Source organism: Yoonia sediminilitoris (assembly GCF_003058085.1).
Taxonomy (GTDB): domain Bacteria; phylum Pseudomonadota; class Alphaproteobacteria; order Rhodobacterales; family Rhodobacteraceae; genus Yoonia; species Yoonia sediminilitoris.
Genome location: NZ_QBUD01000004.1, coordinates 168,522 through 224,469 on the forward strand (window position 1 = coordinate 168,522; position 55,948 = coordinate 224,469).

Genomic DNA, 55,948 nt, shown 5'->3' on the forward strand with positions numbered 1-55,948 from the left:
CAGAGTTCGCTTCGTGTCGTCTTATGACACAATGATCAAAGTTATGTGCCGTTTCACAAAGGACAGGGCGGGCAACAAAAAAGGGGCGGCCCTGTGGCCACCCCTTTCAAAACGCATTTTCGGGTAGCAGTTACGGCAGCAGCACTGCGTTGATGACGTGGATCACACCGTTTGATGCGATAATGTCTGCTGTGATGACGTTTGAATCCTCGACCTTCACGCCATCGCGTCCATCAATGTGCACATCGGCGCCGTTGACTGTTGCTACGCTCAACCGCTGGCCAGCCAACTGGTCAGATGTCACAGCACCGGGTACGACATGGTATGTCAGGATGGCGGTCAGCTGATCCTTGTTTTCCGGCAGCAGCAGGCTTTCGACTGTGCCTGCGGGCAGGGCCGCAAAAGCTTCGTCTGTTGGCGCGAACACGGTGAACGGTCCGTCACCTTTCAGGGTCTCGACAAGGCCAGCCGCCTGAACAGCCGCCACCAGCGTTGTAAAGCTACCGTTGGACACGGCGATATCGACGATATCAGGCTCTTTTTCCATGGTCGGGCTACATGCTGCAATTGCGGCGAATGCAGCGGCGGCGAATGTTGTCTTAAATGCGAAGCGACGGTTCATTGTAGGTTCCTTTCAAGTCCCTGTTAACAAAGTTGTTACGCCCCGCCCCTTGAGTTGGTTCTTTTTCTGACAATTTGTTGATGTGATGTATTAAATTGATCCAGCAGACGATTTGTAGCGTGGGGCGCCTAGCTTTCGTTACAGTGCCGCCGAAACGATTTTTTGAGCATATCCAGTTCACTACGCAGAAGGCTGATTTCGGACCGGATATCTGCGGCCATTGCCTCGCCCGACAATAGCGTGAAGCTGTCGAGTACGGCATCGTTTTCATCATAGAAAATGACCGTCTGGACCCCGTCACTGATTATCTGGGCGGGCAGCGAAAGGCGCACCAGCCAGACATCAGGCGCCTCCCCCTGCACCAACGCCAGCCCTTCAAGGTCCTTATCCAGATGGGCCGCGCGCAACACAGGCATTTCAGAGCCAGCACCACGCAACTCGCCTTCCCAAACGCCCGCAATCAGCCGTGTTTTCGTGAGTGTCAAATCAGCCATTGGTCCCCTGCCATTCCGTCAGATCTCCGCCCGGGGATAGCGGCAAAAATTGAGGTCGCGCAATGTGACCTTGTTCATCCCCGGATTTTCAAAGATCAGGTCCAACCACATTTTTTCGACCCGTTTGACATTCAATTCGCCGTAAGCAAGGTCGAAAGCGAGGGTTGCTTCGGTTTCATCATCCGGAACGGTCAACAGGTATTCCTGTACGTTCGGGCCGTGTTTGACGTTCAAACGGGCGTAAATTTTCATGGGATGTTCGCGTTCAACCGTCGCTGCAAGCTGGATCAGATACTGCTTGCGAAACGCTTCACAAACCTTGTCAGGCAAGTCGATGACCAGCGACAGGAAACTGCCCTGAAAGCCAAAGATCTCCATCGCGACCCCGAAAGGGGCAAGGTCATGGTCGCGGCTGTTGCGGACTTGTTGCAGCGAAATCTCTGACAGGGGACAGTCATGAAAGACCCTCAATTCTGTCCCAAGCCTTGCTTTGCTGCCGGCGGGTGCGATGCCCCTATGTGGCAAGGCACCGCGCCACAGTCGCGGCCGCCATGACCAGTCTGTGCCCGCAGGCCGGGCAAAGGTGCTTGACCCGATCCGCGGCAAGCCCAGGCGACCGTCGGCAATATGCGACAATTCCTGCAAGGGCACGCACAACTGACGCGCCATCTGGCGCTGGGCCCGCAACGTCGCAAGTTCCGCAGTCTCCGCTTCACGTGCGGCCTGGGTCCAACCAGTCAACATCAGACGATGGCGAAGCTTGCTGATAATGTTGTGTGGCTTCACCACCCTCTGCGCCCCTCGGGTTGGTTGACCGTCTGTTCGATTTTGTCAAACAGACGTCAATATTTACATAATTTACGCTTCTGGCTACGCACGCGGCTGTCCGTCGCCTGTACCGACCAGACCAGTGATGATCAGATCAAGCAACCATGCCCCCGACTCGTCAGACAAGGGCGACACAGCCAGCCCCCGCACGGCCACGGTCACAAGCCGTCCGTTGATGTCTGTAAACGCCCGCCATTCCTCTGCCCCGAGCCCGGCAAGCGGTGGTGCCCCGTTGTCGGTAAATTGCACGGTAACAGTGTTTTCCTCTTTGACAGTCTCGTTGACGGTGATCACCTGCGCATCCCCGTCTGCACTCAATAGGGCAGCACCCGCGTCCGAAGCCAGAAAACTGGCCAAATCATCCTCTGATCCGATGACTGCCCCGCTGTCGGCGGCCCCGACCTGCAATGTCGCTACACCCAGCACATCGGGCGCGGCATCACCAACCCCCAACGTGGCGCAAGGGGCCATGATCACAAATCCGGCCCCCGCATCACTGGCTGCGGGGTCAACGCAGTAGCCGGCAGGCGCAGTGGCGACGATGCCTGCATCTGCCAGCCTGAGCGATTTCTGTGGCGCAACAGTAGCGGACGAACAACCTGCGGCGGCACAGACCACCGCCAGTCCGGACAAGACATGCCGCAACGTCTAGAGGTCCATATAGATGTGCTTTTCACCTTTGGCACCGGGATGGGTCAGCGCCCCAAGCCGGGTCGAGCCCACAAGCTGCGCATATTTCCATAGCGCACCGGACGCATAAATGGTTTCGCGCGGCCCTTTCCAGTTGGCCTTGCGCTCCGCCAGTTCCTCATCGCTCAGGTCAACGCTGAGTTCACCGGTGATCGCGTTCAGCGTGATCATGTCGCCATTTTCCACCAGCGCGATGGGGCCGCCATGGGCCGCCTCTGGCCCGACATGGCCCACGCAGAACCCGCGCGTCGCGCCCGAAAAACGGCCATCGGTGATCAGGGCAACCTTTTTGCCCATGCCCTGACCGGACAGGGCCGCCGTGGTTGCCAGCATTTCGCGCATTCCTGGACCGCCAGAGGGGCCTTCGTTGCGGATCACGATGACTTCGCCTTCTTCATATTGACGGGCTTTGACAGCTTCAAATGCGTCCTCTTCGCATTCGAACACGCGGGCAGGACCCGTGAATGTCTGTTCTTGTGTGGACATACCGGCCACTTTTACAATTGCCCCTTCGGGTGCCAAGTTCCCCTTGAGCCCCACAACGCCACCCGTGGCTGTGATCGGCGTTTCGACTGGGTAGATGACCTTGCCGTCGGCTTCGCCCTTAATCATGTCGAGTTCTTCGCCAATCTCGCGGCCAGAGGCTGTCATGCAGTCTTCGTGCATCAGGCCTGCCTTGCGCAGCTCTTTCATCACGACGGGCACGCCGCCTGCCTCGTACAGGTCCTTGGCCACATACTGACCGCCGGGCTTGAGGTCGACAAAATATGGTGTGTCGCGGAAAATGTCGCAGACGTCGAACAGGTCAAAGTCAATCCCGGCCTCTGCCGCGATTGCAGGCAGGTGCAGTCCGGCATTTGTTGATCCGCCGGTGCAGGCCACTACCCGCGCCGCATTTTCAAGCGACTTGCGCGTCACGATATCGCGGGCACGTATGTTCTTTTCGATCAGGTTCATGACCGCCTCACCAGAAGCAACACCGTAATGATCGCGGCTTTCGTAAGGTGCAGGCGCGCCAGACGAATTCAGCAACGCAAGGCCCACAGCCTCGCTCACGCAGGCCATCGTATTGGCAGTGAATTGCCCGCCACAGGCCCCGGCAGAGGGGCAAGCCACCCGTTCAAGCACTTCCAGTTCGGCATCGGACATGTTGCCCGCCTGATGTTTGCCCACAGCCTCGAAGACGTCCTGCACCGTGACATCCTGACCATTCAGGCGGCCCGGCAGGATCGACCCGCCGTAGATAAAGACCGACGGGGTATTCAGACGTACCATCGCCATCATCATGCCCGGCAGGGATTTGTCACAGCCTGCAAGTCCCACAATGGCATCATAGCAATGGCCGCGCATCGTCAGTTCAACCGTGTCTGCGATCGCTTCACGCGACGCCAGCGACGACCGCATGCCCTCGTGGCCCATCGCAATACCGTCGGTCACGGTGATGGTTGTGAATTCGCGGGGGGTGCCCATCCCCTTCTTGACGCCAAGCTTGACAGCCTGCGCCTGCCGGTTCAGCGCAATGTTACAGGGTGCCGCCTCGTTCCAGCAGGTCGCAACACCCACCCACGGCTGGGCAATTGCTTCTTCATCCAGACCCATGGCGTAGAAATAGGACCTGTGCGGCGCGCGGCTTGGCCCTTCGGTCACATGGCGGCTGGGCAGGTTGGTTTTGTCGGTCTTGCCTTTGAGCATTGTCTCTCACTCCCGGAATTCAGTCCAGAAAGGGTCTAAAAGCCGGACCGTCCCAACGCAAGGCGGAATGCGCAGTTGCAGCCACGTCCGCAAGCTGCCTAATGTCGGCCATGAAAGACCATTACACGCCACTCGCTGACTTTGCACAGGCCGCCCGGCCCGTCACTTCCCCCTCTCGGGTGGTGTTCATGGTGGCATCATTTGCGCTCTTCTTCCTGCTGACGCCCGTCCTGATCAGCATTCTGCTGCCAGCCAATTTGCGCATTGCGTATCAGGAAGGCACCACAGCTTTGGGGACGCTGCTGCAATTTGCGAGCTTCGGTCTGCCCGCCGCAGCGTTTGTCTGGACATTGCAGCGCGTGCACCAGCGCGGATTCTGGTCGCTGATCGGGCCCTATCAAATGGCTTTTACCGATTTTCGGAAAGTTGCCATTGGCGTGGGCGGGGTTTTTCTGGCCCTTGAGGTCCTCCCGCCTTGGGTCGTGTTCAGCGAACTGGCCGACATACGCCCCATCGGCATCTGGGTGATGTTGTGGCCGTTTGCCTTTCTTGCAGTCCTTGTTCAGGTCACAACCGAAGAGATACTTTTTCGCGGTTATCTGCAACAGCAACTGGCCTGCCTTTCAAACAGCCGTTGGGTCTGGATGGTCGGACCGTCACTTCTGTTTGGGGTCGTTCACTACTGGAACGGCAACAGCGCGCCCGAAGGTGTCGTGTATGTCTTTTTTGCCACCATCCTTGGGATTGCCTGTGCGGATCTGACGGCACGCACCGGCAATCTGGGGGCAGCGATTGGGCTGCATCAGATTGTGAACATTTTCTCGTTGATGGTGATTGGCGTCGAAGGCTGGCCCAACTCCGGCCTCGCTCTGTTTCTTTATCCCTACGAAGACCCTGATAGATACAGCGCGCTCATCGCCCAGTTCCCCATGATCTGGAGCATACAGCAACTGCTTATGCTTGGCTTGTCTGTCCTGAGCGTCTGGCTGGCCGCACGCATCGCGCTGCGCAGATAGCTGGCACAGGCATGTCGCATTTGTCATTGCGACCTTTTTCGATTTCGAGCAGAGGTAGCGCAGATCAGCGGCGCGCATCGCCTGTGCAAAGAATAACGATCGCCTACGCCGCGCAAACCGCTGATTTTTCGTGAAATCCACGCTGACGGCACAGGATGAACGGGTCCTGTCCGTGGTACGTATTTAAGTATGACTGCTCAACGACGGTCCAGTTCCACCCTTTGCCTTCAGCGCACTGATTGCATTTTACCTTACAGCGGCATATCTGAGGCGCGATAACGCAAAAGGTTGCACGATGAACTGGATCACCAACTACGTCCGCCCCACGATCAACTCGCTTTTCTCTCGCCGTGAGGTCCCGGAAAACCTGTGGACCAAATGCGCCGAGTGCGGGACAATGTTGTTTCACAGGGAATTGGCTGACAACCTGAATGTCTGTACCAACTGCGATCATCATATGGCAATCGGGGCGCGTGACCGGCTGAGATCAGTGTTTGACGGCGGTGCTTTTGTCGACGTCGCTGTGCCTGACCCTGTTGACGACCCGCTTAGTTTTCGTGATCAGAAGAAATATGTCGATCGCATCAAAGAGGCCCGTAAAAAAACCGGCGAACGAGATGCAATGCTCGTCGCGGAAGGCGAGATGGGTCGCACACCTGTGGTCGTCGCGGTGCAGGATTTTTCATTCATGGGCGGGTCTATGTCCATGTATGTGGGCAACGCGATCGTTGCCGCAGCCGAGCGCGCTATCGAATTAGGTCGCCCCTTGATATTATTCTCTGCGGCCGGTGGTGCGAGGATGCAAGAAGGTATCCTTGGCCTGATGCAAATGCCCCGCACGACCATTGCGGTGCAAATGCTCAAGGAAGCGGGGTTGCCTTATATTGTCGTACTGACCCATCCTACAACGGGCGGGGTCACGGCGTCTTATGCGATGTTGGGCGATGTCCAGATCGCAGAACCCAACGCGCTCATCGGTTTTGCCGGCGCACGGGTCATCGAACAGACCATTGGTGAGCAATTGCCGGAAGGTTTTCAGCGGGCCGAATATCTACTCGACCACGGGATGTTGGATCGGGTAACCCGACGCACCGACCTCAAGGATGAACTTGTGACAATTGTCCGTTTGTTGATGCGGCTCGATCCGCCCGTAAAAGGCGATCTGCCGCCGCCGAATGAAACAGAAAAAGGCAAGCCAGAAAATCCGCTCAAGCGCAACGATCCGCTCAGCCCAGAAGAGGCGAAGTGACCCAACAGTCGGACTTGATCCTGCAACGCATGATGGCCTTGCACCCCAAGGTCATGGACCTTGTTCTTGACCGCGTATGGCGCTTGCTGGATGCGGTCGGCAACCCGCAAGACCGGTTGCCACCCGTTGTGCATATCGCGGGCACCAATGGAAAAGGGTCAACTCAGGCCATGATCCGCGCCGGATTGGAAGCAAGCGGCGCGGATGTGCATGCTTATACCTCGCCGCATCTGGCCCGATTTCATGAGCGGATCCGACTTGCCGGCGACCTGATCAGGGAAGAGGCCCTGACCGAGGTGCTTGACGAATGTTACAAGGCCAACGGCAGCACACCCATCACCTATTTTGAAATTACGACTGTCGCTGCTCTGGTTGCATTTGCCCGTACGCCTGCGGATTACACGTTGCTTGAGGTCGGCCTGGGCGGTCGTCTGGATGCCACAAACGTTGTATCCAAACCAGCGCTGACCGTGATCACGCCTGTGGATCTGGACCACCAACAATATCTTGGCAACACCCTGTCCAAAATCGCGACTGAAAAAGCAGGTATTATCAAGCGTGGCGTGCCCTGTGTTGTCGGCCCACAGCACACCGAAAGCATGGACGCGATCGAAGCTGTCGCCGCCCGCCATGGCGCGCCACTGCATGCCTACGGTCAGCAGTGGCATGTGACGCAGGAACGCGGTCGGCTTGTTTTTCAGGACGAAACCGGCTTGCTGGACCTGCCATTACCCAATTTGCGCGGTCCGCATCAGATCATGAATGCGGGGGCCGCTATCGCCGCCCTGCGCCTGCTTGGCAAAGACGAAGCCGCCTGCGAGGCGGCGGTCACGTCAGCCTACTGGCCCGCCAGAATGGAACGTCTGACGAATGGGTCATTGGTTGATCTGGCTGCACCGGCAGAGCTATGGCTTGATGGCGGGCACAATCCTGCGGCAGGCAAGGCGCTGGCAGATACCTTGCGCCAACAACCCCAAAAGCCAACACATTTGATCTGCGGTATGCTGAATACCAAGGATATAGATGGCTATTTGCGCCATCTCGCAACGACCGCCGATAGCCTTTTTGCAGTGTCCATTCCGGGTGAAGCCAACACCGTCCCGGCGGAGGACACAGCCGCCGCCGCCGCGCGCGTGGGTCTTGATGCCACGGTCGCCCCCGACGTACGCAGTGCCATCTCGACAATCACGCGGGCAACTCCGCATGCGCGCATCCTGATTTGCGGCTCGCTGTATCTTGCCGGGCATGTCATCCGCGAGAATATGACATGATGCGCGCCGGTGCTGTCGCTATGGCCGTGCTTGCCGGGCCGGCGCAAGCCGCTGACTATTATTTCTGTTGGATCGGGGCCAACGATTACACCATGACCGGCGCGATGAGCGTGGTGCACTCTGCGATCAACAAACCGATCATAACCGCGCCCGATGTGACAAATTTCCAGATCACCGGGTTCCACCAAGGATTTCCCATCGGGTCGTGGTCGCTCGCCAATCGCGCACCGACCGACACATGGGTGCTGAATTTTGATCCCGCAACGAATAGTTTTCTGCCCGGCGATGCATCACCACTGGGGTATACGCAGGGCTGGAACGCCGATGGGACGGCGACCGACTGCGGCCCCGGCGGATTTGGCTTTAACTCGGGCAATTACGCGCAGGATTTCTGTCTGAACGGCAAATGGATCGAAGAAAGCGGCATCGCGCCGGAAACGGTCTTTGTTGTCGGCCAAAGCCCACTGGACGCATCCTGCAATTTCTATCCTCCGACAAGCTAACGAAAGACAACAAATGGCTGACAGCAACCGCAAACCATCCCTTGTGACGCGCGTCGCGCAAGCGCTGCATTTCGTTGAGGCGGAAACAGGTGCGGTGACACCGGCGATCCAGCCTGCGGCGACCTATGCCCGGGATGAAAACTATGCGGTGCGCCAACCCTATTGGTATCGTCGCGATGGCAGCCAGACGACCGCGCAGGCCGAGGCAGTGATCGCCGAACTTGAGGGCGCGAAAGACGCGCTGCTTTTTTCGTCCGGTATGTCCGCCTGCACCGCCATTATCGAACATTTGCCAACCGGCGCGCACGTGGTTGCGCCAAAGGTCATGTATCACGGGGTGCGTGCACAACTGCAAAACTATGCGGCAAAGGGGCGGTTGGTCCTGTCCGACTACACTGCGGGCAATCTGGATGAACTGGCCGCCGCAGTCCGCCCCGGTGAAACTGCGCTGGTCTGGGTTGAAACCCCCAACAACCCGAATTGGGAAGTGACCGACATCGCCGCCGCCGCCGAGATTGCCCATGCTGCGGGCGCAAAACTGATGACCGACTGCACCGGCACCCCGCCCAGCATGACCCGCGCGCTGGATTTTGGCGCTGATTTTTCTTTTCATTCTGCCACCAAATATCTGGGCGGCCATTCTGATGTGACGGCTGGCGTATTGTCGGTGCGCGAGACCGGTGATTTCTGGGATGAAATCGCATTGATCCGCAAATTGCAGGGCACCGTCCTGCAATCCTTTGATGCGTGGCTTTTGATCCGGGGAATGCGGACCCTGTTTTTGCGGGTCGAAAAGGCCTGCAAGAATGCGATGGCCGTGGCCCAGCATTTCGACGGGCATCCACTGGTCGAAACCGTCTTGTACCCCGGCCTGCCCCATGATCCCGGCCATGCGGTTGCCAAACGTCAGACTGACGGCCAGTTCGGCGGCATGATGTCGATCATCACCAGGGGCACAGAGCAGACCGCCATCGACGTCGCCCGCTTTTGCGAGGTCTTTTACCCTGCAACTTCTTTGGGCGGTGTCGAAAGTCTAATCGAACATCGCAAGACGGTTTCCGGTGAAGGCTTCCCCGTGCATCCGCGCCTGCTGCGCCTGTCCATCGGGATCGAAGATGCCGACGACCTGATCTATGATCTAGAACAGGCACTTAGCCGTGCGCAGGGCCTTGCCTGATTTCAGCCGTGTCAACAAACGTTCAGGTCAATAGCTGAAGTTTTCCGCCGATTGATGATTGATTCGCGAATCAGAGGATTGACTGCGAATCACTTCTTCGACTAGATTCGTTGTCAATCGAAGCGCCCCATGAAAGAGGTGTATCGAAGCAGTCTTGGCAGGGCGAGTGGGCAGGCAAACGGCCTGTCTTCTTGTTTTCTTCTACAGGCATTCCCTAGGGCGCGCATGTCGTGGTGCGCGCCCAACGGATTTCTCCAAGAATCAGAACTGACGTCGCATTAAGCAGCAATCAACCGTAGCGCGGTTTTTGCCTTCATCCCGTTGCCGCCTCGCGCCTGTTCTTTCCACAGCGTTTCACGAAAAACCTTTCTCACAGCTTTTTGGGAAACGCCGTGCAACATTCATATGTTGTGGGCGTTTCGCCTTTATCTGATGTCGCAGGTTAAAGGCGAAACGCTTTTATGCCGTCACAAAAGCCCCACGATCAAATCGTATTTGGTTGTGCTGAATGACCTACGTCAATTCTGCCTGTGGAATTGCCAGTAAATTGGCCGGGATATAACGGAGAACGGTTGTGACCACAGACACCAAAACCCATCACACTACCTACATCAATGTTCCTGAGGCTGTCGGTGTGTTTGACAGTTTCGACTCGTTGCAGGCCGCTATCTACGATCTCCGGATGTCGGGGTTCAGTCGTGCTGACCTAAGCTTGCTGGGGGACGAGACGGCGATGAAAGAAAAGCTTGGTTCTGCCTTTTGGCGGTCAGCTGATTTGGAAGACAATCCGGATGCACCCCGCGCGGCGTTCGTGTCCGAAGAGGCGATCGGCGAATTGGAGGGTGCCATAATCGGAGGTTTTTTCTTTCTTGGATCCTATATCGCCATGGCTGCCATGCTGACTCCCATCAGCACGCTGGCCGCCTCAATCGCCGCTATCGCGATTGGGGGTGGCCCCGCTGCCGTCATCGGCGCGTTACTGGCGCGGCGGGTAGGTCAACACCACAAGGACTATTACGCCAATCAGATAGAAAACGGCGGTATTCTTTTGTGGGTTCGTACCGTCGACAAGACGAAAGAAGAGCTGGCTGTCAAGATCCTGAAGGGTCATTCAGGCCGGGACGTTCATGTTCATCCCTGGAGCGAAGCCTGAGGGTGCGCGTCGCAAGGCAGGGCGTATGACATTGACCTGATGCAGGAAAAAGCTGTGCGAACGCAAAATGAGACATTCGAATTCTGTAAACCGCCTCCCCCCACGGTTTCGCGTTGCAGATCGGCTCAATCAATTCGGGCAAATGAACGTCGGGCACTGACAATGTCTGTGTGACAGTGCCAAGCAGAAGGAGATTTATTATGACTTTCAACAGCGAACCATATATGGACTTCGATCAAAACGCTGTCATGGCAAAGCTGCGCAAAGGGTTTTTCTGGGCGGGCGGCGTCATGATAGTTCTGGGGGTGGCCGCGCTGTTCGTGCCGATGTTCAGTTCTCTTCTGGTCGAAATACTGATCGGATGGCTGTTGACCGTCAGCGGTTGCGTCATCCTGTTTGGAGCGTTTTCAATTCGTGGAACAAGTCCGTTTCTGTGGCAACTCCTCGTGGGTTTGCTCACGCTTGCGGCGGGGCTCCTTCTGCTTTTCTTTCCATTGGAAGGGCTTCTGGCGCTTTCCGCGCTTTTGGGAATTCTCCTTTTGGTTACGGGTGTTGCGCAGGCGCGGTTTGCGCTTTGGATACACCCGGCTCCGGGATGGGGTTGGGCGCTGGGTTCGGCGGTCATCAGCTTTGCACTGGGTTGCGTGATCCTGATCGCCTTGCCTAAGGCCTCTACCGTCGTTCTGGGCCTGATGTTGGGCATTGATTTGGCAAGTACCGGAACAGCGATGATTATCATCGGTCGTTCCATACCGTCAGAACCAGTCTAATAAGCACGGGTTAAATACCTGGAACCCAAACAGTGGTGCCGCATGGGCACCATTGAGGGGCGAATACCGCGTGTGGTTGGACGTCTTGGCCTGCGTTCGGAGGCCCCTGTTCTCGCGTCTAGGGTTTGCGGCGTTCCCCGACCTTGCGTCCCCAGCCCTCGGACTGCATTTCGCGCAATCGGCTGGCTGTCCGTTCAAATTCAAATGTCCCTTCGCCTTCGACATAGAGCATCTCGGGCTGCGCCGCCGCAGAACAGATCAGTTGAACTTTTCCCTCGTACAGCGCATCGACCAAGGTGACGAAACGCTTGGCTTCGTTGAAGTTGTTGCGCGACAGGGTGGGAATATCCTCAAGGATCAGCACCCGCACCGCGTCGGCCAGCGCCAAATAGTCGGCAGCACCCAAGGGCTTGCCGCAAAGGTCATAGAATTTCACCCGCGCCACCCCGTTGTGAAACCGCGGCAATTCCACCTGCCTGCCCTTCACATGCAGCGTCAGCCCTTCGCTTTCGCCCTTTGACAGGCTCTCCCAGATCTGGCGGATCGCTTGCCGCGATTCCTCGTTGATCGGCGTGAAATAGCTTTTCGTGCCAGCCAGCCGGTCCTGCCTGTAATCTGTTTCGCTGGTCAACTCATGGATGACCATCCGCTCTTTGAGCAGAGCGATAAACGGCAGAAATAACTGTCGGTTCAACCCGTTCTTATAAAGATCATCGGGGGGGCGGTTGGACGTGGTGACAATGGTGACACCGGCGGCAAACAGCGCCTCGAACAGGCGGCCGACCAGCATCGCATCCGTGATATCAGTGATTTGCATTTCATCAAATGCCAGAAACCTGACATCGCCCGCCAGTTTGGCCGCGACAGGGGCAATGGCGTCATCAACCCCCTTTTTACGGGCCTCTGTCATCTCGGCATGGACCCACTGCATGAACGCATGAAAATGCCGGCGCTGTTTGGGCACGTCGACGTGATCATAAAGCAGGTCCATCAGCATGGATTTGCCCCGGCCCACGCCGCCCCACATGTAAAGCCCCGGCACAGGTGGCGGGGCCTTGCGGAAGAACCCGGACTTGACCGGTGCCGCCAGCCCCGCGCGCACCCGTTCCAATTCCGGCAAAACCGCCAATTGAGCCGGGTCTTGGGTCAATGCGCCTGCCTTGACGGCGTCGTGATATGCATCTTGAACAGTCATGTTCGTGGGATACCCTGACCGGCAATGGTTGAAAAGCCGACAAGATTTGATGGGCCACTGGCGACACACACGCATACACGGTTGATATCGCCTGTCGAGATTGCGGTTTGCTCCGTTATCATGACAGGATTGGCCATACGCGCAATTCTTGGCGGCTTTTCAAATCCCATCGCAGATGATTTTGGCTGGTTGCAGTGCGATTTCAGTCTGACCGTCGCCATATCATTGATCGGGCTCGCCAAAAGTGGGGCAATTTCAGTCGCGCAGGGCAGACCGAATGGCTTCGATCAACTTGTTCACATGGGTGTACGGCAAAGCGTGATCCGCACCCTCTACAACTTCCTGCCGTGCGCTTCTGTTCCATTGTGCAAGCACGCCAAGCGCTGAAATCGGGATCACCTGATCCTGATCTCCCCAAACCGCAATCACCGGCACATCCTCGCGCCCCAGCATACGGTGTTCCGCTTCGTGCACTTCGGATAACATGCCACGCCTGCTTGACAGGATAGACGGCAGGTAGCCGCGCCTGTGCAACTCCTGCCGTTGTGCCATCAGCACCTTTTGCACCGACGGCTGGCGGGAACTCTTGGGAATGCTGGCCAGAATACGACGCCTTGCGAACATCCCATGCACCCAATCCCCCAACAGCGGTGTGCTTCTGCAAAAGGCCGCAAAACTGCTTTCTTTGACCTGGATACCCGCAGCTGCCAGCAAAATGACCCGCTTGATCTGGTGGGTGTTTTCCGCGGCATAAGCCGTCGCGATTTGCCCGCCCATGGAGTAGCCCACAAGCGTCAGTTCCTCTTGTGCGTTCTGGTGGGCCAAGAGGTCGGCCAATTGGCGCAGGAAGAAAGCCCTGTCCTGCTTGCCCTTGACCGCATCCGACAAGCCGCGCCCGTAAAGATCATACATCAGGACCCGATAGCCCATCTGGCCCAACCCTTCCGCGACCCCTTCGATTGCCACCGAGGGCGACGACAGCCCATGCACACACACGGCCACAGGCCCGCGCGTCGGTCCGACCCAGCGGTAGTGTGTCACCCCTTGTGACAATTGCGCAAAATCACCATCGGCCCCATGGCGCGCCGTCGGCCCCACTTCTGGCCGCAACCGCTCGATCAAAAAGGGCAGCGCCGCAAGCAGCACCATGCCTGTGAGAATACCAATCCACCACAGCATCGCATTCTACCTCTTAACTTGTGGCCAAAAACGCGTGCCAAGCGTCGAGTATGTATCGGCTGGTCATGAGATCAAGATGCGCCCCACCACCATTTTTGAAAAGTGTGATATCCTTGTCATCCTGCCTGCGCATCAAATCCATCTGGTAAAAATCGGCCATGACATCCGCGCGCTGAATTGCACCCTCTGCCAGCGGGATTTTCAACTCGCCGATATGGTCCATCGTCGTGTCCCGACTATCCACAAAGATGCGCGCTTTTTGCAGCGCCGTGTCGTCCACTTCGCGCATGTCAGGGCGGTAGGCGCCAATCAGGTCCACATGCTGACCGGGGCGCAGCCAATCCCCCTTGATGACGGGTTCTGTAGACATGGTAGCGCAGGTGATGATGTCGGCGGCCTGCACCGCCGTGGCCAGATCAGCCGCAACCGTGACGTCGGGATAGGCCTGTCGGAACGATTCGGCCCCGGCGGGCGAGCGGTTCCAAACCGTGAATTGCGCGTGTGGAAAGGCGGCACCGTAAGCCTGCCGCAGGGATGCACCCACCGTGCCCGCGCCGACGATCAGGATGTTCCGGCTGTCAGGCCGGGCCAGCCTGCGCGCAGCAAGCAGGCTGTCACCGGCGGTTTTCCATTTGGTCACAAGATGGAAATCCACAATCGCCTCAAGCCTGCCATCATCATCAGAAAACAGATTGACTGCCCCGCCGACCGTGGGCTTGCCCTGCGCCTTGTTTCCGGGAAAGATCGTCGCGCATTTCACAGCCAGCCCCATGCCTGAAATCCATGCAGACCGGTTCAGCAACGTGTTTTCACCCTGATAAAGAAACGTGTCCGACAGTTCGGCTTTGGGCAGCTTGTGACCTGCCACCAGTGCGTCGGTCAGACCGAGCCAGTCCAGATTGGCCTCGCCTTCAGTAAAGGGAATGTTGATCGTCATTGGGCGGCCTCCGGGCTGAGTAATCCTTCACGAACAAGCCGGTCGGCCCAACCTTGGGGACCATCAAACAGATGCGTCTGCCAGCCACGTGTCGCCGCAGTGTCCAGATTTTCGCGCCGGTCATCAACAAACAAAAGCGTTTCGGGGGCCAGTCCGCAGTCTTGTTCGACCATCTCATAGATGCGCGGCTCTGGCTTTACCTCGCCCATATGGCCAGAGATGTAGCGCCGGTCGAATTCGCCCAGAAACGGATAGACCGGTTCTGCGATAGCAAAGGGCTGGATGCCAAAGTTGCTGAGCGCAAAGACAGGCATGTCCGCCGCGCGCAATCCGCGCAGCAACCTGACAGAATGGTCAATCGTCGGCGTTGCCATATCAAGCCAATTGTCATGCCACATCAGCACCTCATCGCGCCAGTCAGGATGGGCGTCCGCGGCGGCATGGATCGTTTCGCGAAAACCGTGGCCCCGATCCACCTGATCGTTGATCCCGTGCAAATCAATCGCTGCAAACATGGCCTTGCGCCGGTCTGCACCGATCACCCGGTCATAAAACCGCTCTGGCTGCCATTCGATCAGCACATTCCCGATGTCAAAGATAACGGCATTGATGTCGCTCATGTGGGTCCTTCCTTATCGGGACAGTACAAAGCCCTGGCCCTAAGTCAAATCCTTCACCTGCGCCTCGCGCCAGACGGTGAACAGCCCCGCGCCCAATATCAGCGCCATGCCAAGATAATCCAGCGCGTCCGGGAACTCGGCAAAGACAATCATGCCCCAGACGACGGACATCGGCAGCGCCAGATATTCAAACGGGGCCACGAATGATGCTTCACCAACGCGGTAGGCCTGACTGATCAGATAGCCCCCAAATCCGGTGCAAATGCCAATAAACCCAAGAAACAGGTAATCGCTCACCAACGGCCAGCTCCATTCCCGCAGCAAGAACGCCAGCGACGGGTCCGTCTGATCGCCAAACCGTCCGTCGCCCACGGCAAGCCCCATCGCGATGCACACCAGCAAGAACATGAACTGGATATAAAAGGCCATGGTCGCGGCTGATTCCGTGCCCCCGATCTTGCGTGTGAGGATGTGGATTGTGGCGTAGAACACCGCAGCCACAAGCGGCAGCAAAGATGCAAACTGAAACGCCTCTGTGCCCGGCCGCAACATGATTAACACACCCGCAAAGCCAACTGCGATCGCCGACCAGCGCCGCACGCCAACCAGTTCGCCAAGGAAAATCACCGAAAAGACCGTAATCAGCAGCGGGCTGACAAAAAAGATCGCGACCGCGTCGGCCAATGGCATGGCAGCCAATCCCAAAAAGAACGCCATATTCGATGCGACAACACAAAGCCCGCGCAGCATATGCACCTTAAGCCGTTTGGTGCGTGCGACCGCCCAGCCGTCCGTCAGCGGCGCGATGAAAAAAATCACGATCGCCAGCCCGATTGCAGAGCGGAACATCACAACCTGATGCAGGGCATAACTTCCGCTGAGAAACTTCATCAGCACGTCGTTGAACGAAAAGAACGTCACCGCGACGGCAGCGCAAAGCGCACCCAGTTGGGTCGCGGTGAGGTTGGAAAGCCGGTTCATGGCCAAGTCGTCGCAGGGTATCGCGGGGGAGTCTATCCCTGTTCTGCGTTGCTCGCTCAGACCCCCTGCGCGGCCTGCCTGACCATCCGTTCCAGCGCGTCCAGAAACCGGGCACGGTCGGCCTTGCCGAAGGGCTTGCCGCCGCCTTGTCGAAACGGGTCAGCAGCGCGCATGTCTGCCATCAGATCACGGGTGGCCAGCACGTTGCCGATGTTGGCTTGTGTCAGCGGCTCGCCATTATGTTTCAGTACCAGCGCACCGCCTTCGATACAGCAGGCCGCGAGGGGAATATCACCGGTGATGACCACATCGCCCTTGGTGGCGCGGTCTGCGATCCACTTATCGGCCACGTCCGGCCCGTCAGGCACGACTACCGTTTCGACCAAAGGGTTCTGCGACGGCCGGATGCCGCCGTTGGACACCACAAACATTTTCAGTTTGTGGCGTGTGCCCACCCGTTCGACCTCTGCCTTGACCGGACAGGCATCAGCATCGACGTAGATCACTGATAAAGGGCCTCGGCATGGAAAGCGACGTGATCTTCCATGAAGCTGGCGATGAAGAAATAGGAATGGTCATAGCCTTTCTGGAACCGCAGATGGGCATATTGACGCCGCGCGGCTAACGCCTCGGCCAGATGCTGGGTGCCCAACAAATCGCCAAACTGGTCGTCAGTGCCGGTATCAATCAGCACCGGCCCCTGAAAACCCTTTTCGCGCATCAGCAGTGTGGCATCATGGGGCGCCCATTTGGTTTCATCAGCCCCCAGATAAGCTGTGAATTGCTTTCGTCCCCAATCGCTGGCGGTCGGATGGCAGATCGGTGCAAAGGCCGACACCGACTGAAACCGGCCCGGCAATGACATCGCCATAGTCAGCGCGCCGTGACCGCCCATGGAGTGCCCGCAAATCGACTGGCTTCCCATATCCAGCGCGAAATTGGCACCCAGAAGCGCTGGCAATTCATCGGTGATATAGTCCCACATCTGAAAATGCGGCTTCCACGGGTCTTGGGTGGCGTTCACATAAAACCCTGCACCTTGCCCCAAGTCATAGGCGTCATCGTCAGCCACGCCTTCGCCCCGCGGGGATGTGTCGGGGTAAACCAGCGCAATGCCATGTTGTGCGGCCCATGCCTGCGCCCCGGCTTTGGTCATCGCGTTTTCGTGGGTGCAGGTCAGTCCTGACAGGAACCAAAGGACGGGAACCGGGCCATGTTCTGCCTCTGCGGGCAGGAAAACAGCAAATGTCATGTCGCACTGACACACGTCAGACGCATGTTTATAAACGCCCTGAACGCCGCCAAAACACCGATTTTCTGAAATTGTTTCCATGCCAATAACTCCTCGCAATCTGATATAGGCCTACAGCAGCCTCAGAAACTTGTCACCCACGCAATCACGAGCGAAATGGTCAGTACGCTGATTGCTGTCGAAATCAGAATTGAAGCTGAAACCCGCGCAGGGGCCACCCCGTAGTGCTGCGCGATCATATAGACGTTGCCCGCAACAGGCAGGGAAGCCGCAGCAATCATAACGCCCGCTGCATAAGGATCAATGTCGAACACATAAAGCGACATGAATGCCGCCGCCGCCGGATGCAGGATCAGCTTGCAGAAGGAAAGCCAGCCCGCCACGGCCATACGCTCTGCCGATTTGGTGGCCAGCGATGCGCCAATGGCGAACAAGGCACCGGGCGTGGCAGCAGCCCCGAGAAGGGTCAGAAATTCGTTGATGGGCGCGGGGATGGGAACCGCGTAGGCCGACGCCACCAGCCCCAGCGTGATCGCCACGATCATGGGGTTCGTAACCAACCCTAGCCCGATGGTCGCCAAAATGCGCGGCGACATGCGTCCGTCGCGCGAGCCTGTGATCAAGATCACGACCAGACTGCCGAACACAATCAGATCAACCGCCAGTACCAACAAGATCGGGCCCACCGCCGCCTCGCCCAGCAAGAGGGCCAGCATCGGAATTCCCAGAAAGCCCGCGTTGCCGATGACACTGCATTGCGCCTCGATCGCGGCCTCTGCCACGCTGACCCCGCGCCAGATCGCCACAACAGTCGCAATGACATAGACAACCGCACAGGCCGACAGATAGGCCAGAACAAATGGCCAGTTCAGTATATCAGCCAGCGCCAGATTGGCCGAAAAGCGAAACAGCATCGCTGACAGGGCAAAATAAAAGATGAACTTGGTCAGATGTGCGGTGGCTTCGGGGCTGAAAAAACGGGTTCGCCCGGCCCCATAGCCGACGCCGATCAGCATGAAGAACGGCAAGGTCTTAAGAAAGATTTCCCACATTCAGTCAAAAGTGCCCGTCGTACGGGCCAAAAGAACAAAGGCGCGCGCAGTGCGGGTATCGACAAGGGCCGCGACCTCGCCGTCGGTTGCCTGCTCTTCGAACTTGGCAAGCATCTGGTCAAACTTGCGCAGGAAATGATGCACCGTATCGCGAAAAATCGCGTCTTCGCGCATCCGCCCGGCCGCCAGCGCAAGAGACGCGCGGTCACGGATGCCACCCACCTCCGCCATTGCATCACCGCGCTCACCCTTGGCAAAGCGGCGCCACAGCGCGACATCAGGCTTTCCCGGCTTCAGATCATCCATATAGATGCCATCCTGCGACAGCAGAGTCAGCACATCCTGCGATGCCTGCACCAATTTGCGAGCATTTCGATCGCGCAGGGTTCGGCGCAGTGCGGCAAACCCATCGGTGTCCGCCTCATTGTCGGGGAAATTCAGGCCGCGAATCAGATCTGCGATTTCAAGCGCCGGGTCCAGATCCTCGGACGGGGTGCCAAGCGGCAAGTCACGCTGTTCTTGCGATGGGTGCGGCGCGGGCATTGGCACAATCAGGCGCGATGTCTGTCGGCTTGAGGTGAAACTGGCCACCGCGTCTTCGGTCTTTTTGGTCGCTTGCGCGATTTCATCCAGTCTTTTTTCCACGGATGGTTCAGTGGCCGTTTGTTTTGCTTGATTGGCGAGAATGCTTTGGCGCAAGCCCTCGATCGCGCGGTCCGAGGCGATAGCTTGCGACCGGATCATCTGCCCCACACTGGCCAGCGCCATGACCAGCAAAAGCGGCAAAATCGCTGCCAATGCCAGAAACACCACCGTCGGCCCATTGAACGCATCAGCAGGCGGAAACAGCCATGACACGACCGGCACCGCAATCAGCCAAAGCACCGCAACACCAATGGCAAGCGCTCCCGGTCCGGACCCAAAGTCCGGATCATCGGGTGAAACATGATACGCCATGCGCAAGGCCCGTCCCTTAGGCGAATGTAATCTTGAGAATCTCGTAGCTGCGTGTGCCGCCGGGCGTCCGAACATCGACACTGTCGCCTTCTTCCTTGCCAATAAGGGCGCGCGACAGGGGCGATTGCATGTTGAGCTTGCCGTTTTCGATGTCGGCCTCGTATTCGCCCACGATCTGATAGGTTTTTTCTTCGTCAGTATCTTCGTCGACCAGTTCAACCGTAGCACCGAACTTGATCGTGCCACTCAGCTTGGCCACATCAATCACATCAGCCAGCGAAATGACGCCTTCAAGCTCTTTCACGCGGCCTTCGATAAAGGACTGCTTTTCCTTGGCGGAATGATACTCGGCATTTTCAGACAGATCGCCGTGTTCGCGCGCTTCGGAAATGGCACGGATAATGGCCGGACGTTCAACTGTCTTGAGATGCTTCAATTCCGCATCCAACTTGTTAAAACCCGCGCGGGTAAGTGGTATCTTTTCCATATTGCCCCCAAGGCAAAATCTATCAATCGGACGTTCATAGCCTCATAAGGGTCATACAAGTCAAGCCCGTGAGCGTTAACATGTCGCGACGTGGACATTTCACGCCGCGTCTTGATTGCCCCTTATTCTTCCTTGAGGTAACCGTTGCCGATGCTAAATGAAAGAGCAAGCCCTTGCTGACGAGAGGAATTTTTGATGGCCGAGATTGAACGCGAAGCAATGGAATATGACGTGGTGATCGTGGGCGCCGGCCCCGCCGGCCTGTCAGCGGCCATCAGATTGAAACAGCGTGATCCCGACATGAACGTCGTGGTGCTTGAAAAAGGCTCCGAAGTGGGTGCGCACATCCTGTCTGGCGCCGTGCTTGACCCGATTGGCCTGAACAAACTGATCCCGGACTGGAAGGAAAAAGGCGCGCCGCTGAATGTCCCAGTGAAAGAGGACAATTTCTATATGCTGGGCGAGGCTGGCCAGTTGCGGATTCCAAATTTCGTGATGCCACCGCTGATGAACAACCACGGCAACTACATCGTGTCCATGGGCAACGTCTGCCGTTGGATGGCTGAACAAGCTGAAGAAATGGGGGTCGAGATTTTCCCGGGCATGTCTTGTTCCGAATTGGTCTATGGCGAAAATGGCGAAGTCAAAGGCGTGGTTGCCGGTGAGTTCGGCAAAGGCGCCGACGGCACCCCCGGTCCATCTTATGAACCGGGCATGGAACTGCACGGCAAGTATGTGTTCCTGTCCGAGGGCGTACGCGGGTCCCTGTCCAAACAGGTGATCGCGAAATATGACCTTTCCGCCAATTCGGACGTGCAGAAATACGGCCTTGGCATGAAGGAAATCTGGGAAATTGACCCCGAAAAGCACCGCGAAGGCACCGTGACCCATACCATGGGCTGGCCCCTTGGCAGCAATGCCGGTGGCGGATCATTCATCTACCATCTTGATAACAATCAGGTTTACGTCGGCTTCGTCACCCATCTGAATTATCGCAACCCGCATCTGTTTCCCTACATGGAATTCCAGCGGTTCAAGCATCACCCGATGGTGGCTGATTTGCTGAAGGGTGGCAAACGGGTCGCCTATGGTGCACGCGCCATTTCCGAAGGCGGTTTGCAATCGATGCCGAAACTGGCCTTTCCCGGCGGCGCGCTGCTGGGCTGTTCGGCGGGGATGGTCAACCTGCCGCGCATCAAGGGAAATCATAACGCGATGCTGTCTGGTATTGCGGCAGCTGATGCGGCGGCGGATGCGATCAAGGCGGACCGGTCCGGCGATCGGTTGGACGACTACGAAGTTGCCGTGCGCAAAGGCGAAATCGGCAGCGACCTGTCCAAAGTGCGCAACGTAAAACCCTTGTGGTCGAAATACGGGCTGCTTGGGTCGTTGACCGTTGGCGGCATGGACATGTGGATGAACACCTTTGGAATGAATGTCCTTGGCACGATGCACCATGGCAAATCCGATGCAGATGCCACCGAAGAGGCCAGCAAACACGAAAAGATCGACTATCCAAAACCCGATGGCGTGCTGTCATTTGACCGCCTGACCAATGTGGCCTTCAGCTTTACCAATCACGAGGAAAGCCAGCCCGCACACCTGCATCTGACCGACGCGGATGTCCCAGTCAGCGTGAATTTGGCGAAATACGCTGGCCCCTCGGCCCGCTATTGCCCCGCAGGCGTCTATGAATTCGTCGAGGAAGAAGGCAAAGACCCGCGCTTTGTCATCAACTTCCAGAACTGTGTGCACTGCAAGACCTGCGACATCAAAGACCCCAGCCAGAACATCACATGGACCGTACCGCAAGGCGGCGACGGGCCAAACTATCCCAACATGTAAAAACAGATTGTACCGTCCGGCGCGTTGTGCCGGGCGGTGTCAGGCCAAACCGCGCCAGTTCTCAAGCGTTTCTTTCAACGCCTCTGCCTGCCCTGTCCGGGCGAAAAACCCATTTCCATCGGCGGGAAGTTTCAGATCAGTCTGTTCTGGCCCGAATAGCAACATGACGTGATCTGCATCACCGTCACGATCATGACCGATCTGGATATCGGATAGGGCCGACAGCTGGTAGGACGCGGCCCTGCGACCCCGCAGTGACCTGCGTTTCACGGTGATCTCATCAGCCTCTTTGTCGAAATCAGCGTGAACTGATTCGATACTGTTCATGAATATCCGCAAAATGATCGCCAGACAGGCCGCCATGCCCAATGTCAGCAATAGGCTTTTGCCATCCCACGCGCTGATCAGGAAGCCAACCAAAAACCCACAACCAAGAAAACCGTGCAAGATCGCGCTGACCCACGGCATTGCGTGCAATTTCAGTCGCTTGTCGGATTGTTCAACTATTTTCACGCACCCGGCCCGTTTGCAGCATCGCCTCTTCATAGCGGAGAAGTCGCGCCAATGACGAGCCAAAACATGCCTAAAAACAAGTAAACCGCAACATTTTGACGCCCCCGCGATGTCGCAATTGCATGACAGGCTTTGTGTGATTAGGCTCTCAGTAACCAATAAAAAAGGGTAATCGAGACAGTGCTTCACCGTTGTTTTTCCGCAGTCTTGCTGGCGTGCGTCGTATTTCCTGCAAATTCAATCATGGCGGACCCCAACCCGGGGGCCTATCTGGCCGCCAGACAGGCGAATGTCGCCAATGATTTCGGCAGCAGTGCGCACTATTACACCAAAAGCCTGCTGTCAGATCCGACCAACGCTGCGTTGCTGGAAAAGGCGATGACGTCCTTTATGGCGCTGGGTCAGCTTGACCGCGCGATCCCTGTGGCACAGGCCATGGTGGAAAAGGGCTATCAAAGCCAGATGGCCAATCTGGCGCTAAGTGCAAAAGCCGCCAAAGATGGCGATTGGAGCGACATTTTCACAGCCCTTGAGCAGGGGCGCGGCGTGGCCCCGTTAGTCGATGGCCTGTCGCAAGCGTGGGCCCATCTGGGCGAAGGCGACATGAAAAAGGCGCTGAACAGCTTTGACCAGTTGATCGAAACCGAAGGCATGGCTGTCTATGGCATGACCCACAAAGCCTATGCGCTTGGCCTTGTCGGCGACTTCGAGGGGGCCGAGGCGGTCTATCTGGAGGCCGCTGCAAAGGGTCAACTGCGCTATAGCGCCAACAGCGCCATGGCTCATGCACAGATCCTGAGCCAGCTTGACCGCAATGATGATGCGGTCGCTGTTCTGGACAGTGTATTCGGTACCCAACGTGGCCCCAAGGTCGAAGCGATGTACCAAGCCCTGCGCGCGGGCCGCAATCTGCCGTTCGATACGGTGTCGTCAGCGACTGAAGGGTTGGCCGATATCTTTTTCTCGGTGGCGAACGCGGTCAAAGGCGAAGCCCCGGATAACTATACGCTGCTCTACACGCAGGCCGCGTCCTATCTGGACCCCGATAACAGCAACTCTGTTATTCTGACGGCGGAACTGCTGGACAATATGAAACAGTTCGATCTGGCTAACGAAGCCTATGCGAGCGTATCCCGAGATGACCCTGCCTTTCATGCCGCCGAACTGGGGCGCGCGCAGGTCCTTTTTGCAGCAGGCCGCAAGGATGCTGCGATCGAGGTGCTTGATGCACTGACCCGCAGCCACCCCGACGTTCCGCAGGTTTACGCCACCAAAGGTGACACTTTGCGCCGCGCGGGTCGCTACGCGGATGCAACGCCTGCCTATTCGCGAGCGCTTGAGCTTTATGACAGTAGCAGTCCTGTCACATGGTTTGTGCATTACACACGCGGGATCACCTACCACAAGACCGACAACTGGACCGCTGCTGAGGCTGACTTTCGCGCGGCGTTGGACATGCGCCCCGACCAGCCACAAGTGTTGAATTATCTGGGCTACTCGCTGGTAGAACGCGGCGAGAAACTGGATGAAGCATTGGACATGATCGAAAAGGCCGCCGCAGCACAGCCCGAAAACGGGGCGATCATCGACAGCCTTGGCTGGGTCCTGTTTCAACTTGGCCGCTACGAAGAAGCCGTCGGTTATATGGAAAGTGCTGCCGCTCTGCTGCCGGTTGATCCTGTCATCAATGACCATCTGGGCGATGTCTATTGGGCCGTTGGCCGCGAAACAGAGGCGCAGTTTCAATGGCAACGCGCCCTGTCATTTGATCCCGTCGAGGCCGACGCCGACCGTATCCGCGACAAGCTGTCCCGTGGGCTGGATCTGGTCTTGCGCGATGAAGGTCTTGACCCAATCCGCATGGCCAGTGGCAACGACTAAGCGGCACACGTGAAGATCTTCAAGCGCGCCGCACCTGCCAAGATCAATCTGACGCTGCACATCACCGGGCAACGTGATGACGGCTACCACTTACTGGACAGTCTGGTCGTCTTTGCCAATGTCGCCGACCAACTGACGGCGCGCAGAGGACCTGCCTTTGACCTGACCGTATCTGGCCCCTTTGCACAGGGTGTGCCGACAGACGACAGCAACCTGATAATGCGCGCCGCACGCATGCTTGCGCAGGTGCGCAACGTCCGTGACGGTGCTGCCATCACACTTGAAAAGAATCTGCCGCATGCAGCGGGTATCGGCAGCGGATCAGCGGACGCCGCTGCGACAGTGAAATTGTTGGCCGACCTGTGGGGGGTGCCCACGCTCGCCCCGAGTACGCCAGAAATTGTTGCCTTGGGCGCAGATGTACCTGTTTGCATGCGCAGCCCCGCCCCCGCACGCATGTCCGGCATTGGTGATCTTCTCGGTCCCCTGCCCGCTCTACCCAGTTGCGCACTGGTCCTGGTGCGCCCTCCGGTCGATGTTCCGACAGGCGCAATTTTCAAGGCACTGACCAACCGCACAGGCACTGCGATGGACCCATTGCCGTCGGATTTGAATTTAGACGCGATGATCGACTGGCTGCAGGCGCAGCGCAATGACCTCGCGGCCCCTGCGATCAAGATTGCGCCAGACATCGGCAAGGCGATTGCAAAGCTCAACGCGATGCCCGCCGTGCGCTATGCAGGAATGTCGGGGTCCGGCGCGACATGCTTCGGGATCGTCAAAGACATGGGTACCGCGCGGCAAGTGGCCCGCACAATGCAATTGTCGCACATGGGCTGGTGGGTCGCCCCCGCCGAGGTACTGAAGCCGGGCGCGGCTTAAGGCACTGACCCTAAGTAATCCGCGCGACCACATAGTCGGCCAGTTCAACAAGCATTGTCTTGAGAGGGTGATCAGGGACAACGGACAAGGACTGTTTTGCTTTCTCGGCCCAAGCGATTGCATCAAGGCGCGTGCTTTCCATCGTGCCATGTTTCCCCAGCAAGGCAATCGCATGGTCAAGGTCGCCCTCGGCCTGCTTGCCCTTCTGGATCGTCCGGACCCAGAATTCCCGCTCTGTCGTGTCAGCGGCAGCCACCGCGCGGATCACTGGCAAGGTCAGTTTGCGCTCACGAAAATCATCGCCGACGTTCTTGCCCGTGGCTTTGGTCCCGCCATAATCCAAAAGATCGTCCACGATCTGGAACGCAATGCCCAGTGCATCGCCATAATCAAATAGGGCTTGTTTGGTCGCGGCATCCTGTCCGGCTATCTCTCCGCCCACTTCCATTGCGGCAGAGAAAAGCGCTGCGGTCTTGCCACGCACGACCTGAATATAAATACCTTCAGTGGTGGCAAGGTCGCTGGCCGCAGTCAGTTGCAGCACTTCGCCCTCGGCAATGGTGGCCGACGCATTGGCCAGAATATCCAGCACCCTGAGCGACCCGGTTTCCACCATCAACTGGAACGAGCGCGCGAACAGGTAGTCCCCCACAAGCACGCTTGAGGTATTGTCCCACAGCAGGTTCGCAGTTGGGCGGCCCCGGCGCTGGCTGCTTTCGTCAACAACATCATCATGCAGCAATGTGGCAGTGTGAATGAACTCGACCGTGGCGGCCAGATGAATGTGATAAGGGCCGTCATAGCCACACATGCGGGCTGCCGCCAATGTCAGCATCGGGCGCAACCGCTTGCCCCCCGCCTCGACCAGATGGGCGGTGACTTCGGGGATACGCGGGGCATGTTCGGACGCCATGCGCGCGCGGATCATGTCGTTGACTGCATGCAGATCATCAGCAAGCGCCGCGGCGAGCTGTTCGTGTGGTTTGGTGGCGGCGGTATCAAGGCTCATCAACGGTTCCGTCTTGTGAATAGACAACAGCGCGTCGTCATCTTAGGTCAGGGATATGAAAGAGCTTTTGCGCACCAACGACCCCACTGTCATCGCCTTTGCAACCGCCCTGCTGGACGCCGAGGGTATAGACTGGTTCACCTTCGACGTAAATATGAGCGTGCTCGAAGGCAGCATAGGCATAATGCCGCGCCGCCTGATGGTGATGGATCGGGATTTATTCATGGCAGAGGCCGTGATGCGCGACGGAGAGATTGATCTTGGACGGGACTGACGACCTGACATGTGATGATTTTCTGGGCGGGCGTCTGCGCATCTGGCAGCCGCGTAAAGGCTATCGTGCCGGGGTTGATCCTGTGCTGCTTGGGGCGTCTATCGCAGCCAAACCGGGGCAATCCGTGCTGGAACTTGGCTGTGGCGTGGGTGTCGCGTCGCTTTGTTTGGCGGCGCGTGTGCCCGGCGTGTCGGTCACAGGCGTTGAGGTGCAGCCTCACTATGCTGACCTTGCCCGCCGAAATGCGCGGGAAAATAGCGCCGCCTTTCATGTGATTACGGCAGACCTGCGCGCACTTCCCCATGAGGTACGGCAACAACGGTTCGATCACGTTATCATGAATCCGCCGTATTTTGACCGGCTTGCAGGCACGGCCTCTGACGATGGCGGGCGCGATATCGCCTTGGGTGGGGGCACGCCGCTGACGGACTGGCTGGATATCGGTGCGCGGCGTGTCGGCCCAAAAGGATACCTGACCATCATCCAGCGGATCGCGCGGCTGCCTGAGGTGCTATCCGCACTTGAGGGACGACTCGGGTCGATTGTTGTTTTGCCGATTTCTGGCCGCGAAAGGCGTGCGCCTGAATTATTTTTGCTGCGTGCGCGGCAGGAAGGACGGGCAGCATTTTCCCTGCTTTCGCCGCTCACTATGCACGCGGGCGAACGTCATACAGGTGACAAAGACAATTATTTGCCGGAAATTAACGATATTCTCAGAAATGGCGCGGGATTGCCCATCGCTCCTTAATCTTTTGGCAACACGTTTAGTTGATCTTTGGTTTGTGCCGCCAATGCTGCCTTGCAGCGTGACTTGGCCGGCAAGATGTGGTGCACTGGTAGCACCAACCCTATCCAGAGGAGGACGACTATGAGCTTGAGTTCGCATTTGCAGGAACTGAAGAAGAAACACCAAAACCTCTCAGAGTCCGTTGAAGTGCTGCAACGCAGCCCGGCGACAGATGATCTGGAAATCGCGAAACTGAAGAAAAAGAAGTTGCAGATCAAGGAAGAGATCACGCGACTTAGCCACTAGGCACCATTCCGATGGTCGGTGGTCGCATGATGACACCGACCCAATAGTGCGCAAGTTGGCGGTCAGCCAACCACTGTTTGCTTGACGAGAATCTTTACGTCGACACCACGCCGGACTGATAGCGGCATCCCGAATGTGGAATGCAGTGTGCGACACAAACACTCTTCAATGAAAAAGGCCACGCGTTACCGCATGGCCTTTTTTACAAGTCGCTTGCGCGGCTTTTAGGTCATATACTGACCACCGTTGGCGGAAATCGTCGAGCCTGTGACAAAGCCTGCCTCATCAGCGGCCAGGAATACAACAGCGCGCGCAATCTCTTCGGGCTCACCCAGACGACCGACCGGAATTTGCGGCAGGATCACTTCATTCATGACCTTTTCGGGGATGGTGCTCATCATCTCCGTGTTGATGTAACCGGGGGCGACGATGTTTACGGTGATACCAGCGCGTGCACCTTCTTGTGCCAGCGACTTGGTAAAGCCGATATCACCGGCCTTGGTCGCGGCATAGTTGGCTTGGGCAAACTGCCCCTTCTGGCCGTTGATCGAACTGATCGTGACGATCCGCCCAAACTTGCGTTCGCGCATCCCGCCCCAGACATTGTGGGTCATGTTGAACACACCGTTGAGGTTGGTGTCGATGCATTCGTGCCATTGCTGCGGCGTCATCTTGTGGAAAGGCGCGTCACGGGTGATGCCCGCGTTGTTGACCAACACTTCAACCGGTCCAAGGTCTTCTTCGATCTGCTTGATGCCAGCGGCACAGGCTTCGTAGTTGCCAACGTCCCACTTGTAGGTCTTGATGCCGGTTTCGGCGGTAAACGCTGCGGCTTTTTCGTCATTGCCAGCGTAAGTCGCCGCAACGGTGTAGCCTGCGTCTTTGAGAGCCGTTGAAATTGCCGCGCCAATACCGCGCGAGCCGCCTGTTACAAGTGCAACACGAGACATATTTATTTCCTCCAGGAATTCATTGTGTAATCTTATTATAGTTGCGCCACACTGGGCGCAACTTTATTTCAATGCCAATTATGGGCGTTCAACGCACATGGCAACGCCCATGCCGCCACCAATACACAGGGTCGCAAGTCCCTTTTTCGCACCACGCCGCTTCATTTCAAACAGCAGCGTATTCAGAACCCGGCAGCCAGATGCACCAATGGGGTGGCCAATCGCAATCGCGCCGCCGTTGACGTTCACGATAGACGGGTCCCAACCCATGTCTTTGTTGACGGCACAGGCTTGTGCGGCAAAGGCTTCGTTGGCTTCGACAAGATCAAGATCAGCCACGCTCCAACCTGCTTTTTCAAGGGCTTTGCGTGAGGCCATCACCGGACCCACACCCATGATCGAAGGGTCAAGACCAGCGGTGGCATAGGATGCAATACGGGCAAGCGGCTCAATCCCACGTTTTTCCGCATCATCGGCAGTCATCAGCAATGTGGCAGCGGCCCCGTCGTTCAAACCCGATGCGTTTGCAGCGGTGACTGATCCCTCTTTCGTAAAGGCCGGCCGCAATTTTTGCATCGCTTCCATCGTGGCACCGTGGCGGATGTATTCATCCTGATCGACTGTGATGTCGCCCTTGCGGGTCTTGATGGTAAAGGCGGCAATCTCATCCGCGAATTTGCCCGCCTTCTGGGCGGCTTCTGCCTTGTTCTGCGATGCGACGGCAAATTCGTCCTGCATATCGCGGGTAATCTGCCACTGGTCCGCCACGTTTTCAGCGGTTTGGCCCATGTGGTAGTTGTTGAATGCATCCCACAGGCCATCGCGGATCATCGTGTCAATATATTTCATGTCGCCCATTTTCTGGCCAGCGCGCAGGGCAGCGGCGTGGGGCGACAGTGTCATGTTTTCCTGACCGCCAGCGGCAACAATGGCCGCATCGCCCAACTGGATGTGCTGTGCGCCAAGTGCAACTGCGCGCAAACCGGACCCACAAACCTGATTGATCCCCCAAGCGGCGCTTTCAATCGGAAGACCTGCGTTGATATGCGCCTGACGGGCGGGGTTCTGGCCCTGTGCAGCGGTGAGAACCTGACCCAGAATTGTTTCGCTCACTTCCGACTTGTCGATGCCCGCGCGTGCGACAACTTCTTCCAAAATTGCGGCGCCGAGATCATGCGCAGGTGTGTTGGCGAAAGCGCCCATAAAGCTGCCAACGGCAGTCCGTGCGGCAGATGCGATAACAACATTTGTCATATGATAGTCCCTTCAAGTGATTTCTTGGCAGGACGAGGCCAATGCACACGCTGGGATGCGAGTCAGTCCCCCCTACCACTCGACCACTTGTTTATGTCTTAGGTTGACCTAGGGCAAATCAATTCCCCTATGCAGTACGCGCAACGCTGTCAGAGCGTGAATTTCGGTACGCCGTAAAGATAGCCTTGCAGGCAATCAACGCCAATCTCGCGCAAATAAGTCGCCTCTTCCTCGGTTTCGACACCGTCGGCAATGGCAAACATTTCAAACTGATGCGCGACTGTCACCAGCGCCTCTGTCAGGACTTGGTTGTCAGGGTCGCTTTGAATGCCTTTGATGAAGCTTTTGTCGATCTTCACCAGGTCAAAAAAGAATTCCTTGAGATAGCGAAAAGCCGTCATCCCCGCCCCAAACCCATCAAGTGCAAAAGCAACCCCCTTGGGCTGCATTTCCGCCATGAACCGAATGACATTTTCATGGAGCATCATGGCAGAGGTTTCGCTGATTTCAAAAATCAGCCGATCGCCCAGCCCATCATTATCGCGCAAACCCCGGTCAAGGGTGCGCCGCCAAGCCCCGTCCCCGATAGAGCGCGCCGACAGGTTGACAGAAAGCCGTATCTCCGGATTTTGCTGTAGCATTTTCAGCGCCAAAGACAGTGTGATGCAGTCGATCTGCCGCCCGAACCCGGTTTGTTCGACGAGAGGCATGAAATGTGCCGCCGGAATGATCCGCCCCGCATCATCCATAAGCCGCACCAGCCCTTCGTAGAAGGCGACGCGCGGTTCTGCCCCCGCAGTCACAATCGGATGGAACGCCAGCCGCGCCCGTTCAGCGCTAAGCGCGTCGCCAACCAGCGTCATCACATCCCCATCCCGGCTGGCCATCGCATAGTGCAACGGGTCCAAAAGCGCTGTTTCATCCATTTCGGAAAACTGGGGTGTGGCGTATTGCATGGGGCAGTTCCATAGTGACCTGCGCAAGATGCCTGATGCTGCCTAACAAATTATGAAAGACCGCCAATGACAGACCGCTGCGGCTGGGCCGGAAATGATCCAATTTACGTGGCATACCACGACACCGAATGGGGTGTGCCGGAATATGACAGCCGCGCCCTTTGGGAAAAGCTGATTCTGGATGGGTTTCAGGCAGGCCTGTCGTGGATCACAATCCTCAGGAAGCGCGACAACTTTCGCGCGGCCTTTGCCGGGTTTGACCCCCATATCATCGCCGAATGGGGCGAGGCAGACGTGGCCCGGCTGCTGGCTGATCCCGGTATCATCCGCCATCGCGGCAAGATCGAAGCCACCATCGGCAACGCCCGCGCGTGGCAGGAAATTGAGGCCAAGGCAGGGTTTGACCGTTTTCTATGGAATTATGTCGACGGGGTGCCTTTGCGCACCAAACTGGCGGACCGGGCACTGATGCCGACCCAATCTGGTCTTTCACAGCAGATATCAAAAGACCTCAAGAAAGCAGGGTTCCGCTTTTGCGGCCCGACGATCGTGTACGCCTTTATGGAAGCGACAGGCTTGATCAATAACCATCTGACAACATGTTTTCGGCATGAACCCTGCGCCCGCTTGGCACGCGACCCCGCAACGGGCCGCTCAGCGCGCTAGCTCAGGACCCATTAATCCTGCGCTGTCTCGATCATTGCGACACGGGTGGCATGCCGTCCGCCCTCAAATTGCGCGGACAGAAACGCATCGACAATATCAAGCGCCAGACCTTCGCCGACCACACGTGCCCCGAGCGACAATATGTTGGCATCGTTGTGCTGGCGGATCATCCGGGCTGAAAACGGATCGCTACATACGCCGCAACGGATGCCCTTGACCTTGTTCGCGGCCATCATAATGCCCTGTCCGGTACCGCAAAGAATGATCCCCAACTGGCAATCGCCAGAGGCCACGCGCCGCGCTGCCGCATGCCCGTGGTCGGGATAATATGTACTTTCTGGTGTTGTCGGGCCGATATCGACGGCCTCCCAACCTTGCGCAGCAATATGTGCTGCGATGGTCTGGCGCAGCGCGATTGCGGCGTGATCGCTGGAAAGAACGATGCGTTTATTGGCTGTCATGTGGGGTACGTCCCGTTGTCCTGTTTCATTCTTGAATCAGACTACCAGCGCTTCAAAGCATCTTCGTCTGCGTCTTTTGCGGCAACCCAATCGGCCCCCTGATCCGTGACTTCCTTTTTCCAGAAAGGGGCGCGTGATTTGAGATAGTCCATCAGGAAATCGGCGGCTTCGAACGCCGCTGCCCGATGGGCCGCAGCGGTTGCCACCATCATGATCGGCGCGCCGGGTTTCAACGGGCCATAGCGATGTATTACAAGTGCGTCAGTCAGGGACCAGCGTGCAATGGCTTCCTCGGTGATTTTGGTGATCGCCTTGCTGGTCATGCCGGGGTAATGTTCGATCAGCATTTCCTGCAGGTTTCCGTCGGTGTCCCGCACCACCCCGGTAAAGCTGACAATCGCGCCCACATCGGTGCGGCCTTGCGAAAAGCTGTTCAGCTCCGCCCCTGCATCGAACAGGTCCGCCTGTACCCTCACCAGCATTCAGCCACCTGTCATGGGCGGGAAAAACGCCACTTCGCGGACACCCTCCAAGGGTGCGTCGAAATCCGCAAGCTCTTGGTCCAGTGCGACGCGCAGCGCCGTGATGTCGGCAAAGGCGGCCTCGTAGCGCTCTTCGCGCGCGCGCAACTCGGCGATCAGGTCGTTCACCGTAGTGGCCTGCGTTTCCACCTTTTCCTGCGGAATGCCGATCCGTTCACGGACCCATGCGAAATATATCACGTTCATCAGCCTACGTCCCTGAGATGTGGAAGTGCTTTGCGAAAATAATCCCAGCCGGTCATTAGTGTCAAAACCCCTGCGGCCCAAAGCACCGTAATACCCGCCCACCAACTAAGCACCATTCCCTGATATTTCCACCAAAGGCCCAATTCATCAGGGCCTGTGCCGTCAATTGCGGCGCTGACCATTTCATCGGTCATGGCAAGCGACTGCATGCCGAAATAATGCTCGAACGCGCCGGTCGCGAACAGCAGTGCGATTCCCACCATCTGCGCCGTTGTTTTCCATTTCGCCAGCACCGTCACCTTGAGCGTGCCCGCAGTGTCACCCAGAAATTCGCGCAAGCCCGACACAAACACTTCCCGAAAGATGATCACGGTCGCGGGCAGCAAAATCCATGGGTTCATGCCGGAAAAACCGGTAATGACGACCAACGCTATAATCACCATCGCCTTGTCGGCAATCGGGTCCAGCATCGCGCCCAGCTTGCTTTCCTGTTTCCATTTCCGGGCCAGATAGCCATCAAGAAAATCGGTCAACGCCGCAGTCACAAACAGGACCAACGCAAACCAGTCCGCCAAGGGCCGGGTGAAGTAAAGAAACATAACAACCACCCCCGGCGCAGCCGCGAGACGAAGAATGGTCAGGATATTGGGCACATTCATCTGCATAAGGCCACTGGTAACCTGTCAATCAAGCGGACGCCATAGCCCACGCGAAAGTCACCGAAAACGTGCACGCATTGCCACTTCGCTACAGACTTTTATGACGTGGGGCTTTGGTCGCCGCGCAGGACCGCCCAGCGATTAAGCCACGCCAACCCCGCCAACGCCAAGCCAAGCCCCAGCAGCGAAAAGACCCGGATCAGGCCGCCCAGCCCGCTGATATCCACGACGAATACCTTGGCCACAGCCAGCCCGATCACCAGCAGTCCCGCCTTGCGCAGCACCGCACTTTGCCGGGCCAGCGACTGGTAGAAAAGGCCGGCACCTATCACCAACAGGGCGACAGTATAGCTGTAAAGCTCTGGCTGGCCGATATCCGGCAGTTCCATACCCGCAGACCCGCGCCAATAATGCCGGATCGTCAACCCCAGCCACAAGGTGGCAAGCGCGACGGCAACCGCATTGAACCCCAGCGTGATCAGGCGGGGCAGCGCGTGCAGCCACCGCGCGCCCACCGCAAAGACCACACCAGGCAGCAGATAGGCCGGGATCAACGTATTCAGCACAGGTGGCCCCAAAACACTGTCGCCCACCAGAGCAAATAGCGGGTTCATGACGGACACCGCCAGCCCAAGCTGAACCATCCCGATCAAGAGAAAGATCGTGCCAAAAGCCGCGCGCACAACAAACAGCGGACCACCGATCTGCAACCTGCGCCACTGGCCCATGCCAAGCATGATCCATATCGTCGCCCCAAGTCCGAGGGCCCAATGGCTAAAGCTATCAACCTCTGTGCCCCAATATTCGATCGCTCGAAACAGCAGAAGTGACAGCAGTATCGCGATGGATGTAAAGACGGCACTTTCCAGCAAGACCAGCGTTCTTGGCCGTTTGGCCGCCCGCGCAAATCCCCATGACACCACAAAGGCGACAGCAGCACCGCCATGCGCCAGGAGCATTTCCGCCACAGGCGCTGCGAACGCCCAGTCAAGGCCGGGATTAATAATAAGCCGGTAGCCGATGGTCGTGATCCCGGCCAGAATGTAGATACCCATCAGGGGGAGGTTGAACTGCCGGTCCAGCCATGCCGCCGCAACAACAGTCACTGCAAATGCAACCGTCAGGGCCGCAGAACTGAACAGGATAATGACGCCAAAGGCGATGCTGGCCAAGGCCGACAAGACAGCGAACGACATGCGTTGCCTGTCGCCTGGGCCATCAGCGCGGGCGAACCGTTCGGCCATGCCGACCATCAACGCGGCGATGACCATGGCATGCAGCGCCCAGACATAGGGTCCAAGGGTATCGGCGGGATGCCAGAACGCTTCGACCACGATGGCGATTGCTGGCGCACAGATCGCAGCCCCCGCCGCGACGAACAGCCTTGCCGACCCGCCCTGCAACGACCGCCATGCGGCCGCAACCGACAGAGCCATGCCGATGACAATCATGCTGGTGGGCAACAAGGGCATATCGGCTTCGGGGACCTCTGCCGCAGTCGCCTGCACCGTCCAGACCCAGTCAGCCCCTGCAATGATTGCCACCAGCGCCGCCGCAGGCAGGATCGCCAGGTCAATCAGCGCAGGCGCATTGCGTGCCCAGATCAGCAGGGCCAGCACCATACCGGACAATACGGCTACGCTGGTCCAGAACACATCGGCCCGCCCGACGTCGAACGCAGTCAAAAGGATCAGAACACTGGCGGCCAGAACCGCCCCACCGGCAAGGCGGGTCGGGAACTCCGGCCATGGTTCACCCTTTTTGCGGGCGAACAATGAAAGGCTAAGCAATGTGCCCGCATGATCAGGCACCAAACGCCGCACCGGAATCGCGATGGCGGCCAATACCAGCACCGCGCAGTACATCACAAAATAGGTTTCTGCGATCATGGCTGACCCCAGCATCAACATAACCCCGGCCCCGAACCCAAGGGTCAGGGCGATCACCGACACCCATGCCCAGCGACGCAGGGTATCAATCGCCAGCCCGACAATGGTGACGATGGCGAAATAAGCGAATAGCCCTGCCGGGCTATCCGATGAACCGCCAATGACAAAGGGTGCCCCCATCGCGCCAATGACCCCGACAGAGGCCAGAAGCGGGCCATAAAACCACCCCAGCACCAGCGCCACAGCGCCCACAAGCGCCATGCCGACAAGCGCAACCTCTGGCCCGATAAAATCGTAAAGCAACCGCGCCGCGAGCACGGCCCCAAAGAGCGTGACAACCCCCGCACCTGAAAAGGTGGAGGGCAGGTAGGCGGTGCTGCTGTCCTCTGTGTCGCCAAAGCGCCTGCGAATATATTCGCCTGCCGCGATCAGCACCGCGCCAAAGGCAAAGGCGGCCAGAACCCGCACGACGGGCGGCAGATAACCCTGCTCGATCCCGTAAAGCACAAGGAAGATTCCGGCGAGCGCCAGCGACATTGCGGACACCACATAAAACCAGTTCTGCACGATCCAGTGCATCAGCTTTTGCAGATTGGCACGGTGCACGACGACGGCTTTGGGCGGGCCTTCGGTGGGTTGCGCGGGCGCAGGTGCCTTGGCGGCAATAGCAACAGGAGGGGACGGCTTGGCGGGTTGTTCTGCAATTTCCGGGGGAGGTTCAGGCGCTTTTCGGGGTGCGTCCGGCGCGCCTGCAAGTTGCGCCTCAAGCGCTGCAACACGCCCCCTGAGTCCGGCATTGGAGATCAGTAAGTAGATCACAGCCACCGGAATGGCGAGGATAACAAGTGCGACGAAGACAAGCAGAGATTCCACGAAGTGTCGTCCAATTCTTTTGCAGGTCCTTCCTGATCGTTAACAGAAACCCCTGTCAAATCAAGCAAGGGTGCAGTTCCGACCCCCATCCAAGGCCATAAAAAGTCACGATCAATTGATCTGATCAGGGAGGCAAAAAGGGCCCGATTGCGGTATGGATCTCTAAAGACGCGAGGACAGCAAAGCTGATTTTCCAGTGTCGCTTGTCAGCGTAGAATGTGGACAAATCCGTCAAACGCACCATTTTTCACCATGATTTGCCATGAAAGGATTAATTCTGATGAAGTTACCCTTTTACAATCGCCGGTCTTTCCTTGTTGCGGCAGGTGCAAGTGCCGCCGCCATGGGTGTTGCCCCCGCGACACCCGCCTTTGCCCAGACGTTCGCACCCACGCAGACGATGCGCGGAGGGAGCAATAATTACCGGCCCAACGCGCCACTGGTCAAAAGCCTTGGCACAGGTTTCATGATGTCGGGCATTGTGCGCGCTGCGGGCACTGGCGTGCCGCTGGAAGGTGTACGTATCCAGATCTGGGCTGCGACAACGCTTGGTGGTGAACGCGAACCGCGCAACCACGGCAGCGTGCTGACGCAGGCGGATGGATCATTTGCACTTGAGATGAAACAGATCGTGCCGAATTTCGGCCAACCGCACGCGCATCTGGCTTATGATGACCCGCAGTTCCAGACAGTGTTCCTGCGTCCAGTCATGCCAAGCGCCAATGACACGGCCCTGCAAGCCGATTTCAACCTCGTGCCAGCTTGAATATTGTTTAAGGGCCGCCTGATAAAAGCGGGCGTTTGGGGTGTGGTGGCCAGTCTGATCGTCGTGCCAGTGGCGATTGCAGCCAGCAGCCCCTATCTGCCCAGCCGCAATGCGGCCTATGTGGTCGCTGGCTTCGCGGGTATTGTATGCTTGGGCCTGTTTCTGCTCCAACCGCTTTTGGGAGCGGGCTATCTGCCGGGTGTGCAGCCTTGGCAAGCCCGCAAATGGCACCGTTTCCTTGGGACCGGAATCGCCCTGTGCGTTGCACTGCATGTCGGGGGCCTCTATCTTACCAGCCCACCAGACACGATGGACGCATTGGTCCTTGCCTCGCCCACGCCATTTTCTGTGTTTGGCGTGACGGCCATGTGGGGCATTATATTGACCCTGATGCTCGTGGCAGGGCGGCGGCGGCTTGGGTTGCGTTACCCCGCTTGGCACGTGGTGCATAACCTGCTGGCGCTGATTGTCGTCACCTCGACCGTGATCCACGCAGTCCAAATCGACGGTACGATGGGCACTGTGTCGAAATGGGTCTTGTGTGTCGCCGTGTTGGCCGCAACCTGCACGGCACTGGTTGATGTGCGCCTGCTTCGGCGCAGGCGTGCGACGAACATCGGTTGACCCGCCCCTGTGAAAGCATAGGTTCACTCCAAATCATGAAAAAGGTGCACCATGTCCGACCATATTGACCCCGCCAAACTTGACCGTCTTGCCGAAGTTGCCGTGCGCACAGGGGTCAACCTGCAACCGGGCCAAGACCTTGTGATCACTGCCCCCATGGCCGCACTGCCGCTGGTGCGCCGGATCGCCGTTCACGCCTACAAGGCAGGTGGCGGGATCGTGACGCCGTTTTTCAATGACGATGCAATCACGTTGGCACGCTACGAGAACGCCCCGGACGAAAGCTTTGACCGCGCGCCAAACTGGTTGTTTGAGGGGATGGCGGCAGCCTTCAAAGGGGGTGCCGCCCGCATGGCGATCACCGGGGATGATCCTATGCTGCTGGCCGATCAGGACCCCGAAAAGGTGGCCCGCCTTAGCAAAGCCACGTCCATTGCTGCCAAACCGGCCATGGACCCTATCGTGGGGTTCGAGGTGAACTGGAACATCGTCGCCTACCCCGGTGCGGCATGGGCATCGCGGGTTTACCCCGATCTGCCGGTGGAGGAAGCGCAAGGCAAGTTGATGGATGCAATCTATGCCGCATCACGACTGGATGGCGATGATCCGGTCGCAAACTGGGCGGAACATACCGCCACGCTGAAAGAGCGGGTGAACTGGCTGAACGATCATAACTTCAGCGCGCTGCATTACACTGGCCCCGGAACCGATTTGCATCTGGGGCTTGCGGACGGGCACATCTGGAAAGGGGGTGCATCACCGGCCCTGAACGGCGTTGTCTGCCAGCCGAATATTCCCACAGAAGAGGTCTTTACCTGCCCCCATGCCTACAAGGTCGATGGGACTGTGGCCGCAACGAAACCGCTCGCCCATCAGGGCAGCGTGATCGAAAACATTGCCGTACGGTTCGAGGCCGGACGCATTGTCGAAGCGACCGCCACGAAAGGCGCGGACGTGCTGAACGCACTGCTGAAAACCGACGACGGGGCCAGCCGGATCGGTGAGGTGGCGCTGGTCCCGCACTCAAGCCCGATCAGCCAGTCCGGCACACTGTTCTTCAACACGTTGTTTGATGAAAACGCGTCATGCCACATCGCGCTGGGCCAATGCTATGCCGACACAATCGAGGGTGGGTCAGACCTGTCTCCCGAAGAGATAAAGCAAAAGGGCGGCAACCAGAGCATTATTCATGTTGACTGGATGATGGGGTCGGACGCGGTGGATATCGACGGGATCACAAAGACAGGTGAACGGGTGCCCGTAATGCGCAGCGGTGAGTGGGCCTGACGGCGACGGAGCCATTGGCCACCCATCACCCTGTGCGTTGTGGCGTGCCCGGCTGTTCCGGCAGCGGGGCAATCAATGTAGGGCACGTCTTGGTCAAACAGGGTGACCTGCACTGAAAACCTGTCCGTGACTTTCTCTCATTCACACATTGCGGCGGTATCTGCTCGTACAATGAGCGTTTTTTCGCAACGTTGGGTCTGCGTTCCGGTTATTTTTTTCGCGGTTGCGCGAGCAACGGGCTGCGCGGCCAGGGACAGAATGCGGGTTTCAAACGGTGAAACCTTCACACGATTTGAACGGCAAAGCCCATTGAACATGTCGAAATCAATAACCCTGTCAAAATCCAATTCACCAGATTTCAGACGAAACGCTGCGGCACCATGGATGGTCAAGTCGTCCAGAGTTATCCGACAGCGGCCACAAATACCCCCGAAGGACAGTAATTCGAAGTAGTCGTTGAACTTGATCGCGAATGCATCGGCGAAGCACTCCAAGAGCGTAGCATTCGCTCAGGCATGGAAGTCACCGCGACGATCCCGAGAGGGAACATGTCTGTGCTTGAATATGTCACAGAGCCTTCTGTCGGACCGTTTCGGCGCGCTATCTACGAACGATGAAAGAGTGGAAGACATTCACTATTCAAACGTGTCGGCACATTATCGAATGACATAATCTCCTGATCATCCAAGTTCTGACGCGACTGTCAGCAACAGTCCCAGACCGCTCAGCACCAGCAGCAGCCACAAGACAACGTGCCTGAATGTCTCTGGCCGTGCGGCTGCGAAATGCCGTGACCCCAGCCAGACCCCAAGCGCCAGAACCGGCAGCGACACTGCGATGCGCGCAAAGATGATACTGTCGTAAAACCCCGCAGCCAGCAGGATGCCACCGGCCCAGAAATCCGCCAGAAACAGATAGGCGATCATGGTCGCACGAATCTTTGCCGGACTGTTGTCGGTGAGGGCCAGAAACAGGGCGAGGACCAGCCCGCTTAGGGCCGTAGCACCGTTAATGATACCAACTGACGCTCCAGCTAGCGCATAGGTCCAACCCGAAAATCGACGCGGATGTCTGCGCGACAGCACGAGGTAGCAGCTGGCGCCAAGAATGAATGCAAGCACCAGAATCCGCAACGCAAGATCGTGCATAAAGGCCAGCGAATAAATCCCGATGGGGGTACTTAAAGCCCCCGTAACCGCCAGGATCGCCAGTTTTTTCCAGTCGACATTGCGCAAGATGCCGCGCGCTTGCGCCGCAGACGCTGCCAATTCCAGTGCAATGGACAAAGGTACGATTTCGGCGATGGGCAAGCCCGTCGATAACCCGATCATCAGCACCGCTGTGAATCCAAATCCAGAGAATCCACGCACGTAGGAAGCACCAAACAGGACAACCGCAAACCAAATTGCCACAGGCAAGGGCAGGTTGAGATAGGCTTGCATGAATGTACCGTTGGTGCAGGTCACGGGCATCTGTCTGCAACAGACGCAGGCGCGGCGATGAAGTCTGCGTTTCCTGATACATTCGATTTGCGACGATGAATTGACCTACGTCAAAGTGCAGACCTCGCAAATCGCCGACGATCAGCTGACTTTGGGACCCCAGCGAAAGCTTTTGCGATGCCGCAGGATACTGGACAGACCGATGAACCGGACCCTCCAAATCAGCCTGGCCGGCTGGCTTGGGCGTTGCTTGCCGCGTTTGCATCCGTGCTGCTTCTGCTCAGTCTGCTAAACGATCCCGAGGTCGCAACACCCATCTTGCCCTATAGCACAGTCAAACAGATGGTGCGTGACGGTGAAATCGGGACTGCGGAATTTCGCGATTATGCCATCGTCGTGACCGCAAACCAATCCGACCCAGATGGTGTGACAACATTCCGTGCCGTGGTCCCGCAGCAGGGTGATCCTGACCTTTTGCCCCTACTCGAAGAACACAACGTCGAGGTCAGCGCACGCGAACCGACGGGTGACTCGCTGCTGGTCTATTTCCTGCCATGGGTGCTGATCCTTGCCGTCTATCTGTGGCTTCAGCGGCGGATGATGGGCAATGTCGTCGGTGGGCCGGGTGGCACGATGGGCACACTGCTGGGTGGGCGGTTTGGCAAGCCATCAATCAGCAAGCAGACCGTGACCTTTGCCGATGTCGCCGGTCAAGATCAGGCAAAGCGCGAGGTGTCCGAACTTGTGGATTTCCTGCGCGAGCCCGATCGGTTCCAGCGTGTCGGTGCCGAGGTTCCGCACGGGGTCTTGCTGGTGGGCCCTCCCGGAACCGGCAAGACGCTTTTGGCAAAGGCACTGGCTGGCGAAGCAAATGTGCCTTTCTTTTCGACGTCCGGCTCTGAATTCATCGAAATTTTCGTAGGCGTTGGTGCGGGCCGGGTGCGCAAGATGTTCGAAGCCGCGCGCAAAGCAGCACCTTCCATCATTTTCATCGACGAACTCGACAGTATCGGGCGCACCCGCGGGACCGGGCTGGGCGGCGGCCATGACGAACGGGAACAGACGCTGAACCAGATATTGGCAGAGCTTGATGGCTTTGGCGGGCGCGAGGCCGTGGTCGTCTTGGCGGCGACGAACCGGCCCGATGTGCTTGACCCCGCACTGCTGCGGCCCGGACGGTTTGACAGGCATGTCACCCTGAACCTGCCCGACAAACCAGCGCGCCGCGCGATCCTTGATATCCATGCCAAGGGCCTGCCGATCGAAGACCCTGCCGATCTGGATATGATTGCGGCAGGCACGCCGGGTTTTTCCGGGGCCGATCTGAAAAACCTGCTGAACGAAGCGGCAATCACCGCCGCGCGCCGTGATGGCCGCCTGATCACCCGCGATGATCTGGGCGAAGCGCGCGACAAGGTGATGATGGGTACCGTGCGGTCGCTGGCGATCCGTCCCGAGGAAAAGCATCGGCTTGCGGTCCACGAATCCGGGCACACGGCTGCGGCATTCTATACGCCCGGCGCCGACCCAATATACAAGGTCACGATCATCCCGCGCGGGCATGCGCTTGGCGGGACCCATATGCTGCCCGAGACCGAACGGCATACCCTTGATGAGGAATACCTGAAAATCCAGCTTGTTACCCTTCTGGCCGGACGTGCCGCCGAACGGGTGTTCCTGAAAACAGTCAGTTCCGGTGCTGACGATGACATCCACCGGGCCACCGAGATTGCGCGTTCGATGGTAGCGCGTTGGGGGATGACCGACGATATCGGCCCCGTTGACCTGCGACAAAGCGAGGATCACCCGTTCCTTGGCCAGTCCATCGCGCAACCGCGCGACCATGCAGACGCCACCGCCGCACAGGTGGACGCCGCAGTCATCGCGATACTCAAAACTGCCGAGGACCAAGCCATCAAAGTGCTGACCAATCACAAGGACCGCATTCAGCAACTGGTTGAAAGGCTAGAGGCCAAGGAAACGCTTGAACTGGCCGAGATTGCGCAATGCCTTGACCCCGACAGCAAAGTGACCTCGATCCAGCGCCCCGCAAAGGGACTGGACCACATCCCGCCTGTCAGATGAACCGTGCAATCTTGTCGTGGCGGTGGCGCGTTTCCACATGGCGATCTTCGCTTTTTCTTGGTATCTGTCGGGGTGCAAAGCGAATAGAAAGCCTGATATGTCACTGACCCTCTTTGATCTGAACAAAAAAACCGCACTGATTACCGGGTCCTCGCAAGGGATAGGTTTTGCCTTGGCAAAGGGGCTGGCCGAGGCCGGGGCCGCTGTGGTGTTGAATGGGCGTGACGCGGAAAAACTCGGCCAGGCGGCGACCGCTTTGCAGGCGGCGGGTGCTACAGTGCATCAGTTGGCATTTGACGCCACAGACCACGCCGCCGTTCAGGCAGCGGTGGACGGATTTGAGTCGGACACAGGCCCGATAGACATTCTGGTCAACAACGCGGGCATGCAGTTTCGCACCCCGTTGGAAGACTATCCCGCAGATATGTTCGCCAAGCTCATGACCACAAATGTCACCTCTGTTTTCAATGTGGGTCAGGCGGCGGCGCGGCATATGATCAAGCGTGGCGCAGGCAAGATCATCAATATCGCATCAGTGCAAACGTCGCTGGCCCGGCCCGGCATTGCCCCCTATACGGCCACCAAGGGCGCGGTTGGCAATCTGACCAAGGGCATGGCGACCGATTGGGCCAAATACGGCCTGCAATGCAACGCCATCGCGCCGGGCTATTTCGACACGCCGTTAAACGCCGCTTTGGTCGCTGACCCCGAATTCAGCGCGTGGCTGGAAAAGCGCACGCCCGCAGGACGCTGGGGGCGGGTCGAAGAACTGGTGGGCGCTTGCGTGTTCCTGAGTTCTGCCGCGTCAGGGTTTGTGAATGGCCAGACGATTTATGTGGATGGCGGCATCACCGCCAGCCTTTAGACCCATGCGCGCACTCGTAATCCACGCCCCAAAAGACCTGCGGCTCGAAGAAATTGACATGCCCGGCCCCGGTGCGGGCGAGGTGCTGATCCGGATGGCTGTGGGTGGTATCTGCGGGTCGGACCTGCATTACTACAACCACGGTGGTTTTGGCGCGATCAGGATCAAAGAGCCGATGATCCTAGGCCATGAAGTGGCGGGCCATGTGGCCGAACTGGGGGCCGGGGTTGACGGGCTTGCGGTTGGCGATCTTGTCGCTGTGTCCCCGTCGCGGCCCTGCGGCACCTGCCACTATTGCGGGATTGGCTTGCGCAACCACTGCGAAAACATGCGGTTCTATGGCTCCGCGATGCCGTTTCCCCATATTCAGGGCGCCTTCCGCGAGGTGCTGGTCGCCGACGCCACCCAATGCGTCAAGGCGGATGGGCTGACCGCAGCAGAGGCGGCAATGGCCGAACCTTTGGCTGTTTGCCTGCACGCGACGCGCCGGGCGGGCGACCTGTTTGGCAAGCGGGTTCTGATTACCGGATCGGGGCCGATTGGCACGCTGTCTGTGCTCGCCGCCCGCGCCGCAGGTGCAGCACAGGTTGTCGTCACCGACCTGATGGATAGCGCACTGGATTTCGCGACAGCCGTGGGGGCCGACCGGACCATCAACATGGCCACGGATGCCAGCGATCTGACAGAGTATCAGACGGGCAAAGGCTATTTTGACGTGCTTTACGAATGTTCAGGGGCCGCACCCGCACTGGCCGCAGGGATTGCGGCGATGCGCCCGCGCGGTGTTGTCATGCAATTGGGATTGGGGGGTGATATGACCATCCCGATGCAGTCCCTGACCGCCAAAGAGCTTGATCTGCGCGGATCGTTCCGCTTTCACGAAGAATTCGCCGACGCCGTTGCGCTGATGCGCAGCGGCAAGATCGACTTGAAACCCTTGATTTCGCATAGTGTTACGTTGGAAGACGCGGAAAAAGGATTTGTCCTGGCCAATGATCGCAGTCAGGCGATGAAAACACAGATTATCTTTGCGAAAGGCTAAGAGCTGGCCCGCTAGGGTTAGGGTCCATTCATCCTGCATCATCAGTCTGTCAGATTTTTTCTCCGACAAGGCACATCTGCGCAGGAATGGTCGCTCACCTTCAAGCAGACTTAACGCTCCCTCTCGGGCATGGCTGCGCAATACCCTGCAGGGCAGCGGATCAGCGGGAGTTTGCGCAGGAACAACAAGATGTCCGGGGGACCTTTTCAGGCGCGAACGGGCGGAGCCCTGAAGCGTTTCGCCTTTGACCTGAGGCATCAGATAAAAGCGAAACGCCCACAACATATGAACGTTGCGCGGTGTTTCCCGGAAAGCTGTGGATCAGGTCCAAGGCGAAACGCTGTGGGCAAGCCCGCAGAGTGTTGATTTCACATCATCTCAGCGGAGTACGCCGCTTGTCCACAGAATAACCATGCCCGTCGCAGCGCAAGCCGAGGCTCCGCCCGTTCAGGGCTGAAACGATCCTCTGGATCGTTTCCAATACGCCCCTTACCCACTGATATTTCGTGAAATCATCGCTGACGGCGCAGGATGAATGGGCCCTGACCCTAATGGGCCATCAATACAGGCATTTTTTCCTGCTCCATCATGGAGCGGGTGGTGCCGCCGAAGATGCGTTCGTTCAGACGGCTACGCCCATAGGCCCCCATGACCACCAAGTCGGCGCCGGTTTCTGCGGCTCTGTCCATGATTGCAGCCGATGTCTTTTTGCCACCGCTCGCATATTCCTGCACCGTCACCCGGCAACCATGATGGCTGAGCCAACTGGCCAGATCAGCACCGGGGCTTTCACCGTCGGCCCATTTCTTGGGGTCCGGATCAATGCAGGCAACGGTCACTTCTTTGGCAGACCGCAGCAAAGGCAGGGCACCGCGCACAGCGCGCGCGGCTGGCAGGCTGCTGTTCCACGCAATCAGCACGTTCTCGGGGGCGAGCGCCTTGGCTTTCTTTTCAGAGTTCAAAATGACAGGTCCCGGCGCTTCAAAAAGAAGCCCGTAGACGGTGTTTTCAAAGGCGGTCGTTTCTTCGCGCAGACTATTCAGCACCACAGATAAATCCGCAAAAATCGCGCGGACACCGATTTGTGTATGCAATCCCGTGGGTTCGACACATAAAGTGGCTACCTCACCTGTCAGTCCCTGCTTTTTCAGCAATTCGCGCGTCTGGGTCTGCTTTTCTGCCATCTTTTCGATCATGGCATTGCGTTTTGTGACCCAGTCATCTGGCATGTAGGGCACCGCATAGGGCGCCGCGCCAACCGAATAAGCAGGCAAAAGCGGGACAGGCCCGACATGCAAAACGGACAAACGCCCGTTGTTTGCTATTGCCGCATCAATCAGGGGCGCAAGGTCGGCATCCCTGCCGTTAGGGCCCTGAAGGGCAAGAATGGTTGCATTTTGCATGGTGGACCTCTTTGATTAAAACATCGTCACCTTAAGGCCACCAAAGCATTTAACATTGAGATAGGTCAAACTATTCGCTGTGCAGATTGGCTAGACATGACTAGACCAAGCGGGACAGAACTATGGTTGACAATACACATTACGAAGCGCTTGGCGTGCCGCGTGACGCCAGCGCTGACGACATCAAGCGGGCCTATCGCAAGATGGCGCGCAAATATCACCCGGATGTCGCCACTGATCCCGATGCGGATGCAAAGTTCAAAGCCGCAGGAGAGGCCTATTCGGTCCTGAGCGACCCGGAATCCCGGGCCGCCTATGACCGCTACGGCGCTGATTGGGATCAGCCGCGCCCTGAGCCCGACCAACAAAGAGCCGGTGCGGGGTCGCGGTGGGGTGGCGGCTTTGCCTTTGATGACCGCGACATCAATGCCGACAGTTTCCGCGACTTTTTTGGTGGCCGGTTTGGCGGTGGATTTGGTGGTGGATTTGACAGGTCAGCAATGCAACGCGATCAACACGCCCGCATCGAAATACCGCTGGAGGATGCCGTCGCTGGCGCCAAGCGGGCGGTGACGCTGCAAATGCCGCAGCTTGACCAGACAGGTCACGTCACGATGGAGCAACGCACGATTGATCTGACCATTCCCAAAGGTGTCATGCCGGGTCAACAACTGCGTTTACGAGGGCTGGGGACCGCTGGTGGCGACCTGTTCGTCGAAATCGCGTTTCAGCCCCATCCTGTTTACAGGATAGAGGGGCGCGATCTTTTTGTAGCCCTGCCCGTCACCCCTTGGGAAGCTGCCTTGGGCGGCAAGGTTAAAATGCCGACACCGACAGGCAAGGTGGACCTTAAAATCCCCCCAAATGCGCGGCATGGCCAGAAATTGCGCCTGCGCGGTCGTGGATTGCCCGGCGCACAAAAGGGCGATCTGTACGCTGTGCTGCATATCGTGAACCCGCCAAACCTGTCGCAAAAGGCCCGCGACCTGTACCGCCAGTTGGCAAGCGAATCCAGCTATGATCCGCGATCAAACTTAGGAGCATGAGATCATGAAAAAGGCCGTCAAACGCAATCCATCCGTCGATATGATCGAGACCCTGACGCTATCAGAGCTCACCATTTTCTGTGACACCAACGCTGATTGGGTTTTGGGGCTGGTCGAGCATGGGATCGTCACCCCGATTGCCAAACCGTCGACAGAGCTGCAATTTGAACCGGCACACATTGCCCGGGCCCGCAAAGCCAGCCGGCTAATGCGTGATCTGGGCCTGAATTTTGCCGGTGTCGGCCTTGTGCTGGACCTGATCGAAGAACGCGACGCACTGGCCCGCAAGCTGGCGATGTTTGATACCTACGATCATGCCTGAACACGACAGCCCAGACACTACCGATCGGTGTTCCTGTCGGCACGCATGAACCCAATAAGCTCGTCCTCGGGCATCGGGCGCGCGAAGACAAAACCCTGCAAGGTCCTACACCTCAAATCCCGCAGCATTCGGGCATGTTCCAAAGACTCCACACCTTCGGCCGTCAAATCAATTTTCAGGGTCTGACCGATCCCGACGATAGCCCCGACCAGCGCCTCAAATGCGGGGTCGTCGCGAATTGGCATGATCAGACGCTTGTCAATCTTGAGCGTAACCGGCGCAACATTCATCACACAAATGATAGAGTCATGACCTGATCCGAAGTCATCGACATCAATGTCGATGTTGTTCTCTTCAAGGGTATCGATGTGTTGGCTGAAGGTCGGCCCTTCTTCCTCAAGAAAAATAGATTCCAGAAGCTCGAAAGTCACTGTACTGCCGAGTTTTCCAAGCTCTTTGACAGAGCAAATGATTTCTGGGCCAAGAACCCGCCCGGCGGGCCCGATCCTGGCATAAGATCCGTCTTTGCGCCGCAGTCGAAAATGACCGCTATAGCGCCGGTTTTCGCTTTGCGGGCCGCTTTCAAAAACTTCGAACACCTGTGCGATATCATCCCGATGCAAGAGCGACACAAATGTATCAAGAGAGTCTTCCGGTTCGCCTTTTACGAAACCGAGCGCCTGAAACCAGCTATCAGAATACCATGTTGCGCGGGTATCGGGGTACGGGTTAGCTGATCAAATAATGGCCTGCGTCTTTGCGTCAATGACTGGCTTTCGTCGCAACCTGTCACGCAAAAATACGACAAGCGCGGTGGCGCTGGGGTCAAACCCCGCGCTGGCCGGTGGCTCCACGATGTATAGATCGACATCCCTGACCAAGCCTGAACCGGGTTTGAGCAAAAAAAGTCCGTCGCCCCGGAAACTGCCCGCGCGTTTCCGACTGACCATATTTCAAATCATTCAGCGCAATGCGGTCCACGACCGGCACAAAGTTTTTGAGCAGTTCCCCGATGATCTGTGACTTGGGCGCCGCAAGCATGTCCGCAAAAACCTGATTGCCACGCAATCATCCTGTGGTAATCGCGCAGTACCAGACTGGCCCCGAATGCATCGAAGACGCCATTTCCGGTCGTTGGCAATCAGCGGGTAAAAGCAGGTCTCGTGGTCACAGGCTTCTTCCAAACAGGACATAATGGCCTTTGCTATCCAAACAGGCTTGATGACGCTTTATTGGCCGCCTTCACCGTTGGATATTTCATGAAGCTTTTACCTACCTGCAATTTCAGAGCGAGCTTGATCGAACAGAATAAATTCAGGGGCTGCTCGCCCACCGCGCATGTAAACAACAGGGTTTGACGGGTTGGTCAGACGCCCGAGATCATCTGTATGCCGCAAAATCCCAGCCGGTGTTGTGGTCGCCCGCCTGACCGCACTGGCCATGTCATCGCCGACCGCGTTGACCATGACAGACACCGCTTGCGCCATCTCAAGATCGGCCCCGGCAAGGGTGCCATCGCAAAGCGTAAGACGGTCGTCTTTTCGCAAGACATCGCGGCCATTGAGCTGAAACTGCTTGATCGTGGAACCAGCCGTTGCCATCGCATCAGTCACAAGGAAAAGCCTGTCATTGTTGGACCTTGCAGCGAGGGCAGTGCGCAGTGACGCAGGGTGTACATGGATTCCATCGGCAATCATCCCGGCATAAATATCGTCGCGCAGCATCGCCGCGCCGACCAGACCGGGCTCACGGCCCTGCAACTGGCTCATTGCGTTGAAAAGATGGGTGACACATCGTGCGCCCGCGTCAAATGCGGCCAAACAGGTTGCCATATCCGCATCGGTGTGACCAAGCGAGACGACAACGCCCGCGTCTGACAGCTTGCTGATCTGGGTATTTGTGGTGTTTTCGGGGGCCACAGTGACCATGACATTTGGTAGCCGTTCCGCCGCGCGGATGATCAGCCCAAGATCATCGTCCGTCATGGGACGGATCAGGCCCGGGTCATGCGCGCCCTTGCGGGCAACCGACAAATGTGGCCCCTCAAGGTGAATGCCAACAATCCCCGCGACCTTTTCCGCAATCGCCATTTCAACGGCGTCAATTGCAGCGGCAGTGCGCTCCGGCGTGTCAGTGATGAGCGTTGGTAACAGGGCCGACGTTCCAATTGTGGCATGGGCGCGTGCGATTGTCCGCAGAGCGCCAACGGATTGGTCATCATTGAACATGATACCGCCGCCACCATTGACCTGAAGGTCAACAAAGCCGGGAGCGATCAAACCACCATTGCGTGTTTCCAGCGGCCAGTCAGGCAGGACCGCATCGCGTGGGCGGATGCTGCGCTGTCCATCCTGTGTGACCACCAAAGCGTGATTGTCATACAGGCTTTCCCCGTCATGGATTTGCGCCCCGACGATGGCTTTAACGACATCTGTCATACCGTTTCGGTTACTTTCATAAGATGGCGTGGGGCGTCGGGGTTGATCCCCCGCGATGCGGCCACCTGTTCGACCATCGCGTAAAAGCTGGCTATCAGCGCGATCGGATCAGTTAGCGGATGGCCCGATCGCGTGGCTTGCAACTGCGTTGCTTTGCTTGCCTTGTCACTTGTAACCGATACGACGGCCCCTTTGGATGCAATCTCGTCTACGACCTGCGCAAGAACCTGCTCTGCGTCGTCTTGTGCGGCAAGTGCGATAACAGGAAAACCGCTGTCAACAATTGACACCGGGCCATGAAGAACCTCTGCGGAGGAATATGCCTCTGCGTGGATTTGGCATGTCTCCTTCAATTTCAGGGCTGCCTCATTCGCGATTGCATATGATGGGCCCCGGCCCAGGCAAAAGACGGACTGACGTGCGCCAAGGGCCGCGCGGGCCGTCGGCCAGTCATTCTGGACCGCTTTTTCAAGTACCGCAGGCAGATCGGCGATAGCGCGCAGCAGTGCGTCATCCTGCGCCCATTCAGCCAGAAGCCAGATGCCGGCAATCGTAGAATTCACAAATGTTTTTGTCGCGGCAACGCTGATTTCAGGACCAGCATGCAGGTCAAGAGTATGATCGGCCACTTGCGCCAATGGGCTGTCGGGGTGGTTTGTCATGGCAATCGACAGGGCACCGCAGTCACGCGCCATGCGTGCCATTTCAACAATGTCGGGGCTTTTGCCGGATTGGGAAACCGACAGGCAGACGCTGCCATCCAACTTGAGCTTGCGTTTGTAAACAGAGGCGATTGATGGCCCGATAGATGCAATTGGCGTGCCGGTCAGCAGCTCGGATGCATATTTCAGGTAGGTGGCGACATGATCAGACGATCCGCGTGCGACGCTCACCAGAAATTGCGGGTCGCGCGCACGCATGGCAGCTGCCGCACGGCGAATATCGTCGCCCCCGTGCGCGAGAAGTCGCGCCGCTGCGATAGGGATTTCCAGCACTTCCTGACGCATTTGCGTGGTGGTCATATGGTCTTCCTACTCTTTGGCAAGGCGAAGTTCGGCCACGAAATTGTAAGCATCTCCGCGATAGATGGATTGGGTGAATTCGACAACACGGCCGTCAGGCAGGTATGAGGTCCGCTCGATCCGCAGCCCCGCCATGCCGGGTGCGACGTCCAACAGCTTTGCAGTGTCGTCGGCAAGGTTGATGGCTGAAATTTTCTGCAAGGCGCGCACGGGCCGCAGGCCGGACGCTTCAAGCACTTCGTAAAGCGAGCTTTCGACCAGCAAAGGGTCTGGCAGCACCTCGGTCGACAGGGATGCACGTTCAATCGCCATCGGTTTATCGTCGGCGGCGCGAAGCCGCGCCAGCCGTGATACGGACGCATCGGGTGACAGTGCCAAAGCCAGAACTTCATCAGGTGACGGCATGAAGATGCCACGCTCGAGCCAAGCGCTTGATGACATCATACCCCGGCGCGCCATATCCTCGCTGAACGACGTCAGCCGTGACAGGGACTGTTCGATTTTCGGGGTGTGAGATGCCACAAATGACCCTGACCCCTGCTTCTGAACGACAATGCCATCTTGGGCAAGCGACTGGATCGCCTTGCGGACCGTCACACGCGAAAGCCCCGTGATGCTCGCAATTTCGCGCTCCGGGGGCAAAGGGTTGCCTGCTTTCAAAAGCCCCTGATCAACCCCTTCGCTCAGACGTTTTCGCAATTGAACGTATCTTGGGCCGGCGTCCGGTTGCAGCCAGTTTTCAGGGCTGAGGAAATTCACAACGCTCATTGGCAGTCCCCGGATGATTGCAAAAGAGCGGATTTTGCGAGTTGAAACGCGCCATCCAGCGCACTGCCCCGGCACGCGGTCTGCCCTGCAAGCACCCGCGTCGGCAGATAGGCGGCATAATGCGGCCCGACACCACCTGTCAGGCAAACGGTGTCGCCGGGCGCAAAGCCCAATGCATCCAGGCAAAGTGCCAGATGATCCGCGCCGGTTTTCATGATGGCGCGCCCCCAAGGATCGCCAGTCGACGCGTCCGCTATGATCCTTGGGGCAAATGTGCCGAAATCGCCCGGTGTCGCAGTGACGCCGAATGCCACGACACGGCTTGGGTCATTGTCAAACATCGCAAACAAGGCAAGCGTCAGATCGGTGTGTTCGGCCAAACCGTCGTGGCACAAAAGGACCTGCTGCAATCCCGCACGCCCCAGCCACGCGCCGGATGCCTGATCCCCCAGTTGAAGCCCCCAGCCGCCGATGGTGCGGAAAGTACCGTCCGTCTTTGCGGCAGCAAAGGCACCGGTACCCACAGCCAGAACAAAGCCGTCTTCGCCGCCAAGTGCGCCGGTCAGGGCCGTGGGCCGATCATCCGTTACGGTCGTGTGTCCATAGGGCAAGGCGGCGGCGATGCGCGCACTGTCTTGCGGTGTCATAATGCCAGCAAGCCCCAAATGCGCCTGCGCCCGCTCCAATGTTTCAACCGCGACGCCCGCTTTGGCCGCTGCGGCATTCACTGTGCTGATGATGTTGGCAGTTGCCGCGCGGGCGTCAGAGGTCACGTTTGCTGCCCCACCGGTTGCCCCCGCAAGGATACCTTGGGCCGCTGTGCCAATGGCCGCGCGACATCCCGTACCGCCACCATCGACAGCCACCAGCAATGTTTGAGTCGGATGCGTCATTAGATACCTTTACAATACCTCTTCTTGGAAAGATAGCGCCATTTTGCGTTCATATATCGCAGCTTTTGCCTATCCACTATCAGAATTACAACATTTACATAATTTTGTGGACAACAGGTCTTATAAAGGTATTAGATTGATCCAAGGGGATTCTCTATGCGCTTGCCGACCACAGAAACAGTGCCTGACGGACATGCTATTGATGCGTGTGCCCCGCTGGATGCCGTAGCGATGATGCTCGACGCCCAGCAGGCTGCTTTGGCCACCGTGCGCGCGGTGTCGGCCGAGATTGCACAAGGTGCAGTACTCATGGAATCGGCTGTCCGCGCGGGGCGCCACATTCATTATGCAGCCGCAGGCAGTTCGGGTTTGATGGCGCTTGCGGATGCGTGCGAACTGTCGGGCACATTCGGACTTCCGGCAAAAGCGATCCACATTCACATGGCAGGCGGCGTGCCCGTCGATGGGATCATGCCCGGCGATACAGAAGATGACATCGCGGCAGGCGAACAGGTTGCACAGCAAATGACGCCGGGCGATGTGCTCATTGTCCTGACGGCAAGCGGCAAGACGCCCTATGCCCTCGATATCGCGCACCGGGCCAAGGCGACAGGGGCAACTGTCATTGGTTTTGCAAATAACCCCGGCACACCATTGCTGGACATGGCTGATCTTCCGGTCTGTCTTGCCACCCCGCCCGAGGTGATTGCCGGATCAACCCGTCTTGGGGCCGGAACCGCGCAGAAAGTGGCATTGAACGTCATGTCCTCATTGATGGGGATTGGCTTGGGCCATGTCTTTCAGGGCCAGATGGTCAATCTTGTCGCTGACAACACCAAACTTGTGGGGCGGGCTGAGGGTATCGTGGCACAGATTGCCGGCGTGCCGTTGCAGGTGGCCAAGGATGCGCTGGCGCGTACCAAAGGTGCGACCAAACCGGCCATTCTTGTCGCGTCAGGCAGTGCGCCTGAAGAGGCACTACAGCTTTTGGCCATACATCAGGGCCATCTGGCCCCTTGCTTTCAATCACTGAAGTCCAACCAAAACCAAATCGTATAATAAGGGAGAATAACATGACAAAGTCCAAATTCATCGGGGCCATGCTTGCCACAACATTTATCGCAGGCACTGCCAACGCGCAGGATGTCACGCTGACCATCGAAAGCTGGCGCAATGATGACCTGGCGATCTGGCAAAACGAAATCATTCCAGCATTTGAAGCTGCGCACCCGGGTATCAAGCTGAACTTCACCCCTTCTGCACCCGCAGAATACAACGCTGTTCTGAATTCCAAACTGGATGCAGGGTCGGCGGGCGATATCATCACCTGCCGTCCGTTTGATGCGTCGCTGGCGCTGTTCGAGGCAGGACATCTGGCCGATATCACCGACATTGAAGGCATGGCGAATTTCTCTCCTGTCGCCAAGTCAGGCTGGAGCACGGATGACGCCTCCGTACAATTCTGCGTCCCCATGGCATCAGTCATTCATGGCTTTATCTACAACAAGGAGGCGTTTGACGAACTGGGTATCGCAGAGCCAACGACCGAAGCCGAGTTCTTTGCCGCGTTGGACAAGATCAAAGAGGACGGCAGCTATATCCCGATGGCGATGGGCACCAATGACCAGTGGGAAGCGGCCACGATGGGTTATAACAACATCGGGCCAAACTACTGGAAAGGCGAAGAGGGGCGCCTGGCGCTTCTGTCGGGTGAGCAGAAACTGACGGATGAGCCATGGGTGGCGCCGTACCGTCAACTGGCTAAATGGGGCGCATATCTGGGGGACGGGTTCGAGGCCCAGACATATCCTGACAGCCAGAATATCTTTACCCTTGGCCGCGCGGCGATCTATCCAACCGGATCTTGGGAAATTTCGGGCTTCAATGGATTGGCCGACTTTGAAATGGGTGCATTCTATCCGCCGGTGCAGAATGCAGGCGATACCTGCTATATCTCTGACCATACCGACATCGGGATCGGGATGAACGCGGCAACAGCAAACCCGGAAGCCGCCAAGACCTTTCTGAACTGGGTGGGTTCGCCGGAGTTTGCGACGATCTTTGCCAATGCGCTGCCGGGCTTCTTCCCGCTGTCTTCCACGCCGGTAACGCTGGAAGATCCACTGGCGCAGGAATTCATTTCTTGGCGCGGTGAATGCGAAAGCTCGATCCGGTCAACATATCAGATCCTGTCGCGCGGCACGCCGAACCTTGAAAATGATACATGGAACGCGTCGGTGGCTGTGATCAAGGGCGAAGAGAGCCCCGAGGACGCAGGCAAGCGCCTGCAGGAAGGCCTGGCAAGCTGGTACGACCCGCAAAAGTAAGTCCTGAACCTGCGCGCCGGGCGGCACATGCCCTACCGGCGCGCATCCCCATCACACCAGTCGCAAACGTCAGGATTCCCCATGGCAGTGGAGCCGCAAAAACCAAAGTTCAGATGGCACATTGTCGTTTTTCTGGCGCCTGCGGTGCTGGTCTATACGGCGGTGATGATCTATCCGCTGTTCAACACGCTGCGGCTATCGCTGTTTACAGAAGTGGACCAAACCCGCGTGTTTGTGGGTTTGCAGAACTTTCGGACACTGTTTGGTGAAACGGTCTGGTCGAACCAGTTCTGGAATGCTCTTGGCAACAACTTCTGGTTCTTCGTGGTCCATATGCTGGTGCAAAATCCCATCGGCATCGCGCTCGCGGCAATCCTGAGTCACCCAAGGCTGCGCTTTGCTGCCTTCTACCGCTCCGCGATCTTTATCCCCACGATCCTTAGCTTTGTAATCGTCGGCTTCGCATGGAAGCTGATCCTGTCGCCAATCTGGGGCATCGCGCCGGGGATGCTGGACGCGGTCGGCCTGAAATCGCTTTACGCACCTTGGCTCGGCAAGGAAGCATACGCGCTGACGACGTTGTCATTGGTGTCTGTCTGGCAATTTGTGGGCATCCCGATGATGCTGATTTACGCTGCACTCCTGTCGATTCCGGACGAAATCCTTGAGGCGGCCGAAGTCGAGGGAATCACCGGCCTGTCCGCATTCTGGAAAATCAAGCTGCCCCTGATCCTGCCGTCGATCGGAATCATTTCGATCCTGACATTTGTTGCCAACTTCAATGCTTTCGATCTGATCTATGCCGCACAGGGCGCGCTGGCAGGGCCGGACTTTTCGACCGATATTCTGGGCACGTTCATGTACCGCACGTTCTTTGGCTTCCAGCTGCAACTAGGCGACCCGCACATGGGGTCCACCATCGCGTCGGCCATGTTTGCCATCATCCTCATCGGTGTGTGCCTGTATCTGTTCGGGATTCAGTCGCGCATGCGCCGCTATCAGTTCTGAGGAGATTGATATGACTATTGCCCGCCAGAACCGCCTGAATACAGCCGCCGCACATGGCGCCCTGATCCTCTATACGTTAATCGCGCTGTTTCCGGTTTTTGTGATCGTGATCAACAGCTTCAAGACCCGCAAAGCGATCTTTCGCGAACCATTGGCCTTGCCTGACGCCGACAGTTTTTCACTGATCGGTTACGAGACCGTTCTGAAGCAAGGGGATTTTTTCCTGTACTTTCAGAACTCGATGATCGTCACGGTAGGGTCGTTGTTCTTCATTTTGTTGTTCGGTGCGATGGCGGCATTTGCGCTGGCTGAATATCGTTTCAGGGGCAATCTTCTGATGGGTCTGTATCTGGCATTGGGGATCATGATCCCCATTCGGATCGGGACTGTCGCCATTCTTGAAATGATGGTGCAGACCGGCCTTGTGAATACGCTCTGGGCTCTGATCCTTGTCTATACGGCCCAAGGGCTTCCGCTGGCTGTTTTTATCCTCTCCGAATTCATGCGGCAGGTCAGCGATGACCTGAAAAACGCGGGCCGCATTGACGGTCTGTCGGAATATCGCATCTTTTTCCGGCTCGTCCTGCCGCTTGTCCGGCCAGCGATGGCAAC

Annotated in this window: 59 protein-coding genes and 1 pseudogene (1 of these 60 running past the window's edge); 26 read left to right on the forward strand and 34 right to left on the reverse strand. The window is 57.7% G+C overall.

Features of this window, described 5'->3' with window-relative positions; translation table 11 throughout:
- Window positions 1-130: 130 nt before the first annotated feature.
- From C8N45_RS10690 to ilvD, 5 genes are all read right to left on the reverse strand, one after another.
- The gene (locus C8N45_RS10690) at window positions 131-622 is read right to left on the reverse strand and encodes a fasciclin domain-containing protein (protein ID WP_108386230.1); all 492 of its coding nucleotides are present in this window, start codon (window positions 620-622) and stop codon (window positions 131-133) included.
- A gap of 128 nt (window positions 623-750) precedes the next feature.
- Entirely contained in the window at window positions 751-1,116 is a 366-nt protein-coding gene (locus C8N45_RS10695; RefSeq protein ID WP_108386231.1) for a hypothetical protein, read from the reverse strand.
- An 18-nt stretch (window positions 1,117-1,134) separates the two neighbouring features.
- Window positions 1,135-1,905, reverse strand: coding sequence for a DUF6478 family protein (locus C8N45_RS10700; RefSeq protein WP_309498827.1), 771 nt, complete (start codon window positions 1,903-1,905; stop codon window positions 1,135-1,137).
- Window positions 1,906-1,986: 81 nt separating this feature from the next.
- Complete coding sequence (locus C8N45_RS10705; protein ID WP_108386233.1) at window positions 1,987-2,589, reverse strand: dihydroxy-acid dehydratase; 603 nt, start codon at window positions 2,587-2,589, stop codon at window positions 1,987-1,989.
- A gap of 3 nt (window positions 2,590-2,592) precedes the next feature.
- Window positions 2,593-4,326: a dihydroxy-acid dehydratase gene (ilvD, locus tag C8N45_RS10710; RefSeq protein ID WP_108386234.1), complete on the reverse strand. Its 1,734-nt coding sequence runs from the start codon at window positions 4,324-4,326 to the stop codon at window positions 2,593-2,595.
- Window positions 4,327-4,427: 101 nt separating this feature from the next.
- On the opposite strand from ilvD, the gene C8N45_RS10715 reads away from it, so the two are divergent.
- From C8N45_RS10715 to C8N45_RS10745, 7 genes are all read left to right on the forward strand, one after another.
- Window positions 4,428-5,342 carry a CPBP family intramembrane glutamic endopeptidase gene (locus C8N45_RS10715; RefSeq protein WP_108386235.1) on the forward strand — a complete coding sequence of 305 codons (915 nt, stop codon included), beginning with the start codon at window positions 4,428-4,430 and terminating at the stop codon, window positions 5,340-5,342.
- A 295-nt stretch (window positions 5,343-5,637) separates the two neighbouring features.
- Window positions 5,638-6,591: an acetyl-CoA carboxylase, carboxyltransferase subunit beta gene (accD, locus tag C8N45_RS10720; protein ID WP_108386236.1), complete on the forward strand. Its 954-nt coding sequence runs from the start codon at window positions 5,638-5,640 to the stop codon at window positions 6,589-6,591.
- A 29-nt stretch (window positions 6,592-6,620) separates the two neighbouring features.
- Complete coding sequence (locus C8N45_RS10725; protein ID WP_108386370.1) at window positions 6,621-7,862, forward strand: bifunctional folylpolyglutamate synthase/dihydrofolate synthase; 1,242 nt, start codon at window positions 6,621-6,623, stop codon at window positions 7,860-7,862.
- Entirely contained in the window at window positions 7,859-8,365 is a 507-nt protein-coding gene (locus tag C8N45_RS10730; protein ID WP_108386237.1) for a hypothetical protein, read from the forward strand. The genes C8N45_RS10725 and C8N45_RS10730 overlap by 4 nt, the downstream gene beginning before the upstream one ends.
- A gap of 13 nt (window positions 8,366-8,378) precedes the next feature.
- Window positions 8,379-9,542 (forward strand): trans-sulfuration enzyme family protein, encoded by a 1,164-nt coding sequence (locus tag C8N45_RS10735; RefSeq protein ID WP_108386238.1) that lies wholly within the window; start codon window positions 8,379-8,381, stop codon window positions 9,540-9,542.
- A gap of 574 nt (window positions 9,543-10,116) precedes the next feature.
- Window positions 10,117-10,695 (forward strand): hypothetical protein, encoded by a 579-nt coding sequence (locus tag C8N45_RS10740; RefSeq protein WP_108386239.1) that lies wholly within the window; start codon window positions 10,117-10,119, stop codon window positions 10,693-10,695.
- Window positions 10,696-10,895: 200 nt separating this feature from the next.
- Window positions 10,896-11,465: an HdeD family acid-resistance protein gene (locus C8N45_RS10745; RefSeq protein ID WP_108386240.1), complete on the forward strand. Its 570-nt coding sequence runs from the start codon at window positions 10,896-10,898 to the stop codon at window positions 11,463-11,465.
- A 118-nt stretch (window positions 11,466-11,583) separates the two neighbouring features.
- On the opposite strand, the gene zapE is transcribed toward C8N45_RS10745, so the two are convergent.
- The 10 genes from zapE to greA form a co-directional block, all read right to left on the reverse strand.
- Window positions 11,584-12,660, reverse strand: coding sequence for a cell division protein ZapE (gene zapE / locus C8N45_RS10750; RefSeq protein WP_108386241.1), 1,077 nt, complete (start codon window positions 12,658-12,660; stop codon window positions 11,584-11,586).
- Window positions 12,661-12,915: 255 nt separating this feature from the next.
- A complete protein-coding gene (locus tag C8N45_RS10760) occupies window positions 12,916-13,839 on the reverse strand; it encodes an alpha/beta fold hydrolase (RefSeq protein ID WP_108386243.1) in 924 nt (307 codons plus the stop codon).
- 13 nt (window positions 13,840-13,852) lie between these two features.
- Window positions 13,853-14,776: an ornithine cyclodeaminase family protein gene (locus tag C8N45_RS10765; RefSeq protein WP_108386244.1), complete on the reverse strand. Its 924-nt coding sequence runs from the start codon at window positions 14,774-14,776 to the stop codon at window positions 13,853-13,855.
- Window positions 14,773-15,396 carry an HAD family hydrolase gene (locus C8N45_RS10770; RefSeq protein ID WP_108386245.1) on the reverse strand — a complete coding sequence of 208 codons (624 nt, stop codon included), beginning with the start codon at window positions 15,394-15,396 and terminating at the stop codon, window positions 14,773-14,775. The genes C8N45_RS10765 and C8N45_RS10770 overlap by 4 nt, the downstream gene beginning before the upstream one ends.
- Window positions 15,397-15,435: 39 nt before the next feature.
- A complete protein-coding gene (locus tag C8N45_RS10775) occupies window positions 15,436-16,377 on the reverse strand; it encodes a DMT family transporter (RefSeq protein WP_108386246.1) in 942 nt (313 codons plus the stop codon).
- 56 nt (window positions 16,378-16,433) lie between these two features.
- Window positions 16,434-16,883: a YaiI/YqxD family protein gene (locus C8N45_RS10780; RefSeq protein ID WP_108386247.1), complete on the reverse strand. Its 450-nt coding sequence runs from the start codon at window positions 16,881-16,883 to the stop codon at window positions 16,434-16,436.
- On the reverse strand, window positions 16,880-17,710 hold the full coding sequence (gene fghA / locus C8N45_RS10785) for an S-formylglutathione hydrolase (RefSeq protein ID WP_108386248.1): 831 nt from the start codon (window positions 17,708-17,710) through the stop codon (window positions 16,880-16,882). The genes C8N45_RS10780 and fghA overlap by 4 nt, the downstream gene beginning before the upstream one ends.
- 41 nt (window positions 17,711-17,751) lie before the next feature.
- The gene (locus C8N45_RS10790) at window positions 17,752-18,681 is read right to left on the reverse strand and encodes an AEC family transporter (RefSeq protein ID WP_108386249.1); all 930 of its coding nucleotides are present in this window, start codon (window positions 18,679-18,681) and stop codon (window positions 17,752-17,754) included.
- The gene (locus C8N45_RS10795; protein WP_245882635.1) at window positions 18,682-19,638 is read right to left on the reverse strand and encodes a hypothetical protein; all 957 of its coding nucleotides are present in this window, start codon (window positions 19,636-19,638) and stop codon (window positions 18,682-18,684) included. It abuts the gene before it with no gap.
- Between the two features lie 16 nt (window positions 19,639-19,654).
- Window positions 19,655-20,125 carry a transcription elongation factor GreA gene (gene greA / locus C8N45_RS10800; protein WP_108386251.1) on the reverse strand — a complete coding sequence of 157 codons (471 nt, stop codon included), beginning with the start codon at window positions 20,123-20,125 and terminating at the stop codon, window positions 19,655-19,657.
- Between the two features lie 195 nt (window positions 20,126-20,320).
- Here greA and C8N45_RS10805 point away from each other — a divergent pair, with 195 nt between their 5' ends.
- Window positions 20,321-21,970 (forward strand): electron transfer flavoprotein-ubiquinone oxidoreductase, encoded by a 1,650-nt coding sequence (locus C8N45_RS10805; protein WP_108386252.1) that lies wholly within the window; start codon window positions 20,321-20,323, stop codon window positions 21,968-21,970.
- A 39-nt stretch (window positions 21,971-22,009) separates the two neighbouring features.
- Here C8N45_RS10805 and C8N45_RS10810 read toward each other — a convergent pair whose 3' ends face one another.
- Entirely contained in the window at window positions 22,010-22,483 is a 474-nt protein-coding gene (locus C8N45_RS10810; protein WP_133175969.1) for a hypothetical protein, read from the reverse strand.
- A gap of 243 nt (window positions 22,484-22,726) precedes the next feature.
- On the opposite strand from C8N45_RS10810, the gene C8N45_RS10815 reads away from it, so the two are divergent.
- Window positions 22,727-24,364: a tetratricopeptide repeat protein gene (locus C8N45_RS10815; protein ID WP_108386254.1), complete on the forward strand. Its 1,638-nt coding sequence runs from the start codon at window positions 22,727-22,729 to the stop codon at window positions 24,362-24,364.
- 9 nt (window positions 24,365-24,373) lie between these two features.
- A complete protein-coding gene (locus C8N45_RS10820) occupies window positions 24,374-25,246 on the forward strand; it encodes a 4-(cytidine 5'-diphospho)-2-C-methyl-D-erythritol kinase (protein ID WP_108386255.1) in 873 nt (290 codons plus the stop codon).
- Window positions 25,247-25,256: 10 nt separating this feature from the next.
- Here C8N45_RS10820 and C8N45_RS10825 read toward each other — a convergent pair whose 3' ends face one another.
- Window positions 25,257-26,255 (reverse strand): polyprenyl synthetase family protein, encoded by a 999-nt coding sequence (locus C8N45_RS10825; protein WP_108386256.1) that lies wholly within the window; start codon window positions 26,253-26,255, stop codon window positions 25,257-25,259.
- 55 nt (window positions 26,256-26,310) lie between these two features.
- Between C8N45_RS10825 and C8N45_RS10830 the strand changes: the two genes are divergently transcribed.
- From C8N45_RS10830 to C8N45_RS10840, 3 genes are all read left to right on the forward strand, one after another.
- Window positions 26,311-26,529 (forward strand): putative signal transducing protein, encoded by a 219-nt coding sequence (locus C8N45_RS10830; protein WP_108386257.1) that lies wholly within the window; start codon window positions 26,311-26,313, stop codon window positions 26,527-26,529.
- Complete coding sequence (locus C8N45_RS10835; RefSeq protein ID WP_108386258.1) at window positions 26,510-27,277, forward strand: tRNA1(Val) (adenine(37)-N6)-methyltransferase; 768 nt, start codon at window positions 26,510-26,512, stop codon at window positions 27,275-27,277. Before C8N45_RS10830 ends, C8N45_RS10835 begins: the two co-directional genes overlap by 20 nt.
- 120 nt (window positions 27,278-27,397) lie before the next feature.
- On the forward strand, window positions 27,398-27,562 hold the full coding sequence (locus C8N45_RS10840; protein WP_108386371.1) for a DUF465 domain-containing protein: 165 nt from the start codon (window positions 27,398-27,400) through the stop codon (window positions 27,560-27,562).
- 224 nt (window positions 27,563-27,786) lie between these two features.
- Here C8N45_RS10840 and phbB read toward each other — a convergent pair whose 3' ends face one another.
- From phbB to C8N45_RS10855, 3 genes are all read right to left on the reverse strand, one after another.
- Window positions 27,787-28,512: an acetoacetyl-CoA reductase gene (gene phbB / locus C8N45_RS10845; protein WP_108386259.1), complete on the reverse strand. Its 726-nt coding sequence runs from the start codon at window positions 28,510-28,512 to the stop codon at window positions 27,787-27,789.
- Window positions 28,513-28,590: 78 nt separating this feature from the next.
- The gene (locus C8N45_RS10850) at window positions 28,591-29,766 is read right to left on the reverse strand and encodes an acetyl-CoA C-acetyltransferase (protein WP_108386260.1); all 1,176 of its coding nucleotides are present in this window, start codon (window positions 29,764-29,766) and stop codon (window positions 28,591-28,593) included.
- 149 nt (window positions 29,767-29,915) lie between these two features.
- A complete protein-coding gene (locus C8N45_RS10855) occupies window positions 29,916-30,722 on the reverse strand; it encodes an EAL domain-containing protein (RefSeq protein ID WP_108386261.1) in 807 nt (268 codons plus the stop codon).
- 66 nt (window positions 30,723-30,788) lie between these two features.
- Here C8N45_RS10855 and C8N45_RS10860 point away from each other — a divergent pair, with 66 nt between their 5' ends.
- Window positions 30,789-31,388 carry a DNA-3-methyladenine glycosylase I gene (locus C8N45_RS10860; RefSeq protein ID WP_108386262.1) on the forward strand — a complete coding sequence of 200 codons (600 nt, stop codon included), beginning with the start codon at window positions 30,789-30,791 and terminating at the stop codon, window positions 31,386-31,388.
- 11 nt (window positions 31,389-31,399) lie between these two features.
- On the opposite strand, the gene rpiB is transcribed toward C8N45_RS10860, so the two are convergent.
- From rpiB to C8N45_RS10885, 5 genes are all read right to left on the reverse strand, one after another.
- A complete protein-coding gene (gene rpiB / locus C8N45_RS10865) occupies window positions 31,400-31,849 on the reverse strand; it encodes a ribose 5-phosphate isomerase B (RefSeq protein ID WP_108386263.1) in 450 nt (149 codons plus the stop codon).
- A gap of 41 nt (window positions 31,850-31,890) precedes the next feature.
- The gene (locus tag C8N45_RS10870) at window positions 31,891-32,331 is read right to left on the reverse strand and encodes a molybdenum cofactor biosynthesis protein MoaE (RefSeq protein ID WP_108386264.1); all 441 of its coding nucleotides are present in this window, start codon (window positions 32,329-32,331) and stop codon (window positions 31,891-31,893) included.
- The gene (gene moaD, locus C8N45_RS10875; RefSeq protein ID WP_108386265.1) at window positions 32,332-32,577 is read right to left on the reverse strand and encodes a molybdopterin converting factor subunit 1; all 246 of its coding nucleotides are present in this window, start codon (window positions 32,575-32,577) and stop codon (window positions 32,332-32,334) included.
- Window positions 32,577-33,242, reverse strand: coding sequence for a CDP-diacylglycerol--glycerol-3-phosphate 3-phosphatidyltransferase (pgsA, locus tag C8N45_RS10880; protein WP_108386266.1), 666 nt, complete (start codon window positions 33,240-33,242; stop codon window positions 32,577-32,579). Before pgsA ends, moaD begins: the two co-directional genes overlap by 1 nt.
- Window positions 33,243-33,334: 92 nt before the next feature.
- On the reverse strand, window positions 33,335-35,998 hold the full coding sequence (locus C8N45_RS10885) for a DUF2339 domain-containing protein (protein ID WP_108386267.1): 2,664 nt from the start codon (window positions 35,996-35,998) through the stop codon (window positions 33,335-33,337).
- A 280-nt stretch (window positions 35,999-36,278) separates the two neighbouring features.
- Here C8N45_RS10885 and C8N45_RS10890 point away from each other — a divergent pair, with 280 nt between their 5' ends.
- From C8N45_RS10890 to C8N45_RS10900, 3 genes are read left to right on the forward strand one after another with little or no spacing between them, the layout of a single operon-like run.
- Window positions 36,279-36,764 (forward strand): twin-arginine translocation signal domain-containing protein, encoded by a 486-nt coding sequence (locus C8N45_RS10890; protein ID WP_108386268.1) that lies wholly within the window; start codon window positions 36,279-36,281, stop codon window positions 36,762-36,764.
- A gap of 45 nt (window positions 36,765-36,809) precedes the next feature.
- Window positions 36,810-37,388: a ferric reductase-like transmembrane domain-containing protein gene (locus C8N45_RS10895; RefSeq protein WP_245882637.1), complete on the forward strand. Its 579-nt coding sequence runs from the start codon at window positions 36,810-36,812 to the stop codon at window positions 37,386-37,388.
- Between the two features lie 51 nt (window positions 37,389-37,439).
- The gene (locus C8N45_RS10900) at window positions 37,440-38,675 is read left to right on the forward strand and encodes an aminopeptidase (RefSeq protein ID WP_108386270.1); all 1,236 of its coding nucleotides are present in this window, start codon (window positions 37,440-37,442) and stop codon (window positions 38,673-38,675) included.
- 137 nt (window positions 38,676-38,812) lie between these two features.
- Here C8N45_RS10900 and C8N45_RS10905 read toward each other — a convergent pair whose 3' ends face one another.
- Both C8N45_RS10905 and C8N45_RS10910 read right to left on the reverse strand, forming a co-directional pair.
- On the reverse strand, window positions 38,813-39,169 hold the full coding sequence (locus C8N45_RS10905) for a hypothetical protein (protein ID WP_108386271.1): 357 nt from the start codon (window positions 39,167-39,169) through the stop codon (window positions 38,813-38,815).
- A 186-nt stretch (window positions 39,170-39,355) separates the two neighbouring features.
- The gene (locus tag C8N45_RS10910) at window positions 39,356-40,117 is read right to left on the reverse strand and encodes a sulfite exporter TauE/SafE family protein (RefSeq protein ID WP_168769454.1); all 762 of its coding nucleotides are present in this window, start codon (window positions 40,115-40,117) and stop codon (window positions 39,356-39,358) included.
- A 177-nt stretch (window positions 40,118-40,294) separates the two neighbouring features.
- Here C8N45_RS10910 and ftsH point away from each other — a divergent pair, with 177 nt between their 5' ends.
- From ftsH to C8N45_RS10925, 3 genes are all read left to right on the forward strand, one after another.
- Window positions 40,295-42,202, forward strand: a complete 1,908-nt coding sequence (gene ftsH, locus C8N45_RS10915) for an ATP-dependent zinc metalloprotease FtsH (RefSeq protein ID WP_108386273.1) — start codon at window positions 40,295-40,297, stop codon at window positions 42,200-42,202.
- 97 nt (window positions 42,203-42,299) lie between these two features.
- Window positions 42,300-43,067, forward strand: coding sequence for an SDR family oxidoreductase (locus C8N45_RS10920; RefSeq protein WP_108386372.1), 768 nt, complete (start codon window positions 42,300-42,302; stop codon window positions 43,065-43,067).
- 4 nt (window positions 43,068-43,071) lie between these two features.
- Window positions 43,072-44,109 carry an L-idonate 5-dehydrogenase gene (locus C8N45_RS10925; RefSeq protein WP_108386274.1) on the forward strand — a complete coding sequence of 346 codons (1,038 nt, stop codon included), beginning with the start codon at window positions 43,072-43,074 and terminating at the stop codon, window positions 44,107-44,109.
- 548 nt (window positions 44,110-44,657) lie between these two features.
- Here the strand turns inward: C8N45_RS10925 and C8N45_RS10930 are convergent.
- Entirely contained in the window at window positions 44,658-45,512 is an 855-nt protein-coding gene (locus C8N45_RS10930; protein WP_108386275.1) for a universal stress protein, read from the reverse strand.
- Between the two features lie 122 nt (window positions 45,513-45,634).
- Here C8N45_RS10930 and C8N45_RS10935 point away from each other — a divergent pair, with 122 nt between their 5' ends.
- Both C8N45_RS10935 and C8N45_RS10940 read left to right on the forward strand, forming a co-directional pair.
- On the forward strand, window positions 45,635-46,558 hold the full coding sequence (locus C8N45_RS10935; protein WP_108386276.1) for a DnaJ C-terminal domain-containing protein: 924 nt from the start codon (window positions 45,635-45,637) through the stop codon (window positions 46,556-46,558).
- Between the two features lie 4 nt (window positions 46,559-46,562).
- Complete coding sequence (locus C8N45_RS10940; protein ID WP_108386277.1) at window positions 46,563-46,880, forward strand: chaperone modulator CbpM; 318 nt, start codon at window positions 46,563-46,565, stop codon at window positions 46,878-46,880.
- A gap of 17 nt (window positions 46,881-46,897) precedes the next feature.
- Here C8N45_RS10940 and C8N45_RS10945 read toward each other — a convergent pair whose 3' ends face one another.
- The 6 genes and pseudogenes from C8N45_RS10945 to C8N45_RS10970 all read right to left on the reverse strand — a co-directional run bounded on the left by C8N45_RS10945 (window position 46,898) and on the right by C8N45_RS10970 (window position 52,001).
- Entirely contained in the window at window positions 46,898-47,311 is a 414-nt protein-coding gene (locus C8N45_RS10945) for an EAL domain-containing protein (RefSeq protein WP_245882640.1), read from the reverse strand.
- 90 nt (window positions 47,312-47,401) lie between these two features.
- A pseudogene (locus tag C8N45_RS23905) lies at window positions 47,402-47,569 on the reverse strand (PAS domain-containing protein); the annotation flags it as partial.
- Window positions 47,570-48,148: 579 nt separating this feature from the next.
- Window positions 48,149-49,318 (reverse strand): N-acetylglucosamine-6-phosphate deacetylase, encoded by a 1,170-nt coding sequence (nagA, locus tag C8N45_RS10955; RefSeq protein ID WP_108386280.1) that lies wholly within the window; start codon window positions 49,316-49,318, stop codon window positions 48,149-48,151.
- Entirely contained in the window at window positions 49,315-50,340 is a 1,026-nt protein-coding gene (locus C8N45_RS10960) for an SIS domain-containing protein (RefSeq protein WP_108386281.1), read from the reverse strand. The genes nagA and C8N45_RS10960 overlap by 4 nt, the downstream gene beginning before the upstream one ends.
- A 9-nt stretch (window positions 50,341-50,349) precedes the next feature.
- Complete coding sequence (locus tag C8N45_RS10965) at window positions 50,350-51,108, reverse strand: GntR family transcriptional regulator (RefSeq protein WP_108386282.1); 759 nt, start codon at window positions 51,106-51,108, stop codon at window positions 50,350-50,352.
- Complete coding sequence (locus C8N45_RS10970; RefSeq protein WP_108386283.1) at window positions 51,105-52,001, reverse strand: glucosamine kinase nucleotide-binding domain-containing protein; 897 nt, start codon at window positions 51,999-52,001, stop codon at window positions 51,105-51,107. The genes C8N45_RS10965 and C8N45_RS10970 overlap by 4 nt, the downstream gene beginning before the upstream one ends.
- Before the next feature lie 156 nt (window positions 52,002-52,157).
- Between C8N45_RS10970 and C8N45_RS10975 the strand changes: the two genes are divergently transcribed.
- From C8N45_RS10975 to C8N45_RS10990, 4 genes are all read left to right on the forward strand, one after another.
- The gene (locus C8N45_RS10975; RefSeq protein ID WP_108386284.1) at window positions 52,158-53,060 is read left to right on the forward strand and encodes an N-acetylmuramic acid 6-phosphate etherase; all 903 of its coding nucleotides are present in this window, start codon (window positions 52,158-52,160) and stop codon (window positions 53,058-53,060) included.
- Between the two features lie 14 nt (window positions 53,061-53,074).
- Window positions 53,075-54,328 (forward strand): ABC transporter substrate-binding protein, encoded by a 1,254-nt coding sequence (locus C8N45_RS10980; protein ID WP_108386285.1) that lies wholly within the window; start codon window positions 53,075-53,077, stop codon window positions 54,326-54,328.
- A gap of 81 nt (window positions 54,329-54,409) precedes the next feature.
- Window positions 54,410-55,336, forward strand: a complete 927-nt coding sequence (locus tag C8N45_RS10985) for a carbohydrate ABC transporter permease (RefSeq protein ID WP_108386286.1) — start codon at window positions 54,410-54,412, stop codon at window positions 55,334-55,336.
- A gap of 10 nt (window positions 55,337-55,346) precedes the next feature.
- Window positions 55,347-55,948, forward strand: the 5' portion of a protein-coding gene (locus C8N45_RS10990) for a carbohydrate ABC transporter permease (protein WP_108386287.1). The gene runs 238 nt beyond the window's last position; the window shows 602 of its 840 coding nt (coding positions 1-602); it begins with the start codon at window positions 55,347-55,349; its stop codon lies beyond the right edge, outside the window.

What these genes read in the sequence shown, in the direction of transcription:
- C8N45_RS10690 (WP_108386230.1), bottom strand. Translation starts at nt 622, where the DNA reads ATGAACCGTCGCTTCGCATTTAAGACAACATTCGCCGCCGCTGCATTC.
- C8N45_RS10695 (WP_108386231.1), bottom strand. Translation starts at nt 1,116, where the DNA reads ATGGCTGATTTGACACTCACGAAAACACGGCTGATTGCGGGCGTTTGG.
- ilvD (WP_108386234.1), bottom strand. Translation starts at nt 4,326, where the DNA reads ATGCTCAAAGGCAAGACCGACAAAACCAACCTGCCCAGCCGCCATGTG.
- C8N45_RS10715 (WP_108386235.1), top strand. Translation starts at nt 4,428, where the DNA reads ATGTCGGCCATGAAAGACCATTACACGCCACTCGCTGACTTTGCACAG.
- accD (WP_108386236.1), top strand. Translation starts at nt 5,638, where the DNA reads ATGAACTGGATCACCAACTACGTCCGCCCCACGATCAACTCGCTTTTC.
- C8N45_RS10725 (WP_108386370.1), top strand. Translation starts at nt 6,621, where the DNA reads ATGATGGCCTTGCACCCCAAGGTCATGGACCTTGTTCTTGACCGCGTA.
- C8N45_RS10730 (WP_108386237.1), top strand. Translation starts at nt 7,859, where the DNA reads ATGATGCGCGCCGGTGCTGTCGCTATGGCCGTGCTTGCCGGGCCGGCG.
- C8N45_RS10735 (WP_108386238.1), top strand. Translation starts at nt 8,379, where the DNA reads ATGGCTGACAGCAACCGCAAACCATCCCTTGTGACGCGCGTCGCGCAA.
- C8N45_RS10745 (WP_108386240.1), top strand. Translation starts at nt 10,896, where the DNA reads ATGACTTTCAACAGCGAACCATATATGGACTTCGATCAAAACGCTGTC.
- zapE (WP_108386241.1), bottom strand. Translation starts at nt 12,660, where the DNA reads ATGACTGTTCAAGATGCATATCACGACGCCGTCAAGGCAGGCGCATTG.
- C8N45_RS10760 (WP_108386243.1), bottom strand. Translation starts at nt 13,839, where the DNA reads ATGCTGTGGTGGATTGGTATTCTCACAGGCATGGTGCTGCTTGCGGCG.
- C8N45_RS10765 (WP_108386244.1), bottom strand. Translation starts at nt 14,776, where the DNA reads ATGACGATCAACATTCCCTTTACTGAAGGCGAGGCCAATCTGGACTGG.
- C8N45_RS10770 (WP_108386245.1), bottom strand. Translation starts at nt 15,396, where the DNA reads ATGAGCGACATCAATGCCGTTATCTTTGACATCGGGAATGTGCTGATC.
- C8N45_RS10775 (WP_108386246.1), bottom strand. Translation starts at nt 16,377, where the DNA reads ATGAACCGGCTTTCCAACCTCACCGCGACCCAACTGGGTGCGCTTTGC.
- fghA (WP_108386248.1), bottom strand. Translation starts at nt 17,710, where the DNA reads ATGGAAACAATTTCAGAAAATCGGTGTTTTGGCGGCGTTCAGGGCGTT.
- C8N45_RS10790 (WP_108386249.1), bottom strand. Translation starts at nt 18,681, where the DNA reads ATGTGGGAAATCTTTCTTAAGACCTTGCCGTTCTTCATGCTGATCGGC.
- C8N45_RS10795 (WP_245882635.1), bottom strand. Translation starts at nt 19,638, where the DNA reads ATGGCGTATCATGTTTCACCCGATGATCCGGACTTTGGGTCCGGACCG.
- greA (WP_108386251.1), bottom strand. Translation starts at nt 20,125, where the DNA reads ATGGAAAAGATACCACTTACCCGCGCGGGTTTTAACAAGTTGGATGCG.
- C8N45_RS10805 (WP_108386252.1), top strand. Translation starts at nt 20,321, where the DNA reads ATGGCCGAGATTGAACGCGAAGCAATGGAATATGACGTGGTGATCGTG.
- C8N45_RS10815 (WP_108386254.1), top strand. Translation starts at nt 22,727, where the DNA reads ATGGCGGACCCCAACCCGGGGGCCTATCTGGCCGCCAGACAGGCGAAT.
- C8N45_RS10825 (WP_108386256.1), bottom strand. Translation starts at nt 26,255, where the DNA reads ATGAGCCTTGATACCGCCGCCACCAAACCACACGAACAGCTCGCCGCG.
- C8N45_RS10830 (WP_108386257.1), top strand. Translation starts at nt 26,311, where the DNA reads ATGAAAGAGCTTTTGCGCACCAACGACCCCACTGTCATCGCCTTTGCA.
- C8N45_RS10840 (WP_108386371.1), top strand. Translation starts at nt 27,398, where the DNA reads ATGAGCTTGAGTTCGCATTTGCAGGAACTGAAGAAGAAACACCAAAAC.
- phbB (WP_108386259.1), bottom strand. Translation starts at nt 28,512, where the DNA reads ATGTCTCGTGTTGCACTTGTAACAGGCGGCTCGCGCGGTATTGGCGCG.
- C8N45_RS10850 (WP_108386260.1), bottom strand. Translation starts at nt 29,766, where the DNA reads ATGACAAATGTTGTTATCGCATCTGCCGCACGGACTGCCGTTGGCAGC.
- C8N45_RS10855 (WP_108386261.1), bottom strand. Translation starts at nt 30,722, where the DNA reads ATGCAATACGCCACACCCCAGTTTTCCGAAATGGATGAAACAGCGCTT.
- C8N45_RS10860 (WP_108386262.1), top strand. Translation starts at nt 30,789, where the DNA reads ATGACAGACCGCTGCGGCTGGGCCGGAAATGATCCAATTTACGTGGCA.
- rpiB (WP_108386263.1), bottom strand. Translation starts at nt 31,849, where the DNA reads ATGACAGCCAATAAACGCATCGTTCTTTCCAGCGATCACGCCGCAATC.
- C8N45_RS10870 (WP_108386264.1), bottom strand. Translation starts at nt 32,331, where the DNA reads ATGCTGGTGAGGGTACAGGCGGACCTGTTCGATGCAGGGGCGGAGCTG.
- moaD (WP_108386265.1), bottom strand. Translation starts at nt 32,577, where the DNA reads ATGAACGTGATATATTTCGCATGGGTCCGTGAACGGATCGGCATTCCG.
- pgsA (WP_108386266.1), bottom strand. Translation starts at nt 33,242, where the DNA reads ATGCAGATGAATGTGCCCAATATCCTGACCATTCTTCGTCTCGCGGCT.
- C8N45_RS10890 (WP_108386268.1), top strand. Translation starts at nt 36,279, where the DNA reads ATGAAGTTACCCTTTTACAATCGCCGGTCTTTCCTTGTTGCGGCAGGT.
- C8N45_RS10900 (WP_108386270.1), top strand. Translation starts at nt 37,440, where the DNA reads ATGTCCGACCATATTGACCCCGCCAAACTTGACCGTCTTGCCGAAGTT.
- C8N45_RS10910 (WP_168769454.1), bottom strand. Translation starts at nt 40,117, where the DNA reads ATGCAAGCCTATCTCAACCTGCCCTTGCCTGTGGCAATTTGGTTTGCG.
- ftsH (WP_108386273.1), top strand. Translation starts at nt 40,295, where the DNA reads ATGCCGCAGGATACTGGACAGACCGATGAACCGGACCCTCCAAATCAG.
- C8N45_RS10920 (WP_108386372.1), top strand. Translation starts at nt 42,300, where the DNA reads ATGTCACTGACCCTCTTTGATCTGAACAAAAAAACCGCACTGATTACC.
- C8N45_RS10925 (WP_108386274.1), top strand. Translation starts at nt 43,072, where the DNA reads ATGCGCGCACTCGTAATCCACGCCCCAAAAGACCTGCGGCTCGAAGAA.
- C8N45_RS10930 (WP_108386275.1), bottom strand. Translation starts at nt 45,512, where the DNA reads ATGCAAAATGCAACCATTCTTGCCCTTCAGGGCCCTAACGGCAGGGAT.
- C8N45_RS10935 (WP_108386276.1), top strand. Translation starts at nt 45,635, where the DNA reads ATGGTTGACAATACACATTACGAAGCGCTTGGCGTGCCGCGTGACGCC.
- C8N45_RS10940 (WP_108386277.1), top strand. Translation starts at nt 46,563, where the DNA reads ATGAAAAAGGCCGTCAAACGCAATCCATCCGTCGATATGATCGAGACC.
- nagA (WP_108386280.1), bottom strand. Translation starts at nt 49,318, where the DNA reads ATGACAGATGTCGTTAAAGCCATCGTCGGGGCGCAAATCCATGACGGG.
- C8N45_RS10960 (WP_108386281.1), bottom strand. Translation starts at nt 50,340, where the DNA reads ATGACCACCACGCAAATGCGTCAGGAAGTGCTGGAAATCCCTATCGCA.
- C8N45_RS10965 (WP_108386282.1), bottom strand. Translation starts at nt 51,108, where the DNA reads ATGAGCGTTGTGAATTTCCTCAGCCCTGAAAACTGGCTGCAACCGGAC.
- C8N45_RS10970 (WP_108386283.1), bottom strand. Translation starts at nt 52,001, where the DNA reads ATGACGCATCCGACTCAAACATTGCTGGTGGCTGTCGATGGTGGCGGT.
- C8N45_RS10975 (WP_108386284.1), top strand. Translation starts at nt 52,158, where the DNA reads ATGCGCTTGCCGACCACAGAAACAGTGCCTGACGGACATGCTATTGAT.
- C8N45_RS10980 (WP_108386285.1), top strand. Translation starts at nt 53,075, where the DNA reads ATGACAAAGTCCAAATTCATCGGGGCCATGCTTGCCACAACATTTATC.
- C8N45_RS10985 (WP_108386286.1), top strand. Translation starts at nt 54,410, where the DNA reads ATGGCAGTGGAGCCGCAAAAACCAAAGTTCAGATGGCACATTGTCGTT.